At 71.3% G+C, this 57,208-nt stretch carries 50 protein-coding genes (1 of these 50 only partly in view); 14 read left to right on the forward strand and 36 right to left on the reverse strand.

Features of this window, described 5'->3' with window-relative positions; all coding sequences use genetic code 11:
- Nucleotides 1–39: 39 nt before the first annotated feature.
- Complete coding sequence (gene ppc, locus ACFU5O_RS17485) at nt 40–2,769, reverse strand: phosphoenolpyruvate carboxylase (RefSeq protein WP_384241152.1); 2,730 nt, start codon at nt 2,767–2,769, stop codon at nt 40–42.
- Nucleotides 2,770–2,983: 214 nt separating this feature from the next.
- On the opposite strand from ppc, the gene ACFU5O_RS17490 reads away from it, so the two are divergent.
- Both ACFU5O_RS17490 and ACFU5O_RS17495 read left to right on the forward strand, forming a co-directional pair.
- Nucleotides 2,984–3,964, forward strand: a complete 981-nt coding sequence (locus tag ACFU5O_RS17490) for an acyl-CoA desaturase (RefSeq protein WP_384241153.1) — start codon at nt 2,984–2,986, stop codon at nt 3,962–3,964.
- Nucleotides 3,961–4,635, forward strand: a complete 675-nt coding sequence (locus ACFU5O_RS17495) for a TetR family transcriptional regulator (protein ID WP_384241155.1) — start codon at nt 3,961–3,963, stop codon at nt 4,633–4,635. The genes ACFU5O_RS17490 and ACFU5O_RS17495 overlap by 4 nt, the downstream gene beginning before the upstream one ends.
- Nucleotides 4,636–4,659: 24 nt before the next feature.
- Here the strand turns inward: ACFU5O_RS17495 and ACFU5O_RS17500 are convergent, their stop codons facing one another.
- Genes ACFU5O_RS17500 through ACFU5O_RS17510 form a run of 3 tightly spaced genes read right to left on the reverse strand, consistent with a single transcriptional unit; the run spans nt 4,660 to nt 6,005 of the window.
- Entirely contained in the window at nt 4,660–4,806 is a 147-nt protein-coding gene (locus ACFU5O_RS17500; RefSeq protein WP_384241157.1) for a hypothetical protein, read from the reverse strand.
- Nucleotides 4,803–5,165, reverse strand: a complete 363-nt coding sequence (locus ACFU5O_RS17505; RefSeq protein WP_384241159.1) for a VOC family protein — start codon at nt 5,163–5,165, stop codon at nt 4,803–4,805. Before ACFU5O_RS17505 ends, ACFU5O_RS17500 begins: the two co-directional genes overlap by 4 nt.
- 18 nt (nt 5,166–5,183) lie before the next feature.
- A complete protein-coding gene (locus ACFU5O_RS17510; RefSeq protein ID WP_384241161.1) occupies nt 5,184–6,005 on the reverse strand; it encodes a trans-aconitate 2-methyltransferase in 822 nt (273 codons plus the stop codon).
- Between the two features lie 131 nt (nt 6,006–6,136).
- On the opposite strand from ACFU5O_RS17510, the gene tamR reads away from it, so the two are divergent.
- Nucleotides 6,137–6,634, forward strand: coding sequence for a MarR family transcriptional regulator TamR (tamR, locus tag ACFU5O_RS17515; RefSeq protein WP_384241163.1), 498 nt, complete (start codon nt 6,137–6,139; stop codon nt 6,632–6,634).
- Nucleotides 6,635–6,687: 53 nt separating this feature from the next.
- Here the strand turns inward: tamR and ACFU5O_RS17520 are convergent, their stop codons facing one another.
- From ACFU5O_RS17520 to rsmI, 16 genes are all read right to left on the reverse strand, one after another.
- Entirely contained in the window at nt 6,688–7,452 is a 765-nt protein-coding gene (locus ACFU5O_RS17520) for a LuxR C-terminal-related transcriptional regulator (protein WP_384241685.1), read from the reverse strand.
- 453 nt (nt 7,453–7,905) lie between these two features.
- Complete coding sequence (gene galK, locus ACFU5O_RS17525; protein ID WP_384241164.1) at nt 7,906–9,081, reverse strand: galactokinase; 1,176 nt, start codon at nt 9,079–9,081, stop codon at nt 7,906–7,908.
- The gene (galE, locus tag ACFU5O_RS17530) at nt 9,045–10,010 is read right to left on the reverse strand and encodes a UDP-glucose 4-epimerase GalE (RefSeq protein WP_384241165.1); all 966 of its coding nucleotides are present in this window, start codon (nt 10,008–10,010) and stop codon (nt 9,045–9,047) included. The genes galK and galE overlap by 37 nt, the downstream gene beginning before the upstream one ends.
- Nucleotides 10,007–11,050 carry a galactose-1-phosphate uridylyltransferase gene (galT, locus tag ACFU5O_RS17535; protein ID WP_384241167.1) on the reverse strand — a complete coding sequence of 348 codons (1,044 nt, stop codon included), beginning with the start codon at nt 11,048–11,050 and terminating at the stop codon, nt 10,007–10,009. The genes galE and galT overlap by 4 nt, the downstream gene beginning before the upstream one ends.
- A gap of 214 nt (nt 11,051–11,264) precedes the next feature.
- A complete protein-coding gene (locus ACFU5O_RS17540) occupies nt 11,265–11,978 on the reverse strand; it encodes a LuxR C-terminal-related transcriptional regulator (RefSeq protein WP_384241169.1) in 714 nt (237 codons plus the stop codon).
- Between the two features lie 252 nt (nt 11,979–12,230).
- A complete protein-coding gene (locus ACFU5O_RS17545) occupies nt 12,231–14,072 on the reverse strand; it encodes a PQQ-binding-like beta-propeller repeat protein (RefSeq protein ID WP_384241171.1) in 1,842 nt (613 codons plus the stop codon).
- Nucleotides 14,073–14,138: 66 nt separating this feature from the next.
- Nucleotides 14,139–15,791, reverse strand: coding sequence for a PQQ-binding-like beta-propeller repeat protein (locus ACFU5O_RS17550; protein WP_384241173.1), 1,653 nt, complete (start codon nt 15,789–15,791; stop codon nt 14,139–14,141).
- A 22-nt stretch (nt 15,792–15,813) separates the two neighbouring features.
- On the reverse strand, nt 15,814–17,673 hold the full coding sequence (locus ACFU5O_RS17555) for a PQQ-binding-like beta-propeller repeat protein (RefSeq protein ID WP_384241175.1): 1,860 nt from the start codon (nt 17,671–17,673) through the stop codon (nt 15,814–15,816).
- 244 nt (nt 17,674–17,917) lie between these two features.
- Nucleotides 17,918–19,729, reverse strand: coding sequence for an ABC-F family ATP-binding cassette domain-containing protein (locus ACFU5O_RS17560; RefSeq protein WP_384241177.1), 1,812 nt, complete (start codon nt 19,727–19,729; stop codon nt 17,918–17,920).
- 88 nt (nt 19,730–19,817) lie between these two features.
- Nucleotides 19,818–21,131, reverse strand: a complete 1,314-nt coding sequence (locus tag ACFU5O_RS17565; protein ID WP_384241179.1) for an acyltransferase — start codon at nt 21,129–21,131, stop codon at nt 19,818–19,820.
- Between the two features lie 281 nt (nt 21,132–21,412).
- Entirely contained in the window at nt 21,413–22,306 is an 894-nt protein-coding gene (locus ACFU5O_RS17570) for a 4-(cytidine 5'-diphospho)-2-C-methyl-D-erythritol kinase (RefSeq protein WP_384241182.1), read from the reverse strand.
- Complete coding sequence (rsmA, locus tag ACFU5O_RS17575) at nt 22,303–23,187, reverse strand: 16S rRNA (adenine(1518)-N(6)/adenine(1519)-N(6))-dimethyltransferase RsmA (RefSeq protein WP_384241184.1); 885 nt, start codon at nt 23,185–23,187, stop codon at nt 22,303–22,305. Before rsmA ends, ACFU5O_RS17570 begins: the two co-directional genes overlap by 4 nt.
- Entirely contained in the window at nt 23,184–24,428 is a 1,245-nt protein-coding gene (locus ACFU5O_RS17580) for a ubiquitin-like domain-containing protein (protein ID WP_384241186.1), read from the reverse strand. Before ACFU5O_RS17580 ends, rsmA begins: the two co-directional genes overlap by 4 nt.
- 111 nt (nt 24,429–24,539) lie before the next feature.
- Complete coding sequence (locus ACFU5O_RS17585) at nt 24,540–25,445, reverse strand: TatD family hydrolase (RefSeq protein WP_384241188.1); 906 nt, start codon at nt 25,443–25,445, stop codon at nt 24,540–24,542.
- 42 nt (nt 25,446–25,487) lie between these two features.
- Nucleotides 25,488–25,943 (reverse strand): hypothetical protein, encoded by a 456-nt coding sequence (locus ACFU5O_RS17590; RefSeq protein WP_384241189.1) that lies wholly within the window; start codon nt 25,941–25,943, stop codon nt 25,488–25,490.
- 142 nt (nt 25,944–26,085) lie between these two features.
- Nucleotides 26,086–26,973, reverse strand: a complete 888-nt coding sequence (gene rsmI / locus ACFU5O_RS17595) for a 16S rRNA (cytidine(1402)-2'-O)-methyltransferase (protein WP_384241191.1) — start codon at nt 26,971–26,973, stop codon at nt 26,086–26,088.
- Between the two features lie 75 nt (nt 26,974–27,048).
- Here rsmI and ACFU5O_RS17600 point away from each other — a divergent pair, with 75 nt between their 5' ends.
- Entirely contained in the window at nt 27,049–28,770 is a 1,722-nt protein-coding gene (locus ACFU5O_RS17600) for a dolichyl-phosphate-mannose--protein mannosyltransferase (RefSeq protein ID WP_384241194.1), read from the forward strand.
- A gap of 294 nt (nt 28,771–29,064) precedes the next feature.
- Here ACFU5O_RS17600 and ACFU5O_RS17605 read toward each other — a convergent pair whose 3' ends face one another.
- Nucleotides 29,065–29,538: a hypothetical protein gene (locus ACFU5O_RS17605; RefSeq protein ID WP_384241196.1), complete on the reverse strand. Its 474-nt coding sequence runs from the start codon at nt 29,536–29,538 to the stop codon at nt 29,065–29,067.
- Between the two features lie 578 nt (nt 29,539–30,116).
- Here ACFU5O_RS17605 and ACFU5O_RS17610 point away from each other — a divergent pair.
- From ACFU5O_RS17610 to ACFU5O_RS17620, 3 genes are read left to right on the forward strand one after another with little or no spacing between them, the layout of a single operon-like run.
- A complete protein-coding gene (locus ACFU5O_RS17610) occupies nt 30,117–31,742 on the forward strand; it encodes a penicillin-binding transpeptidase domain-containing protein (RefSeq protein ID WP_384241198.1) in 1,626 nt (541 codons plus the stop codon).
- A 56-nt stretch (nt 31,743–31,798) separates the two neighbouring features.
- Nucleotides 31,799–32,287 (forward strand): YbaK/EbsC family protein, encoded by a 489-nt coding sequence (locus ACFU5O_RS17615; protein WP_384241201.1) that lies wholly within the window; start codon nt 31,799–31,801, stop codon nt 32,285–32,287.
- Entirely contained in the window at nt 32,284–33,135 is an 852-nt protein-coding gene (locus ACFU5O_RS17620; RefSeq protein ID WP_384241203.1) for an EamA family transporter, read from the forward strand. Before ACFU5O_RS17615 ends, ACFU5O_RS17620 begins: the two co-directional genes overlap by 4 nt.
- 43 nt (nt 33,136–33,178) lie before the next feature.
- Here the strand turns inward: ACFU5O_RS17620 and ACFU5O_RS17625 are convergent, their stop codons facing one another.
- The 7 genes from ACFU5O_RS17625 to ACFU5O_RS17655 all read right to left on the reverse strand — a co-directional run bounded on the left by ACFU5O_RS17625 (nt 33,179) and on the right by ACFU5O_RS17655 (nt 38,934).
- Nucleotides 33,179–33,949 (reverse strand): SDR family NAD(P)-dependent oxidoreductase, encoded by a 771-nt coding sequence (locus tag ACFU5O_RS17625; protein WP_384241205.1) that lies wholly within the window; start codon nt 33,947–33,949, stop codon nt 33,179–33,181.
- Nucleotides 33,950–34,039: 90 nt separating this feature from the next.
- Nucleotides 34,040–35,200, reverse strand: coding sequence for a serine hydrolase domain-containing protein (locus ACFU5O_RS17630; RefSeq protein ID WP_384241208.1), 1,161 nt, complete (start codon nt 35,198–35,200; stop codon nt 34,040–34,042).
- A 125-nt stretch (nt 35,201–35,325) separates the two neighbouring features.
- Nucleotides 35,326–35,763, reverse strand: a complete 438-nt coding sequence (locus ACFU5O_RS17635; protein WP_384241688.1) for an organic hydroperoxide resistance protein — start codon at nt 35,761–35,763, stop codon at nt 35,326–35,328.
- A 121-nt stretch (nt 35,764–35,884) separates the two neighbouring features.
- Nucleotides 35,885–36,349, reverse strand: coding sequence for a MarR family winged helix-turn-helix transcriptional regulator (locus tag ACFU5O_RS17640; RefSeq protein ID WP_384241210.1), 465 nt, complete (start codon nt 36,347–36,349; stop codon nt 35,885–35,887).
- On the reverse strand, nt 36,346–37,095 hold the full coding sequence (locus ACFU5O_RS17645) for an energy-coupling factor ABC transporter ATP-binding protein (RefSeq protein ID WP_384241211.1): 750 nt from the start codon (nt 37,093–37,095) through the stop codon (nt 36,346–36,348). Before ACFU5O_RS17645 ends, ACFU5O_RS17640 begins: the two co-directional genes overlap by 4 nt.
- The gene (cbiQ, locus tag ACFU5O_RS17650; RefSeq protein WP_384241213.1) at nt 37,092–37,853 is read right to left on the reverse strand and encodes a cobalt ECF transporter T component CbiQ; all 762 of its coding nucleotides are present in this window, start codon (nt 37,851–37,853) and stop codon (nt 37,092–37,094) included. The genes ACFU5O_RS17645 and cbiQ overlap by 4 nt, the downstream gene beginning before the upstream one ends.
- A gap of 1 nt (nt 37,854) precedes the next feature.
- A complete protein-coding gene (locus ACFU5O_RS17655; protein ID WP_384241216.1) occupies nt 37,855–38,934 on the reverse strand; it encodes an energy-coupling factor ABC transporter permease in 1,080 nt (359 codons plus the stop codon).
- Between the two features lie 181 nt (nt 38,935–39,115).
- On the opposite strand from ACFU5O_RS17655, the gene ACFU5O_RS17660 reads away from it, so the two are divergent.
- Nucleotides 39,116–39,481, forward strand: coding sequence for an SsgA family sporulation/cell division regulator (locus ACFU5O_RS17660; RefSeq protein WP_384241218.1), 366 nt, complete (start codon nt 39,116–39,118; stop codon nt 39,479–39,481).
- A 30-nt stretch (nt 39,482–39,511) separates the two neighbouring features.
- Here the strand turns inward: ACFU5O_RS17660 and ACFU5O_RS17665 are convergent, their stop codons facing one another.
- Together ACFU5O_RS17665 and ACFU5O_RS17670 are read right to left on the reverse strand one after the other, a co-directional pair.
- Complete coding sequence (locus ACFU5O_RS17665; protein WP_384241220.1) at nt 39,512–41,683, reverse strand: MMPL family transporter; 2,172 nt, start codon at nt 41,681–41,683, stop codon at nt 39,512–39,514.
- Between the two features lie 208 nt (nt 41,684–41,891).
- Nucleotides 41,892–42,467, reverse strand: a complete 576-nt coding sequence (locus ACFU5O_RS17670) for a TetR/AcrR family transcriptional regulator (protein WP_384241690.1) — start codon at nt 42,465–42,467, stop codon at nt 41,892–41,894.
- Nucleotides 42,468–42,657: 190 nt separating this feature from the next.
- Between ACFU5O_RS17670 and ACFU5O_RS17675 the strand changes: the two genes are divergently transcribed.
- Nucleotides 42,658–46,098: a S41 family peptidase gene (locus ACFU5O_RS17675; RefSeq protein WP_384241223.1), complete on the forward strand. Its 3,441-nt coding sequence runs from the start codon at nt 42,658–42,660 to the stop codon at nt 46,096–46,098.
- Nucleotides 46,099–46,296: 198 nt separating this feature from the next.
- On the opposite strand, the gene ACFU5O_RS17680 is transcribed toward ACFU5O_RS17675, so the two are convergent.
- From ACFU5O_RS17680 to ACFU5O_RS17695, 4 genes are all read right to left on the reverse strand, one after another.
- The gene (locus tag ACFU5O_RS17680) at nt 46,297–46,587 is read right to left on the reverse strand and encodes a hypothetical protein (protein WP_384241224.1); all 291 of its coding nucleotides are present in this window, start codon (nt 46,585–46,587) and stop codon (nt 46,297–46,299) included.
- A 96-nt stretch (nt 46,588–46,683) separates the two neighbouring features.
- A complete protein-coding gene (locus ACFU5O_RS17685; protein ID WP_384241227.1) occupies nt 46,684–47,565 on the reverse strand; it encodes an SDR family oxidoreductase in 882 nt (293 codons plus the stop codon).
- Nucleotides 47,562–48,539, reverse strand: coding sequence for an alpha/beta fold hydrolase (locus ACFU5O_RS17690; protein ID WP_384241229.1), 978 nt, complete (start codon nt 48,537–48,539; stop codon nt 47,562–47,564). The genes ACFU5O_RS17685 and ACFU5O_RS17690 overlap by 4 nt, the downstream gene beginning before the upstream one ends.
- A complete protein-coding gene (locus tag ACFU5O_RS17695) occupies nt 48,536–50,071 on the reverse strand; it encodes a flavin-containing monooxygenase (protein ID WP_384241231.1) in 1,536 nt (511 codons plus the stop codon). Before ACFU5O_RS17695 ends, ACFU5O_RS17690 begins: the two co-directional genes overlap by 4 nt.
- A 183-nt stretch (nt 50,072–50,254) precedes the next feature.
- On the opposite strand from ACFU5O_RS17695, the gene ACFU5O_RS17700 reads away from it, so the two are divergent.
- Entirely contained in the window at nt 50,255–50,893 is a 639-nt protein-coding gene (locus tag ACFU5O_RS17700) for a MerR family transcriptional regulator (RefSeq protein ID WP_384241692.1), read from the forward strand.
- Between the two features lie 416 nt (nt 50,894–51,309).
- Here ACFU5O_RS17700 and ACFU5O_RS17705 read toward each other — a convergent pair whose 3' ends face one another.
- Nucleotides 51,310–52,119 (reverse strand): exodeoxyribonuclease III, encoded by an 810-nt coding sequence (locus ACFU5O_RS17705; RefSeq protein WP_384241235.1) that lies wholly within the window; start codon nt 52,117–52,119, stop codon nt 51,310–51,312.
- Nucleotides 52,120–52,170: 51 nt separating this feature from the next.
- Between ACFU5O_RS17705 and ACFU5O_RS17710 the strand changes: the two genes are divergently transcribed.
- Together ACFU5O_RS17710 and ACFU5O_RS17715 are read left to right on the forward strand one after the other, a co-directional pair.
- A complete protein-coding gene (locus ACFU5O_RS17710; protein ID WP_384241236.1) occupies nt 52,171–52,653 on the forward strand; it encodes a GNAT family N-acetyltransferase in 483 nt (160 codons plus the stop codon).
- A 150-nt stretch (nt 52,654–52,803) separates the two neighbouring features.
- Entirely contained in the window at nt 52,804–53,775 is a 972-nt protein-coding gene (locus ACFU5O_RS17715) for a trypsin-like serine peptidase (RefSeq protein WP_384241239.1), read from the forward strand.
- Between the two features lie 89 nt (nt 53,776–53,864).
- On the opposite strand, the gene ACFU5O_RS17720 is transcribed toward ACFU5O_RS17715, so the two are convergent.
- The gene (locus ACFU5O_RS17720) at nt 53,865–55,103 is read right to left on the reverse strand and encodes a PucR family transcriptional regulator (RefSeq protein WP_384241241.1); all 1,239 of its coding nucleotides are present in this window, start codon (nt 55,101–55,103) and stop codon (nt 53,865–53,867) included.
- Between the two features lie 121 nt (nt 55,104–55,224).
- On the opposite strand from ACFU5O_RS17720, the gene ACFU5O_RS17725 reads away from it, so the two are divergent.
- Nucleotides 55,225–56,400 (forward strand): lactate 2-monooxygenase, encoded by a 1,176-nt coding sequence (locus tag ACFU5O_RS17725; RefSeq protein ID WP_384241242.1) that lies wholly within the window; start codon nt 55,225–55,227, stop codon nt 56,398–56,400.
- Nucleotides 56,397–57,208, forward strand: partial view of a 2-hydroxyacid dehydrogenase gene (locus tag ACFU5O_RS17730; RefSeq protein WP_384241244.1) — the 5' portion only. Its footprint extends 163 nt past the window's final position; 812 of the gene's 975 nt are visible here — the first part of the coding sequence; the start codon lies at nt 56,397–56,399; the stop codon falls past the right edge of the window. Before ACFU5O_RS17725 ends, ACFU5O_RS17730 begins: the two co-directional genes overlap by 4 nt.

Genomic DNA, 57,208 nt, shown 5'->3' on the forward strand with positions numbered 1-57,208 from the left:
GTGAGGCGCCGGCCGGCGGTGTTCGAGTGGGCCCGGGCGTCAGCCCGTGTTGCGCAGGCCCGCGGCGACGCCGTTGACCGTCAGCAGCAGCGCCCTCGACAGCAGCGGGTCCGCGGGCTCACCGCGCTCCGCCGCCTCGCGCTGGCGGGAGAGCAGTGTCACCTGGAGGTAGGAGATCGGGTCCAGGTACGCGTCGCGGATCGCGAAGGTCTGCTGGAGCACCGGGTTGGAGTCGAGAAGCGTCTTTCCGCCGGTGACCCGCAGTACCTGTTCGACCGTCAGATCGTGCTCCGCCTCGATGTCGGCGAAGACGTGCTTCAGATCGTCCGGCACCAGTGTGTCCACGTAGTGGCGGGCGATGCGCAGGTCCGTCTTGGCGAGGGTCATCTCCACGTTGGAGACGAAGTTGCGGAAGAAGTGCCACTGCTCGTACATCTCTTCCAGCTCGGAGCCGAGACCGGCCTCCCGCAGCGCCTTGAGTCCGGAGCCGACCCCGTACCAGCCGGGCACGATCTGCCGGGACTGCGTCCAGCCGAACACCCATGGGATGGCCCGCAGGCCGTCGAGTCCGGCACCGCTGTCCGGGCGGCGCGAGGGCCGGGAGCCCAGGTGCAGCTCGGCGAGCTGGTCGACGGGGGTGGACGCGAAGAAGAAGGCGGGCAGGTCGGGGTCCTCCACGAGCCGCCGGTACGCGCCGTGGGCCGCGTCGGACACGGTGTCCATGGCGGCGTCCCAGCGTGCCAGCGCCTCGTCGCTCTGCCGGGGCGCGGTGTGCAGCGCGGACGCCTGCAGGGTGGCGGCGACGGTCAGTTCGAGGTTCTCCCTCGCCAGGGACGGGATCAGATACTTGTCGGAGATGACCTCGCCCTGCTCGGTCACCTTGATCTCGCCTTCGAGCGTGCCCCACGGCTGCGCGAGGATCGCGTCGTGCGAGGGGCCGCCGCCGCGGCCGACCGTTCCGCCGCGGCCGTGGAAGAGCCGCAGTCTGACCCCGTAGCGGTGCGCGACGTCACGCAGCCGCCGCTGCGCCCGGTGGATCTCCCACTGCGAGGTGGTGATGCCGCCGAACTTCGACGAGTCGGAGTAGCCGAGCATGACCTCCTGCACATCGCCGCGCAGTGCGACGAGCCGCCGGTAGGAGGGGTCGGCGAGCATTCCGTCGAGGATGACGTCGGCGGCCTTGAGCTCGTCCGTCGTCTCCAGCAGCGGCACGATGCCGATCTTCGCCCAGCCGGAGTGCAGATCGACGAGCCCGGCCTCGCGGGCGAGGACCGCAGCCGCGAACACGTCGTCCGCGCCCTGGCACATCGAGATGATGTACGACTCGATGACCTCGGGCCCGAACCGCTCGAAGGCCTCCTTGACGGTGTGGAAGACGCCGAGGGTCTTGGCGCCCGCGGCGTCCAGTGGCGCGGGGGTGGGGGCGAGCGGCCGGCGTGAGCGGAGTTCCTTGGCGAGCAGCTTCTGCCGGTAGTCGCGGGGCATGTCGGCGTAGCGCCACGTTTCCTCGCCGAGCCGGTCGAAGAGCTGGCCGAGTGCGTGGTGGTGGGCGTCGGCGTGTTCCCGTACGTCCATCGTGGCGAGCTGCAGTCCGAACGCGGCCAGTGTGCGGATCGTGCGGTCGAGGACACCGTCCGCGAACAGTCCGCCGCGGTGTTCGCGCAGCGACGTCTGGATCAGTGCGAGGTCGTGCAGCAGCTCGGCCGTGCCGAGGTAGTCGCGGCCTGCCTCGTGGGCCGTGCCCTTGGCGAGGCGCTCGCGTGTGTTGACGAGCTTCTGGCGGATGCAGGTGGCCTTGAGGCGGTACGGCTCCTCGGCGTTGAGCCGCTTGTAGCGCGGGCTGATCTCGGGGAGGCGCTCCAGGTCGGTCTGCAGGGAGTCGAGGAGTTCCTCGGTGGCTCCGGTGTAGCGGATCGAGTTGGACAGCAGCCCGCGGAGGGAGTCGACGGCCTCCAGCGCGTCGGTGATGCCGTGTTCGTGCTGGAGGATCAGCACCTCGCGGGTGACGTCGGGGGTGACGTTCGGGTTGCCGTCGCGGTCGCCGCCGATCCAGGTGCCGAAGGTGAGGGGCCTGGTGCCGGGTGGCAGCTCCACGCCGACGCGTTCCAGCTCGGCGGTGAGGTCCTCGAGGACGTCGCCGACGGCGCCCGCGTGGAGCTCGTCGAGGTAGTAGATGGCGTTTCTGGCCTCGTCGGCGGGCTCGGGGCGGACGACCCTGAGCTCGTCGGTCTGCCAGACGAGGTCGATGTTCTCGGCGAGTCGCAGGTCGTGCCGGCGCCGGTCGGCCGCGATGACCGGGGTCTCCAGGAGTTCGGCGATGCGCCGGAGCTTGTTCAGTACTGACCGGCGTGCGGCCTCGGTCGGATGCGCCGTGAAGACGGGCCGGACGTTCAGGTTCCGGACGGTCTCGCGCAGATGCTCGGGGTCGGCTTCCTTGAGCATGTCGGCGGTGCGGGAGAGCAGCCCGCCCTCGGCGGCGCGCCGCTCGCGCATCTCGCGGCCGCGGTGCACCTGCTCCGTGACGTTGGCAAGATGGAAGTACGTGGAGAACGCACGTACGAGCTTGGTGGCGGTTTCCAGGTCGATGTCCCCGAGCAGCTCGGCGGCGGCCTCGCCGTCCGTACGGGTGAGGGCCCGGACGCGTTCGACGAGCTCCAGGAGCTCGGGGCCTTCCTGCCGTACGAGGGTTTCACCCAGCAGATCGCCCAGTCGGCGGATGTCGGAGCGCAGCTCGGCGCTGGCGGTTGAGGTCTGGTCGGCACTGCTCACAGGTGCGGCTCCTTGCAGTGTTTGAGCACGTTGGGAGGTTTTCCGGAGGCTTGCGGACCGCGCTGTCCGACGCACCCAGGATAGGTGTCCGTTCACGCGCCGTTGTCCGCCGCCCTCTTGCCGCGAGGCTTCGCGCTGCCATACTTACGACGCCGTAGGTTACGGATCCGTAGCCACGGATCATTCGCACACCTCACCCCACAGGGGACACCCCATGACCACAAGCCCCGATGTGATCGATGACGCCCGGAAGCGTTCCGAATCCGATTCCCACTCCGCCACGCTCGGCGGCGACAAGAAGCGTTCGATCGAGCAGATCGCCCTGCTGCTGTTCATCACGGTGCCCTTTCTCGCCCTGCTGGCCGCCGTGCCGCTGGCCTGGGGCTGGGGCGTGAGCTGGCTCGATCTCGGCCTGATGGTGGCGATGTACTACATCGGCTGCCACGGCATCACGATCGGCTTCCACCGCTACTTCACGCATGGCTCCTTCAAGGCGAAGCGTCCGCTGCGGATCGTGCTCGCGGTCATGGGCTCGCTGGCCGTCGAGGGCCCCCTGGTCCGCTGGGTGGCGGACCACCGCAAGCACCACAAGTTCTCGGACGCCGAGGGTGACCCGCATTCGCCGTGGCGCTTCGGCGAGACGGTTCCGGCGCTGATGAAGGGCCTGTGGTGGGCCCACATCGGCTGGCTGTTCGACGAGGAGCAGACGCCGCAGCACAAGTACGCGCCGGATCTGATCAAGGACCCGGCGATCCGCGCGGTCTCCCGCCAGTTCGTGTGGTGGACGATCGTGTCGCTGGCGATCCCGCCGGTGGTCGGGGGTCTGGTGACGATGTCGTGGTGGGGTGCGTTCACGGCGTTCTTCTGGGGTTCCCTGGTCCGCGTCGCGCTGCTGCACCACGTCACGTGGTCGATCAACTCGATCTGTCACGCGGTGGGCAAGCGTCCCTTCAAGTCGCGTGACCGCTCGGGCAATGTGTGGTGGCTGGCGGTGCTCTCCTGCGGCGAGTCGTGGCACAACCTGCACCACGCGGAGCCGACGAGCGCGCGGCACGGGGTGATGCGCGGGCAGATCGACTCCAGCGCCCGGCTGATCCGCTGGTTCGAGCTGCTGGGCTGGGCGTACGACGTGCGCTGGCCGAGCGCGGACCGGATCGAAGCCCGACGCAAGACGGAGGCCGCAGAGGCGGCATGATTGACAACGTGGCGATCGACGGCAGTTCCAGCAGCAGCGAGAGGCCCCGGCGCGGGCGCAGAGTCCGGATGACCGGGGCGGAACGCCGCCAGCAACTGCTCGACATCGGCCGCACGCTCTTCGCAGAGAAGGGCTTCGAGGGCACGTCGGTGGAGGAGATCGCGGCGAAGGCCGGGGTCTCGAAGCCGGTGGTGTACGAACACTTCGGTGGCAAGGAAGGGCTGTACGCGGTCGTGGTGGACCGCGAGATGCGTCAGCTCCTGGACATGGTGACCGGAGCTCTTACCGCCGGTCACCCGCGTGAGCTGCTGGAACAGGCGGCGTTCGCGTTGCTCGACTACATCGAGACCTACACGGACGGCTTTCGCATCCTGGTCCGTGACTCACCGGTCGCCCAGTCGACGGGCACCTTCGCCTCTCTGATCAGCGACATCGCCACACAGGTCGAGGACATCCTCGGCCTGGAGTTCAAGGCCCGCGGCTTCGACCCGAAGCTGGCTCCCCTCTACGCCCAGGCACTGGTCGGGATGGTCGCCCTGACCGGCCAGTGGTGGCTGGACGCCCGCAAGCCGAAGAAGGCCGAGGTCGCGGCGCATCTGGTGAATCTGGCGTGGCACGGCCTCGACGGTCTTGAGCCGAAGCCACGGCTGATAGGCCACCGCAAGAACTGAGTACCGGGGCGGGGCCCGGAGCGCTCAGGTCCGGGTGATCGCCGCGTCGATGGTGAACCCCTTGGCGGGGCCGGAGGGGATGACGGCGTCGGTGCCGTACGGGACGCCCGGTCGGCGGTCCGCGGCCTCGCGTGCCGTGGTTCGACCGCCGACCGGAGGTAAGGCGGTCACCGGGCCGGCTCGAGGAATTCCAGCCGGTTCCCGGCCGGGTCCTCGGAGTAGAAGCGGCGATGGCCCGGCAGGTCGTGGTCCCAGACGACCTTGGCGCCATGGGATGCGAGGCGGTCGGCATAGGCCTCGATGCCGGCGACGCGCAGGCCGGGATGGGCTTTCCTGGCGGGGTGGAAGTCCTTCTCGATGCCGATGTGCAGCTGGACGGCCCCTGCCTGGAACCAGCAGCCACCGCGCGCGGCGAGGACCGGTGGCTTGGGGATCTCGGTCATGCCGAGGGCCCCGGTGTAGTAGGCCCGCAGGGCGTCCTCGGTGCCGGGCGGGGCAGCGAGCTGGACGTGGTCGACGGCGGTCAGCACAGAGTCTCCTTTGATCGGTTACGCGGGCTTGCGTGCTACGGCGAAGATCCGGCGGAACGGGAACACGGTGCCGTGCGGCCCCGGCGGATAGGCCTTGCGGAGCAGATCGCGGTACTGGGCGAGGAAGTCCCCGATCGCCTCTTCGTCACCGTCGAGGGCGGTGAGAACCGGTCGCAGCGCGGTGCCCTTCACCCAGTCGAGTACGGGATCCTCCCCGGGCAGGAGCTGGGAGTACGTCGTCTCCCAGACGTCCGTCGCGCAGCCGAGGTCGGCGAGCCGCACGAGGTAGTCGGCGGGTTCCAGCACATGGACGAAGCGGCGGCCGTGGTCGCCGAGGCGGTCGCGCCACTGGGGCGAGCTGCAGAGTTCGCCGAGGAGGGCGTGGCTCGGCGAGGTGAAGTTCCCCGGGACCTGGAAGGCGAACGTGCCGCCGGGCGCGAGGCCGTCGATCCAGGTGGGGAACGATTCGGGGTGGTTGGGCACCCATTGCAGTGCGGCGTTGGAGACGATCAGGTCGTACGGCTCGTCGGGAGTCCAGTGCGCGGCGTCGGCGAGGTGGAAGTCGAGTGTGCCTCCGCCGGGGGTGGCGCCCGCGTACTCCTTCTCGGCGCGGTCCAGCATTTCCGGGGAGAGGTCGAAGCCGGTGATGTGGGCGTCCGGCCAGCGGTCGGCGAGAAGGACGGTGACGTTGCCGGGCCCGCAGCCGACGTCGGCTATCCGGGCGGGACGGTCGGTCCCTGGCCCGTCGGTGATGCGGGCGAGGAGATCGAGGAACGGGCGGGTGCGATGGCCCGAGTGCCGGAGGTACTGCTGCGGATCCCAGGTTGGTGCGGAATGCATGTGCTGGCCCCCTTGCTGGATCGGAACAGCCAAGCGGAACGAGTTTCCGGCCCGACCATGCCCAATAGTCCAGCGAAATATATCTCGACGTCAAGAGACTTCATGTCGACAGACCATCTACACTGATCGACATGGAGGACGAGGTCGACCGATTGGTCGCTGCATGGCGCCGCGAGCGCCCCGACCTCGACGTGGAACCGCTCGAGGTACTCAGCCGCATCTCCAGGCTGGCCAGGCATCTCGACCGGGCACGTCGGCTCGCGTTCTCCGAGCACAGTCTGGAGCCCTGGGAGTTCGACGTGCTGACGTCGCTGCGGCGTGCGGGCGCGCCTTATCAGCTCTCCCCCGGCCAGCTGCTGACGCAGACACTGGTGACGTCCGGCACGATGACCAACCGCATCGACCGGCTGGCGAAGAAGGGCCTGGTCGAGCGGCTTCCCGATCCGAGCGACCGGCGCGGAGTGCTGGTCCGGCTCACCGCCGAGGGCCGTGACCGCGCGGATCAGGCGCTCGCCGGACTGCTCGCCCAGGAGCGGGCGATCCTTTCCGAGCTGTCCCGTGCGCAGCGCACCGAACTGGCGGCGCTGCTGCGCGGCCTGACCGCCCCGTTCGACAACATCCCCGGCTGAGGCCCTGCCGGTTGCGGGGCCGGGGCGTCATCCGCGCCCGGTGCCCCCGCTCGTCATCCCGCGCTGCCCACCGCCGGCAGGTCCAGCTCGGCGGGTCCGACTCCCGCCCGGCGCGCCAGCGCGACCGCCGCGAGCGTGGAGTGCACACCCAGCTTCCCCAGCACGTTCTGCATATGGGTGCGGACCGTGTGCGGGGAGAGGAAGAGCCGTTCCGCGACCGCCTTGCGGCCCAGGCCCGCCACCATGCAGCGCAGCACCTCGCGCTCGCGCGGGGTGAGGGACTCGACGAGCCGCTCGCTCTCCGTACGGTGCTTGCGCGCGGCCGTCAACTCCCGCAGCACGCCGGTGAGCAGCGCGGGCGGCAGATGTGTCTCCTCGCGGAGCACCCCCCGGATCACCGTCAGCAGCCGCTGCAGCGAACAGTCCTTGGCGACCCAGCCCGAGGCGCCCGCCTGCAGCGCGAGCGCGGCCCTGCGGGAGTCGTCCTTCTCCGCGAGCACGACCGAGCGGACCGCCGGCCTGGTCGAACGGACCGCGGCCACCAGCGAGATGCCGTCGACGAAGCCGCCCTCCCCGTTGTCGGGTACGGCGCGGGCGACGACCGGGGCCGCGGGCGCGGCCGCCACACCGAGATCGGCGTCGACCAGCATCACGTCGAATCTGCGGCCGTCGGCCGACGCGCGTTCCAGACAGCGAAGCGCGGCGGGGCCGCTGCCCGCCGCCGCGACGTCGACGTCCGGCTCGGCCGCGAGGGCCGCAGCGAGAGACTCGGCGAAGATTCGGTGGTCATCCACCACAAGGACCCGGATACGAACCACAGACACCCCCAAGCTGCTGCTTTCCGGCGGAGTCCGAATAGCGCGGGTACGGCGCCCGCGGAGGGATGCTGCGCAGTCCCACGGCCGCCGCCGTCCTGACTGCTACCCCGCCCCGGGCGGCGTACCCGCCTGTCTCGCCCCCTGATCGGCACCGGCCCCCACCGGCGCTGTGCATCAGAGTAAGGCCGGGCGCCGGGAGCGGAAGGGCATTTGCAGAACTGGTCCGCCGGGGTGTTCAGCGTGTGCCTGATGTGGCGATCCGAGACAGAAGTTGACCGCAACCGGTGCGATTCCCGGCCATTCCGACCGGCCGGTACTGGCTTCCGTGCCGGTCGGGATCGAGTTCCGGGTCGGTGGCGATCGGGCGGATCGGCCTCCCGGCCGGGCGGGATCGGGCGAGCGCACCGGCCGGGGTCGGGAGCGCGCACCGGCCGGCCGAGCCGGAGCACCGGCTCACCCGATGCGGCGCGCCCCGTCCGAGGGCACCACGGGGAAGATCACCGGCGCGGGATGCCCCGCCGCCGCGAAGGCCTCCTCGACCGCCTCGGTCACCGCCTCGGCCGCTTCCTGCTCGACCAGGACGACCGCCGAGCCGCCGAACCCGGCGCCGGTCATCCGCGCGCCGAGCCCGCCCGCCGCGTTCGCCGCCGACACCACCAGGTCCAGCTCCGCGCAGGAGACGCGCAGATCGTCCCGGAGCGAGGCATGCCCCTCGGTGAGGACCGGGCCGACGCCGCGGAGGACTCCCGCGTCGAGGAGGGCGAGCGTCCGCCCGACGCGGTGGTTGTCGGTGACGACATGCCGGACGTAACCGCGGACCGTTGCGTCGTCCACCCGTGACAGGGCGTCGCGCAGTTGCGCGTGCGGCACTTCGCGCAGCGTGCGTACCCCGAGCGCCCGCGCGCCCGCCTCGCATCCGGCGCGCCGCCGCGCATAGGCGCCGTCCCCCAGCGCGTGCTTGACACGGGTGTCGACGACCAGCAGGCGCAGACCCTGGGCCGCGAGGTCGAAGGGAACCTGACGAACGGTGAGATCACGGGTGTCGAGGAGGAGGGCGTGGCCCTCGGTGCAGCAGGTTGCCGCCATCTGGTCCATGACGCCGCACGGGACACCGACGAAGGCGTTCTCCGCACGCTGGGCGAGCAGCGCCAGCCGTTCGCGCCCGAGGCCGAGACCGAACAGCTCGTTCAGGGCGAGTGCGGTGACGACCTCCAGGGCCGCGGAGGAGGAGAGTCCCGCGCCCGTGGGGACGGTCGAGGTGAGATGCACGTCCGCGCCGGTGACCGGATGCCCGGCGTCCCGCAGCGCCCACACCACTCCCGCCGGGTACGCCGCCCAGCCGGAACCGCGGCGGGGTACGAGCTCCTCGACGGCCAGCTCCACGACGCCCCGGCCCATCTCCGCCGAGTGGACCCGCAGCACCCCGTCGGTGCGCCGCGCGACCGCCGCGACGGCCGTGTGCGCAAGGGCGAGAGGCATGACGAAGCCGTCGTTGAAGTCGGTGTACTCGCCGATCAGATTGACTCTGCCGGGCGCGGCCCACACTCCCTCGGGGGCGTACCCGTAGAGCTCGGTGAACCGGCCGGCGACGCTCACCCCCGCGCCGCCCTCTCCCTCGCGAACGCCCACGCGTCCGCGACGATGCCGGCGAGGTCCGCCCGGGACGGGCTCCAGCCGAGACGCTGGTGGGCGGTTGCGGCGGAGGCGACCAGCACGGCCGGGTCACCGGCGCGACGGCCCGCGGCCACCTCGGGGACCGGGTGGCCGGTGACCTTGCGCACGGTCTCGATGACCTCGCGGACCGAGAAGCCGTTGCCGTTGCCGAGGTTGCAGATCAGGTGCTCGCCCGGGGTGACCTTGTCTATGGCGAGGAGATGCGCCTCTGCCAGGTCGGCGACATGGATGTAGTCGCGCACACAGGTGCCGTCGGGGGTCGGGTAGTCGTCGCCGAAGACGGAGATCGCCTCCCGTGCGCCGAGCGCGACCTGGAGCACCAGCGGAATGAGGTGCGACTCGGGGTCGTGCCGCTCGCCGCAGCTGCCGTGGGCGCCCGCCACATTGAAGTAGCGCAGCGAGGCGGCCGCCAGGCCGTGTGCGGTGCACTCGCCGCCGATCATGTGGTCGACGGCCAGTTTGGACGCGCCGTAGGGACTGGTCGGGGCGGTCGGGTCGGTCTCGGTGACCGGGGTGGACACCGGCTCCCCGTAGGTGGCGGCCGTGGAGGAGAAGACGAGCCTGCGCACCCCGGCGTCGCGCATCGCGGCAAGCAGCGCGGCGGTCCCGCCGACATTGTTGAGCCAGTACTTCTCGGGGTCCACGACCGACTCCCCCACCTGCGAGAACGCGGCGAAGTGGAGGACACCGTCGTACGAGGGACCGAGCCAGCGAGCGGCGTCCTGGATGCGGCCCTCGATGAACTCCGCACCTGTCGGCACGCCCTCGCGGAAGCCCGTGGACAGGTCGTCGAGCACGGTCACCTCGTGGCCCGCCTCCAGCAGATGTGCGGCCACCACACTGCCGACATAGCCGGCCCCGCCCGTCACCAGGTACTTGCTCACGTGCTCGCTACCTCTCGCAATCGCTGGGCCGCCGTCTCGGGCAGCACATCGTTGGTGAACACACTCATGCCGGACTCGGAACCGGCGAGAAACTTCAGCTTTCCGGAAGTGCGGCGGACGGTGAAGAGCTCGAGGTGCAGCGCGAAATCACCCCGCTGCCCGTCACCGAAGGGCGCCTGGTGCCAGGCGGCGATGTACGGCGTCGGCAGCGTGTCCGTACCGAAGATCCGGTCGAAGCGTCTCAAGAGTTCCAGGTAGACCTGTGGGAACTCTGTGCGCGCCGCGTCGTCGAGCTCCCGCAGGTCCGGGACCCTGCGCCGGGGGTAGAGATGGACCTCGTACGGCCAGTGCGCCGCGTACGGGACGAAGGCGACCCAGTGAGCGCCCTCCAGAATCACCCGGACGGAGTCGGCGAGCTCCCGCTCGAGGGTGTCGTCGAAGAGATTGCGGCCGGTGGCGGCGCGGTGCTCGGCGACCGACCGCCGCACGGCGTCGGTACGTGGGGTGACAAAGGGATACCCATAGATCTGCCCGTGCGGATGGGAGAGGGTCACGCCGATCTCCGCACCCCGGTTCTCGAAGCAGAACACCTGCCTGACCTGGGGAAGTCCGGCGAGCTCCGCGGTGCGGTCGGTCCAGACGTCCAGGACGAGGGCGGTCCGCTCCTCGGTGAGACCGGCGAAGGAGGCGTCGTGGTCGGGGGTGAAGCAGACGACCTCGCAGCGGCCGGAATGTCCCGCGAGGGAGGGGAAGCGGTTCTCGAGGACGACGACGTCGTAGTCGCTGTCGGGGATCTCGCTGAGCCATCCGTCGCGGGAGGGGCAGAGGGGGCACTCGCCCGCCGGCGGGTGGTAGGTGCGGCCCTGGCGGTGGGAGGCGACGGCGACCGAGTCGCCGAGCAGGGGGTCATGGCGGATCTCTGAGGTGGTGGTGACGGCTTCGAGCCGGCGCCGGTCCACGGCGTCCCGGACGATGTCGTCACGGCGGTCGTAGTACAGGAGCTCACGGCCGTCGGCGAGTCTGGTCACCGTCTTCTTCACACCGGCGCTCCTCATTGACGTCATCAAACAGAAGCTCACACAAAGAAGCATGAGCGAACACATCGCGTCAATGGGCGCGTCCTGCCGCCGTGGCCGTCGGGGGCTCGTCCGTCGTTCGCGGACAGACCGGTGACCGCCGGCAGCAGAGCTGCCGGCGGTCATGGACCGTGGATGCGGTTCGGTACTGCGGATCAGGGCACCGATCGGCCCTGGATCAGGCTCCCGGATCAGCCGGATCCGTGGATGGAGCACCGCCCTGGTGGGGTACGGAGACGCGGTCCAGCAGACCGGTGCGAGCCGCCAGGGCCGCGGCCTCCAGCCGCGAACCGACGCCCAGCTTCATCAGGACGCGCTGGACATGCGTACGTGCCGTACTGGGCGCTATGCCCATGCCCGCCGCGATCAGCCGGGTGTCCTCGCCCTCCGCCACCCTGACCAGCACCTCCACCTCACGCGGAGTGAGCATCTGCAGCAGCCGCTGTCCCTCGTCGTCCGGCTGGGCCGCCGGGTTCAGCAGCTCGGTGAAGGCTCCCTGAAGCAGCTGCGGTGCCACCGCCGCCTCGCCCGAACGGGCCTTCATCATGGCGCGCTCGACACCCTCGATGCGCTCGTCATGGCGCACGTAACCGGACGCGCCCGCCGCGAACGCCGCCGCGATCCCGCGCGGGGACGGAACGGGACCCAGCACCACCACCGCCACCTGCGGGCGCTCCCGCTTGATGCGCACGATCGGCTCGAAGACCCCCGGCTCCGCCGGTGTCGCCGTTCCCAGCAGACACACCTCGGGCGCCCGGCTCACCACGAGCTCGGCCGCCCCCGCCGTCGGCGCCGCCGCGGCGAGCACCCGGTGCCCGCGCAGCTTCAGCGCCGAGGCGAGCGCCTCGGCGAGCAGTCGGTGATCGTCGACCACCATGAGCCGCACACCCATAGAGCAACCCCCCATACCCCTGGAGTCGGCCCCCCGGCCCCCCAGCCCTACTGACCCGGCAAGCTACACGCTCGTTCGACGTTGCGCGCCCCTTACGTGCCAGAAGCCCCCCGGAATGCCTAATGCGGACAGATGTGCAGGGAGTTGGCACATGATCGAACGTTCCCGGAGATCAAATGGGGCCCGATCAGCGGGAAGATGCGCGGGGCGCGGTACCGCTCGTGGATGCGTGCGGTACCGCGCCCCCGCGGGTCAGCCGGTGGCGAAGGAGACGATCAGGTACTCCTTGCGGCTGTCGTCCTCCTTGTACGGCTTGCTGATGAGCGTCTCGGACAGGAACAGCCGGCCGTTGCCGTACCGGATCTCCGCGCTGTCCGCCGAGAAGCTGGTCTCGGCGTCGCGGATGTCCTCCGTGCCCGGGTTCTCCATCAGCACCGTCTGCTTCATGGTGCGTGAGTCGATGCTGACGATCTGTCCGCCCTTGTCATAGGGCGGCGTCTTGTAGGCGAGGATGTTCGACCCGTCCATGCGCAGCGGGAACAACGTGTACCTGTCGCCCGCGTCGGCCTTGTCGGTGGTCGGCTTCCCGGTGGTGAGGTCGAACGAGACGATCTCGTTGGTGTCGCCGTACTCGCCGGTGCCCTCGTGCTCCTCGGTGGGCAGGTAGAGCCTGCCGTTGCCGACGACCGCCATGTTGCACGACTCGACCTCGGTGGAACGGCACTCCGCGGCGTAACGGTCGGCGTCCGCCGCGATCTTCACCTTCAGCTTGCCGGTCTTCTCCTCGACGACGAAGAAGTCCGAGATACCGCTTCCGTCACCCGCCGTGTCACCGACGTCCGCGGCGACGACCAGCGGCTTGGTGGACACGATGCTCGCGTACTCGACACCGGCGGGCATCTTGAACGTGGACAGCGGCGCGCCCGTCGCAGGATTCAGGTTCTGGATGACGATGTACTGGGCGTCGAAGCCACCGCACTTGCGGACGGCGGCGAGGAGTTCACCGCCGCCGTATCCGAGGTCGTAGCAGGACTGCGCGTCGGCCGTGGGCGTCCACAGGCTCTTGCCGTCCGCGAGGCTCCATGCGGCGCCGCCGTCGAGCCCGCCCGCGGCGACGGTCGTGCCGCTGAGGGTGACCTCCTGGAACCTGACCTTCTGGTCGCCGCTGTTGGCCCCCTTGGCGGAGCCGGTCCACACCATCTTGCCCGCGGCGAGGTCGATGACGCCGACCTCGCTGCAGGCCTGGTGGTCGTTCTTGTTCTTGCGCTTGGCGGGCTCGAAGAGAACCGCGGTCCTGTCGCCGCTGACGTGCCTGGTCGCCCCGCAGATCTGACCCGGGGTCGGGATCGTCCACTTCACACCGCCGGTGGCGGAGTCGTAGCCGACGACCTTGAGGACGTCGGACTTGGCGTAGACCGTGTCGGTGAGCCAGGAGCCCTCGACGACCGCGAGGTCGTCGACCTTGGGCTGGGGAACGTTGACCAGTTTCCTGGACTTCGTGCTGGACGGAACCTTCTCGCTGCCGCCGCCCGGCTTGTTCTCGTCACCGGTCTGCTGCTGCGAGCCGCGTGCCCGCTCCTTGCCGGAGTCCCCGTCCGTGGTGGCGTACCAGACCCCGGTGCCCACGATCAGGACCACCGCCACGACCGCGGCGATGATGATCTGCATCTGCGTGCTGATCTTCTTCGGTCGCGGGGGCAGCGGGGGCGCGTACTGCGGCTGCCCGGGCCCGCCCGGATAGCCGTACCCGTGCGGCTGGCCGGGCGGCGGCGTCTGCTGCGGATAGCCGTACCCGGCGGGCTGGCCGGGCGGTGTCTGGGGGTAGCCGTACCCGTGCGGCTGGCCGGGCGGGGGCGTCTGCTGCGGGTAGCCGTACCCGTCCGGCCCGCCGGGCGGTGTCTGGGGGTAGCCGTATCCCGGGTTCTGCGGCGGCGGGGTGGGGGCGCCGAAGCCGCCCGCTGCGGGGGTTCCTCCGGCGAGGCCGGGGGCCGGGTCCTGTGGTGCGCCGAAGCCGCCCTGCGGCTGCTGCGGCTGCTGTGAGGGCTGGTCGGGCTGTTGTGGCGGCTGGTTGGGTGGCTGCGGTGGCTGCGTCATACGTGGGTACCTCTGGAGGGAAGGGGTCGTCGAAGGGCCGGGTCCGGGGCATCTCCCGGGGCGTGATCACTCACCGATGGCCATCATCATCGGCCTCTCCTTCTCCTTCTCGTCATCCATGCCGACCACGGTGTGGTTCACGAGAATGAAGCGGCCGTTCTCGTACAGCGTCCTCGGACCGTTGAAGCGCCACTCGGCGTCGGCGGTCGGCAGCGGGAACCGGAGCAGCACGCGCGGTCGCGTCGCGCCAGGTGCCACGGACGCCACGGCGCCGGACGCCTTCTCGTCCACGGTCGCCCTGATGTGGACGATCAGGTTCTTCCCCTCCATGCGCAGCGGCATCATCGTGTGACTGCCGGGAGCCGGGATACGCCTCAGCTCGGCGCCGGTGCGCAGGTCGAAGGCGACGATCGTGTTGCCCTTCTTGAGGCTCGGCGGCGGAGCGGTGGCCATGTAGAGGGTGCTGCCGTCGACGACCACCTGACAGTTCTGGAGATTGCCCTCGTCGGCCAGCCCGTCACTGCACCCGGCGGCGTAGTCGCCCTGGCCCTTGAGCGAACTGCGCTTGGTGCCGTCGTCGTTGAGAACGACCACGCCGTGCCTCTCCCTCGCCCGGTCGGTCGCCGAGACGACCAGCGGCCTGACGGAGTAGACGTGGTCGACCCGATAGCCGCGCGGGAGCCGGTACTTCCACCGGGAGGCACCGGTCGCCGGATCGACCTCGTGGATCTCCTCCTGCGGCTTGTCGGCGTCCTTGGACGGGCACGAGACGGCGGCGACGAGCCTCGGCCCGCCGGCCGCGTACGCGTACGGCTGACAGCTGCTGTCCTTCCAGCGCCCGAACACCTGCTTGCCGTCGCTGAGCCGGTAGGCGGTCGAGTGGTCGTTCCGGCCGGCGGTGACGGTGTTCCCGGAGATGACGATCGAGTAGTCGTCGAACCAGTCGAAGCCGCCCTCCTTGGCGATCTTCCGCTGCCAGACCTGCTTGCCCGTGCGCAGGTCGATCATCCGGAGCGAGCGGCATTCATCGTCCTTCTTGCCGGGCCGCTCCTGCACCGCGAGGACGATCTTGCCGTCGGGGGAGGCGTTCTGGGGCGCCCTGCAGATGCCGGTGCCGAGCGGCAGGCTCCATTTCAAGGTGCCGTCGACGGCCGAATGGGCCGTGACCGTGCGGTACATGGCGGTGACGACGGTGTCCCCGACGATCCAGGGACCGAGCACATCGGCCCCCAGACTGGGCAGGTCCACGTCGTTGGCGCGGTACCACAGAACCTTCGCGTCGCCCGGCTTCCGCCCGGCGTTGAGGCGGGCGGCCTCTGCGGAGTCGGGTGCGGAAGCGCCGGCCGCTTCCTCCTTCCCCTTCTCCTTCCGGCCGCCGGAGGCCGCGCCGGACGGGCCGGCGTCTGCTCCGGCCACCGGCTTGTCGTTGCCCGCGCCGCCCCCGTCGTCGCCCGACAGGGCGAACCAGGCGCCGCCGACGGCCAGCAGCGCGGCCACACCGGCGGCGAGCAGCGCCGCGGGCCTGCCGGTGAACCGCCGCCGGGCGGGGGCGGCGGGCGCGGAGGGTACCGGTCCGGGCGGCAGGGGTCCGGACGGAACAGGACCGGACGCCTGGCCTCCTCCGTACGGGTTGAGGTTGCCGTACGGGCCGGACTGCGGCACATACGGGCCCGGCTGGTCCGGTCCGGACGGGGTCGTGGAATGGGTGTGGTGAGTCATCGCGGTCCTGTGGTCCTGTCGCTCACTTCCCGAAAGCCATCATCGTCTTGGTTTCCTTCTCCTCCGCGTCGTTGCTCGCGGAGACCCGGCCACTGGCGATGTAGAACCGGCCGTCCTGGTAGACCAGCTTCGGCGACCAGAAGGCGCGCTCGATCGCCGCGGTGGACGCGGGGTTCTGCAGCACGACGTTCGGCTTGCCACCGGTCGGCGCCAGGGTCGCGACCGCGCCACCCTTGTCGTACGAAGGCTCCATGTAGACCACGACGTTCGAGCCGTCCATCCGCAGCGGCATCACCGTGCGGCCTTCGGGCGCCTCCGCGCGCCACTTCCGCTTGCCCGTGTTGAGGTCGAAGGCGACGACGGCGTTGGTGCGGGAGGTGCCGGAGGTCGCGGCCTCGGTCGCCATGTAGAACGTTCCTGCATCGGCCGCGACGCCGACGCAGCCCTCGAGATTGGCGCCGAAGACGATGAAGGCGCTGCCGCACCGCGGCTGGTACTTGTCCTTGCCGCCGTCGATCTGCGAGCGGGGCGTGCCGTTCGCGTTGAGGGCTATGACGCTCCACTTCTTCTCGTCGCGCTGCGTCAGTGAAAGCACGAGAGGGCTGACCGAGTAGACCTTGTCGACCTCCCAGCCGGCCTTGATCCGGTAGGTCCACTTGGCCTTCCCGGTGGCCGGGTCGAGCTCCTGGACCTGCTCCTGCGGCTTGCCGCCGCTGCTGGGGCAGGTCTCGGCGGCGATCAGCGTGGGACCGCCGGCGAACGCCTGCGGCTGGCAGTTGCCCGGCAGCTTGCCGAACAGCTCCTTGCCGTCACTGACCCGGTAGGCGGTGGAGTTGCCGGTGCGGGAGGCGGTCACCGTGCCGCCGCCGATCGCCAGGGTGATGTCGGACGTGAAGTCCCACAGCCCCTTCTTCTCGACGGTCTTCTTCCAGCCGCCCTTGCCGGTGGTGACGTCGACCATTTGCAGCTGGGTGCAGTTGGCCTTGTCGGTCGTCCCGTCCTTGTACGCGACGACGAGCTTGCCGTCGGCCGTCACCTGGGTCGAGGAGGCGCACAGCTCGGCGGGGAAGGGAATGCTCCACTTCTTCTTGCCGCTGCCGGCCGAGTAGCCCACCAGCTCCTTGTACATGCCCTTGACGACGGTGTCGCCGACGACCCACGGGCCGTGCACCTCGGCACCGTTGCGCGGCAGGTCGACGTCGTTCTTGACCAGCCACATGGCCTTCGCCTCGCCGGGCTTGCGGCCGGCGTTGAGGTCCTCCTCGTCCTTGCCGCCGTCGCCGCTGCCGTCGCCCTGGTCCACGGATTCCGAACCCGTCGGCTGGGGGCCCGTGCTCTGCTTGGCCTTGGGCTTCGCGTCGTCGTCACTGCCGCCGAGCGCGAACCAGGTGCCGGTGCCGATGACGAGAAGCGCCGCCACGGCCGCGCCGATGACGACTCCGGGCTTGCCCTTGAAGGGATTCCCGCTGCCGCCGCCGGGAGGGGGCGGGGTGGGGGCGCCCGGGTACCCCGGCTGGGCGGGGTACCCGTAGCCCCCCTGGGGGTGACCGTAGGGACCGGGCTGCTGGGCGTACGGGCTGGGCTGGCCGTACGGCCCCGGCTGCTGCGCGTACGGGCCGGGCTGGTTGTACGGCCCCGGCTGCTGCGCGTACGGGCCGGGCTGGTTGTACGGATCCGGCCCGTCGGCAGGCTGCTGCGGATAGCCGTAACCGGGCTGCGGCTGACCGGTCGGCGACTGACCTGCCTGCGCGTTCACCGGAGGGGTCGCCGGAGGAGTCGGCGGAACAGCCGGCATCTGGGGCGGATGCGCGGGCTGCTGGGGAGGCTGGGGTGGTACCCCCTGGCCGTCCTGCGGCGGTTGCTGGCTGGGCGGCTGAGTCATTTCAGCGCTTCCCCCTTCGTGCGGTCCACGGCCCGACCGGCCTCCCCCGCGATTCCGTCGGGCAATTGCCTTACGGAAAGGAGCGAATCGGACGTGGATGGCGCAGCGTCATGTCAGTCGAGCGGGGCTACTTTCTATCACTCGGGCCCCACGAAAAGCGGGGCCGGTCCGCCCCTGTACCCAAGGGAGGACCGGCCCGTGATGCCGCCGTTACCGGCTCCGCACACCTTCTCCACCCACGCGGTCAGGCGTCCTCTGCGAGCTCCAGCCAGCGCATCTCCAACTCGTCGCGCTCACCCGCGAGTCCACGCAGCTCGGCGTCGAGTTCCGCCACCTTTTCGAAGTGGGTGGCGTTTTCGGCGATTTGCGAGTGCAGCTTGCTCTCCTTCTCGGAGAGCTTGTCCAACTGCCGCTCGATCTTCTGGAGTTCCTTTTTCGCGGCACGCGTGTCCGCGGCCGACTTCTCCGGGGCCACGGATTTCCCTGCGGGCACGGCGGCCGTCGCCGGGACCGCGGCCTCGATCATCTTCTCGCGCCGCTCCAGGTATTCGTCGATACCGCGCGGCAGCATCCGCAGCGCCGCGTCGCCGAGCAGCGCGAACACCCGGTCCGTCGTGCGCTCGACGAAGAAGCGGTCGTGAGAGATCACGATCATCGATCCCGGCCAGCCGTCGAGGAGGTCCTCCAGCTGGGTGAGGGTCTCGATGTCCAGGTCGTTGGTGGGCTCGTCGAGGAAGAGGACGTTCGGCTCGTCCATCAGCAGCCGGAGCACCTGCAGCCGCCGCCGCTCACCACCCGACAGGTCACCCACCGGCGTCCACTGCTTCTCCTTCGAGAAGCCGAACTGCTCACAGAGCTGACCCGCCGTCATCTCCCGGCCCTTGCCGAGGTCGACACGGTCACGCACCTGCTGGACGGCCTCCAGCACCCGCAGGTGGGGGTCGAGTTCGGCGACCTCCTGGGAGAGGTAGGCCAGCTTCACGGTCTTGCCGGAGACGATCCGTCCGGCGCTCGGCTGCTTCTCGCCGTCACTGCGGGCCGCCTCGGCCATCGCACGCAGCAGCGAGGTCTTGCCCGCGCCGTTCACCCCGACGAGACCGATCCGGTCGCCGGGCCCGAGCTGCCAGTTCAGATGCTTCAGCAGCACCTTCGGCCCCGCCTGGACGGTCACGTTCTCCAGGTCGAACACGGTCCTGCCGAGCCGGGACGAGGCGAACTTCATCAGCTCGGAGGTGTCGCGCGGCGGCGGTACGTCCTTGATCAGCTCGTTGGCGGCCTCGACGCGGAAGCGCGGCTTCGACGTACGTGCGGGTGCGCCGCGCCGCAGCCAGGCCAGCTCCTTGCGGACCAGGTTCTGCCGCTTGACCTCCTCGGTCGCGGCGATGCGCTCACGCTCGGCGCGCGCGAAGACGTAGTCGGAGTACCCGCCCTCGTACTCGTACACCGTGCCGCGCTGGACGTCCCACATCCGGGTGCAGACCTGGTCGAGGAACCAGCGGTCGTGCGTGACGCAGACGAGGGCCGAGCGGCGTGCCCGCAGATGGCCGGCGAGCCAGGCGATGCCCTCGACGTCGAGGTGGTTCGTCGGCTCGTCGAGAACGATCAGGTCGGGCTCGCCGATGAGCAGCTTGGCCAGCGCGATACGGCGCCGCTCGCCGCCGGAGAGCGGTGCGATGACGGTGTCGAGGCCCTGCGGGAAGCCGTGCAGGTCGAGTCCCCCGAACAGCCCGGTCAGCACATCACGGATCTTGGCGTTGCCCGCCCATTCGTGGTCGGCGAGGTCACCGATGACTTCGTGCCGGATCGTGGCGCCGGGGTCGAGCGAGTCGTGCTGGGTGAGCACCCCGAGGCGCAGCCCGCCGCTGTGGGTGACCCGGCCGGTGTCGGCCTCCTCCAGCTTGGCGAGCATACGGATGAGCGTCGTCTTGCCGTCTCCGTTGCGCCCCACGACTCCGATGCGGTCCCCCTCGGACACGCCGAGGGAGACTCCGTCGAGCAGGGCACGGGTGCCGTACACCTTGCTGACTGCCTCGACATTGACCAGGTTGACGGCCATCAACGCTCCAGATGAGGGGATCGGACGAGTTCCCAGCCTAGTCGCCGGGGGAGGCGGCTCCGCCCGCGCGGTCCGCACGCCCCCCGTATCAGGCGGTGCGGCCGCCCCGGCCCGTCCGTTCCACCAGCAGCCAGCCCGCCAGGGTCATCGCGACGGCGGCCGGTGCGGTGACGCGGAAGGCGATCAGCACGGCCGAGCGGCCCTCCAGGAGGCCGCCGAAGCCGACCGTCGACAGACCGAGCACGCCGAGCAGGCAGAGGGTGATGCCGAGGGCCGCGAGGGGGCCGGAGCCGGGGGTGGCGGGCGCAGGCGAGGGCCGCTCGAAGCCGCGGAACGCGGCGACCATGCCCACCGTCAGTACGGCGGCGGCGGCGATCCGTAGCGGGGTGTGGGCCCACCAGGCCACCGACGCCGGGGCGGGCAGCGGGACGCCGAGGGCGAGGAGGGCTCCGTAGACACCGAGCATGGCGGTGAGGTGCCACAGGAAGGCGGTCATGGCGACGCCGTTCGCGGCGACGACCGTGCGCCACACCCGGGGCCGGGCCACGAACCGCGCCCCGTGCCCGCGCAGCAGCTCGACCGCGCCGACGAGCCACAGGCCGTGGCAGAGGAGGGCGAGGGTGGGCGGCGCCATGTTCGACACCTTCTCCCCCGGCATGCCCACCATGGACAGCGGATACGGGCCGAGGGCCACGAGCGCCGCGGCCCCGGCAAGACCGGTCAGGGCGAGCACGGACGGCAGCCGCAGCCGGCCGTCGGCGCGCAGGAAGCCGAGCTGGTGCACGGCGAGCCAGACGAAGGCGAAGTTCAGGAACTCCACGAAGGGGACGCCGTACACGAACCGCAGCACGTCCACCGCGACCGCGCCGCCCACGAGCGCCGCGAACGCGCCCCAGCCGTAGCGCTCGTGCAGCTTCAGCAGCGGCGGGGTGAGGGCGACCATCGCCAGATAGATCCCGATGAACCACAGCGGCTGGGTCACGAGCCGCAGCGCCGCCCCCGTCAGGCCGCCGCCCCCGCCGAGGAGCTGGATGGCGAGGGCGGCGGCCCCCCAGACACCGACGAAGACCATCGTGGGCCGCAGCAGCCGCCGCAGCCGGGCCCGCAGGAACGCCGCGTAGACGCCGGCCCCAGGGAGTTGCCGGCGGCGCAGCGAGCGGTAGGACAGGGCGTGCGAGAAGCCGCCGACGAAGAAGAACACCGGCATGATCTGCAGGGCCCAGGTGAGGAGTTGGAGCTCCGGCACGACGGCGAGCAGATTGCCGACGCCGTCGGCGGTGACGGCGGCCATCAGCCAGTGGCCGAGCACGACCGTCCCGAGCGACGCGACCCGCAGCAGGTCGACGTAGCGGTCGCGGGTGTCCGGAGTGGCTTCGGCGAGCTCACGAACGCGGGTTGGCATACGGGTACGGTCGCGCCGCACGCCCTGCGGGCGCCAGCGCTCCCGTACTCAACTGCGGTCTGAGTACGTGGATTCAGGCCCGGGTCCCGGACCGGGGCTCCGTCCCCGACCTCCGCTCCTCGAAGGTCCGGGTGCCGCTCCGTCCGGGGCCGGTTCGGCCCCTCGTGGGTCCCTCCGGACGGAGTCCGGGTGGGCTCAGGACGGACACCCGGGCCCGAAGGCGGTCCCGGGAGCGCGCGGACCGCGGCCTCAGCCGTACGGGCCCGGGGAGGCACCCGCGGCTACAGAACCGTCGCGCCGGTCGCCGGGGCCGCCGCCACCCGAGCCGTGCGGCAGGTGCGTGAGGCCAGCAGCGCGTCGGCGATCCCCCGGGCCGCCGTCTCGTCCTTGGCGAGGAACGCCGTGGTCGGCCCGGACCCGGAGACCAGCCCGGCCAGCGCGCCCGCCTCGGTGCCGGCCGTCAGCGTGTCCGCGAGGGACGGGCGCAGGGAGAGCGCGGCGGGCTGCAGATCGTTCACCAGCGCACCGGCCAGGGCTGCCGCGTCACCACTGCGCAGGGCGTCGAGGAGCACCGTGGAGGCGACCGGTGCCGGCACGTCCAGGTCTGCGTTCAGCCGGTCGAACTCCCGGTACACGGCGGGCGTCGACAGTCCCCCGTCGGCGACCGCGAACACCCAGTGGAAGGCACCACCGACGGGCAGGACGGTGAGCCGCTCGCCCCGGCCGGTGCCCAGCGCCGCTCCGCCGACCAGGCTGAACGGCACGTCGCTGCCGAGTTCGGCGCAGATGTCGAGGAGTTCGGACGTCGGCGAACCGAGACCCCACAGGGCGTCGCAGGCCAGCAGCGCACCGGCGCCGTCGGCACTGCCGCCCGCCATGCCGCCCGCGACGGGGATGTCCTTGGCGATGTGGATGTGGACGGACGGGTCGATGCCGTGCCGGGCGGCGAGCAGTTCCGCGGCCCGTGCGGCGAGGTTCGTACGGTCGAGCGGGACCTGGTCCGCGTCCGGTCCCGAGCAGCTGACGGTCAGCGCATCGGCCGGGGTGACGGTGACCTCGTCATACAGCCCGACGGCGAGGAAGACATTGGCCAGGTCGTGGTACCCGTCGTCCCTGGCCCCGCCCACGGCCAGCTGGACGTTGACCTTGGCCGGTACCCGTACGGTGACGCTCACTTGCCCGACTCCCCCTCGTGCGCGGTCCTGTGCTCTGCGATGCGTGCGAATTCTTCCACCGTCAGCGCCTCGCCCCGCGCCTGCGGCGAGATCCCGGCCGCGACCAGCGCGGCCTCGGCGGCCGCCGGGGAGCCCGCCCATCCGGCGAGCGCGGCGCGCAGGGTCTTGCGGCGCTGCGCGAAGGCCGCGTCGACGACGGCGAAGACCTCGGTCCTGGACGCGGTGGTGCTGACCGCCTCCGTGCGGCGCACGAGCGACACGAGGCCCGAGTCGACGTTCGGCGCGGGCCAGAAGACGTTGCGGCCGATCGCTCCGGCGCGCTTGACCTCCGCGTACCAGTTGGCCTTGACGGAAGGAACGCCGTACACCTTGTTGCCGGGCCGGGCGGCGAGCCGGTCGGCGACCTCCGACTGGACCATCACGAGCGTGCGCTCGATGGTCGGGAAGCGCTCCAGCATGTGCAGCAGCACCGGCACGGCCACGTTGTACGGGAGGTTGGCGACGAGCGCGGTCGGCGCCGGGCCCGGCAGCTCCTGGATGTGCATGGCGTCGGAGTGCACCAGGGCGAAGCGGTCCTTCTTCGCGGGCATCCGCGCGGCGATGGTCGTGGGCAGGGCGGCCGCGAGCACGTCGTCGATCTCGACGGCCGTCACCCGGTCCGCCGCCTCCAGCAGCGCGAGGGTGAGCGAGCCGAGCCCGGGGCCGACCTCCACCACCACGTCGTCGGGGCGCACCTCTGCGGTGCGGACGATCCGGCGGACCGTGTTGGCGTCGATGACGAAGTTCTGGCCGCGCTGCTTGGTGGGGCGTACGCCAAGCGCTGCGGCCAGTTCACGGATGTCGGCGGGGCCGAGAAGGGCATCGGGATCGGTGGTGCTCACCGGTACAGCCTACGGCCGCAGTGCGGCCACGGGCCCGGCCCCCGCTGCCGGTAGAGCTTCTTGGCCCGGTACGTCTGTTCCTGCGCCGATGCGTCCTGCGGTCTGCCCACGCCGCCCATCGAGCGCCAGGTCCCGGTGTCGAACTGGTAGAGCCCGCCGTAGGTCCCCGAAGGGTCGACCGCGTCGGGCCGGCCGCCCGACTCGCACCGGGCGAGCGCGTTCCAGTCGAGCCCGTCCGACCCCGCGGCGGAGTCCGGGAACCGCCTGGAGCCCGCCTCTGCGCCTGCCTCCCCTCCCGTCATGGTGCCGACCTTGATCCGCCGGGTCACGGGCGCGCGGACGACCTCCTCCGAGATCTTCCTGGGCTTGTGCCTGACCCCGTTCACGGTGCGCAGGGCGTAGGTGACGCGGCGGACGCCGTTGCGCCCGCGCTGTACGACGGCCTCTGTGCCCGCGCGCAGACCAGGGTCCTGGATCCTGACGGTGTCGTAGGGGACGGGCTCCTCGCGCACCTGCCTGCCCACGGTGATCCGCGTGACGGTGACGGTCTGCCCGTCGCGCGGGAAGCTGCCGGGCGGCACGGAGGTGGTGTCCTGGCCGCGCAGGGCGAGCCCGGCCTGCTCGATCGCTTCCCGGACCGTCGCCGCGTTCGTACGGATCGTCCGCTCCCGGCGGCCGGCGGTGACGGTGACGGTCCGCTCGGTACGTACGTCGAGCGCGAGGCCCTTGCGGGAGATCGGCATGGAGCGGGAGGCGGACAGGAAGGCGCCGTCGGCCCGCACCCCGAGCTGGTGCAGGGCGCCTTCGACGGTGCGGGCGGTCGTCCACACCTGGCGTCGGTGGCCGTCGAGGGTGAGGGTGAGGGGCCGGCCGAAGCGGACGACGATCTCGTCGCCGCCGGCGAGCGGGGTGCCGGGCGGCGGGGCGACGATGTCGTGCTCGTCGACGGCCAGCCCCTCGTCGGCGAGCAGCTCCTCCACGTCCCCGGCGAAGGTGTGCAGGGAGCGGGCCGTGCCGTCGACGCTGAGCCGGACGTCCTTGTCCGCGGCGACGAAGGCGGTCGCACCACCCGCGAGAACCGCGACGACGAGAGCCTGCGGGACGATACGGCGCAGTCCTTCGGCGGAACCGAGGGCGAGCCGGCCGGTTCCGCGGCGGTGGGTGGCGCGGCGCGTCCCGGCGCCGTCCACGGCGCTGTCCGCGGCGCCTTCGGCACGCTCAACGCCCTGCGAAGTGCTCACGACGCCGGGACCCTAGCGGAGCCCCGTCACTCTCCCAAGCACCCCGGTCACTCGGTGTCGCCGCTCTCCGCCGGGTGCTTTCGCTCCCCGGAGCGCGCTCCGACCTGCCGGTCAGTAGCCGAACGCGCGTGCCGTGTTCGCCGCGATCGCCTCCGCCATGGCGTCCTCTTCGATCCCCCGGACGGCGGCCATCGCCCGGACCGTCACCGGGACGAGATACGGGGCGTTGGGCCGCCCGCGATAGGGCGCGGGCGTCAGGAAGGGCGCGTCGGTCTCCACCAGGACGAGTTCCTGCGGGGCGACGGCGAGTGCGTCGCGCAGCGGCTGGGCGTTCTTGAACGTCACATTGCCGGCGAACGACATGAAGTAACCGGCGTCCGCGCAGATCCGGGCCATGTCCGCGTCACCCGAGTAGCAGTGGAACACGGTCCGGTCGGGGGCGCCTTCCTCGGCGAGGACGCGCAGTACATCGGCGTGGGCGTCCCGGTCGTGAATGACGAGTGCCTTGCCGTGCCGTTTGGCGATCTCGATATGGGCGCGGAAGGACGCCTCCTGGGCGGCGACGCCCTCGGGCCCGGTACGGAAGAAGTCGAGCCCGGTCTCTCCTACGGCCAGCACCTGTTCGAGGGCGGCAAGCCGGTCGATCTCGCTGAGTGCGTCGTCGAGGGCCGCGTCGCCGCCGGCCTCCCTGGCCCCCTGGCGCGACCGGCCTCCCCCAGCCCCGGGGGGCTGGGAGGTACCCCCACCGTCCCCGTGCACGATGCGTGGCGCTTCGTTCGGGTGCAGGGCGACGGCCGCGTGCACGTTCTCGTACGCGGCGGCCGTCTCTGCCGCCCAGCGGGAGCCCTTGATGTCACAGCCCACCTGGACGACCGTCGTCACACCGACCGCGGCGGCCTTGGCAAGGCCTTCCTCGACGGTGCCGCTCTGCATGTCCAGGTGGGTGTGCGAATCGGCCACCGGCACCCCCAGGGGCGCGGGCAGCGGCGGAGGGACTTCCTTGGACCGGTGGCTCATGAACGCGATCCTAAGGGCCGCCCCCGAACGAGCCCCTGGGGCCTACTTCTGCTGCTGCCCGCGCTGTGAGGAGCGGAACAGACCGGACAGGCGCCTGCGGCGTACCGGCGCCACAGCCTCGTCCGGGAGGGCCGCAGGCGCCGCCGCGGCGGGCTGCGCCGCGTCCGCCGCCTTCACGGCCGGTGAGTGGGTCGCCGGAACAGGGCCCGCGATGCCCGGCGCGACGGGATAGTGGTACAGCTCGTTCAGCGTGTTCATCACCGACGAGACCTGGCCCGACCGCATGATGCGTACCGTGTGTCCGTCGCAGTTCAGGCACCTCGGCCGGGACAGCGGCGAGGGAACGTGCGCTCCGTCGGCCTTGTAGACGATGAAGTCATGCCCCGAGGCGTCGGTGTGGTGCTCTATCTCGTAGGCCTGCTCCCAGCCGTATCCGCAGCGCATGCACGCGAAGGCGTAGGCCTCGTGGACGATGCGGATACCCGTGATCTCACTCATGTGAGCTCCTCTCCACCGGACCAGTGGACGCCTTGTACGGCGGGAGCGCATCAGGCCCTGTCGATTGTTGGACGGGAATTGGGCCTTTCCATGCCCGGGGGGCCGGTCCGACGGTCTGCGCTTTGCTTTTCAGGTTAGCCCTTTACCGTTGGCCGGGACCCGTCCGCTCCGCGTTCTTCGCGGCCACCACGGCGTCGAACACCTCGCGCTTGGGCAGCCCCGCCTCGGCGGCCACGGCGGCGATCGCCTCCTTGCGCCGCTCCCCGGCCTCCTCGCGCACCCGCACCCTGAGCACGAGCTCGTCCGCGTCCAGCCCGGCGGGCCCGGCGGCGGGCGCGCCCTCCACCACGACGGTGATCTCGCCACGTACGCCCTGCGCCGCCCACTGCGCCAGCTCGCCGAGACCGCCGCGCTTGACCTCCTCGTACGTCTTGGTCAGCTCGCGGCAGACGGCGGCCCTGCGGTCGCTGCCGAACACCTCGGCCATGGCGGAGAGCGTGTCGTCGAGACGGTGCGGCGCCTCGAAATAGACGAGCGTGCGGCGCTCGTCCGCGGCCTCGCGCAGCCTGCCGAGCCGTTCGCCCGCCTTGCGCGGCAGAAAGCCCTCGAAGCAGAAGCGGTCCACGGGCAGCCCGGACAGCGCGAGAGCCGTCAGCACCGCGGAGGGGCCGGGTACGGCGGTGACCCTGATGTCCTTCTCCACGGCAGCCGCGACCAGGCGGTAACCGGGGTCGGAGACGGAGGGCATCCCGGCGTCGGTCACGAGGAGCACCCTGGCGCCGCCCTCCAGCGCCTCGACCAGTTCGGGCGTACGGGCCGACTCGTTGCCCTCGAAGTAGGAAACGACCCGGCCGCTCGTGTGCACCCCGAGCGCCTGGGTGAGACGGCGCAGCCGCCGGGTGTCCTCCGCCGCGACCACATCGGCGGTCTCCAGCTCCGCCGCCAGCCGTGGCGGGGCGTCCGCCACGTCGCCGATGGGCGTCCCTGCGAGTACGAGCGTTCCAGTCACCGATCCAGTCACAGGAGCCATCCTCGCAGGGCGGGACACTCCCGCCGTACTGCGTGCGGCGCCCCGGCGCACAGACGCGTTCCCTACGATGGCGCGGTGACCAGTACTGCCCCACAGGCCCTGCAGGGGACGGATGCCGTGGAAGAGCCACCCTCCTGGCAGCAGCGCCTGCGCAGATTCGGCCATGCGCCGCGGCCGGTTCCCGGGCTGCGCGAACGGCTCGTACCGCCGTACAACCGCCCGTCCGGGCGCCTGTGGTCGGTGCTCGGCGTGCCACCGGCGGCCGCCCGTACCGCCGAGCGCGCGTCGGCGTGGGGCGGCCCGCTGCTGGTGGCACTGGTGGCAGGGCTGCTGCGGTTCTGGAAGCTCGGCAGCCCCAAGGCGGTGATATTCGACGAGACGTACTACGCGAAGGACGCCTGGGCGCTGGTCAACCAGGGGTACGAGGGCTCCTGGCCGAAGGACATCGACAAGTCGATTCTTTCCGATCCGAACGCGGTCACCGTCCCGGTGGAGCCGGGCTATGTGGTGCACCCACCGGTCGGCAAGTGGGTCATCGGGCTCGGCGAGCAGCTGTTCGGCTTCACGCCCTTCGGCTGGCGCTTCATGGTGGCCGTGCTCGGCACGCTGTCGGTGCTGATGCTCTGCCGGATCGGGCGCAGGCTGTTCCGCTCGACGTTCCTGGGCTGCCTCGCGGGCGCGCTGCTCGCCGCGGACGGTCTGCACTTCGTGATGAGCCGTACGGCGCTGCTCGACCTGCCGCTGATGTTCTTCGTGCTGGCCGCGTTCGGCTGTCTGCTCATCGACCGCGACCGGGCGCGACGGCGGCTTGCCGCCGCGCTGCCGGTGGACGAGGAGGGCGTGCTGCGGCCGGACGCCGGGGTCGCGGAGAACCTCCGCCTGGGCCTGCGGCCGTGGCGGATCGCGGCCGGCGTGATGCTGGGCCTGGCCTTCGCCACGAAGTGGAACGGCCTGTACATCCTGGCCGCCTTCGGCCTGATGACGGTGCTGTGGGACGTGGGCGCCCGGCGTACGGCGGGCGCGATGCGTCCGTACCGGGCGGTCCTGCGGCGCGACCTCCTCCCGGCGTTCGTCTCGACGGTGCCGGTGGCGATCGGCACCTACGTCGCCTCCTGGACGGGCTGGATCGTCACGGACAAGGGCTACTTCCGCGACTGGGCGCAGAAGGAGTCGCCGGGCGGGGCCTGGTCCTGGCTGCCCGACTGGCTGCGCAGCCTCTGGCACTACGAGACAGAGGTCTACAACTTCCACGTCAATCTGACGTCCGGTCACACGTACCAGTCCAACCCCTGGAGCTGGATCGTCCTGGGCCGCCCCGTCTCGTACTTCTACGAGGACCCGGCCGCCGGCCAGGACGGCTGCCCGGCCACCACGGTGGACAAGTGCGCCCGCGAGGTCCTGGCGATCGGCACCCCGCTGCTGTGGTGGGCCGGGTGCTTCGCACTGCTCTACGTCCTGTGGCGCTGGGCGTTCCGCCGGGACTGGCGCGCGGGTGCGATCGCCTGCGGGGTCGCCGCCGGCTGGGTGCCCTGGTTCTTCTACCAGGAACGCACGATCTTCCTCTTCTACGCGGTCGTCTTCGTGCCGTTCCTCTGTCTCGCGGTCGCGATGATGATCGGCGCGATCGTGGGCCCACCGGGCTCGGACGAGCGGCGCAGAACGATCGGCGCGGTGGGCGCCGGGGTGCTGGTCCTGCTCATCATCTGGAACTTCATCTACTTCTGGCCGGTCTACACGGGGCAGTCGATCCCGATGGACGAGTGGCGCAACAGGATGTGGCTGGACACCTGGGTCTAGCAGGGACATCGCCTGCCGGGGCGCGGCGGGCCGCCGCACCCCGGCAGGCGATGTTCGGTCATTGCCGGGCCCCATCGGGCCCTTCGACGGCCCACATCCGGTCCGTGGCGATCCCGTGCTGATGACGCAGGATCCGTTGGAACGCTCCCGAGCGCCGGTGTCGCCGGTCCGTGCGGATGCGGCGGGCACACCGTTCGTCACCGTAGGCCCGAGGTCGACGCCCTGGCAGCCACGTCGTGCCGTCCTGGCTCGCTCACACGTCCGCCGGCCCTGGCGAGGAGGGTTTCCGCCGGGTCACCTTCCTGCCCGGGCCCGGTCGCGGAACCACGCGCCCGCACCTACCAACACGGCTGCCCCGATCGCGTACAGGGGCAGCCACTGGGTCGTCGTGGCTGCCAGGCAGACGGCAACGGCGTCATGGCTCTGGGCCTTCTGCGCGTGGGCCAGGGCCGTGCTGTCGCGGACGGCCAGGTTCGCCAGCGCGGCGGCCGTCCGCATGGCCTCGTACCTGCCCAGCTCGGAGCACCCGCCACGGGTGCCTGACATCGGAAACAGCCAGGCCCAGCGCTGCAGCACGGGGGCCAGTGCGATCGCCACGCAGAGGCCGACGACCAGCGAAAACGCGGCCAGATTCCGCGCGTACGAAGATCGGATGCCGGGCGTCCATGCCGGCAGTCGATAGAAGGCGAAGACCACCGCAAGGAGCGTTACCCCGATGTAGGTGGCGAACCATTGCCAGGAACCCTGCGCAAGTGCAGCCGCCAGCACGGCGGCGAGTGCAATACCGATGACCCCAGGCTGACCGGCAGACGCGTTGCCCGCACCGGTGGATGCCGAAGTCCGCGTTCCTTGAGGGCCGGGGTGGTTCAAAGGAATCTCCTGCAGGTTCGGAGGCCATCAGCATCCGGCACATCACGCCGTCGGCCCCGGCGCCATGCCGGACAGGGCCCCGTGCCCCCGCCCGATTGGGGGGCGAGGTGGGCACATATGACGGGAGGTCACCCCGGCAGGCCGGAGAACCGACCCCCGGCGCCGTGCGCGACCGGCCCGGGCTCCGGACCGACGATGTGCGAACCGGACGGGCCGCAGCAGGGTGGCCCTTGTCAGGCGGGGGCCCGATCGCGCCACGCCCGTCACCGTCGCCCCCGTCACGCAGGACCGGATTCCCGGCGGAACGGGGTGCGGTCCACCGGGCGGGTCTAGACCTCTCCGATTCCGGTCCGGTAACGGGCGTCCCCACGGTCACTGCTGCCACTTATCGTGAGCGGGTCCACTTTGAACGCGTTCATGTTCATGGGCCGAGGGACCGCACCGGGACCCGGCACCACTGGGGAGGGACTGGAGCAATGCGCAGTGGAGCGAAAGTCGCCGTCATCGGCGGCGCATTCATCGTCTTCGCGGGAGGGGTGTCCTACGGCGCGTACAGCGTGCTGGCGGACGGAGGAGACGGCAGCGGCACGGACGCGGGGACCCTGTCGACCAGGGAGACGGGGCCGCCCAGCGCCGAGGAGATACGCACGACCGCGAAGGACTTCCTCGCCGCGTGGGCGGGCGGCGACGCGGTGGCGGCGGCCGGTCTGACCAACAACGCGGCCGAGGCGGAGCCCGCGCTCGCCGGGTACGAGGACAGCGCGCACATCACCGGTGTGAAGCTGACACCGGGACAGCCGGTCGGCGCGAAGGTGCCGTTCAGCGTCAGTGCGGTCGTCTCGTACGAGGGACAGCGAAAGCCGCTGGCGTACGCGTCCGAGCTCACCGTCGTACGCGGTCTGACGAGCGGCCGGCCACTCGTCGACTGGCAGCCGTCGGTCGTCCATCCGGAGCTGGGCAAGGGCGAGTCGCTGCGGACCGGGCCCGCCTCAGAGCCTCCGATCAAGGCGGTGGACCGCAACGGCAAGGAGCTCACGAAGGAGAAGTACCCCTCGCTCGGGCCGGTCCTGGACCAGCTGCGCCAGAAGTACGGCGACAAGGCGGGCGGCAAGGCGGGGATCGAGCTCGTCATCGAGGGTGGCGCCGAGCAGGCGGCGGACCGGACGCTGCTCACCCTCTCCAAGGGCGAACCGGGCGAGCTTCCGACGACGCTCGACGCGGACGTGCAGGCGGCCGCCGAGAGAGCGGTGACGAAGTACAGCGACTCGTCGGTCGTCGCGATCAAGCCGAGCACGGGCGAGGTGCGGGCGGTCGCCAACAACCGCAAGGGGCGCTGGAACGCGGCGTTCCTGGGCAAGCAGGCACCCGGCTCCACGATGAAGATCGCGACCGCGGCGATGCTCCTGGAGAAGGGCCTGGTGGCCGCGGACCGGACGGTCGAGTGCCCGAAGGACGTCAGGTACTACGACCGCACCTTCCACAACCTCGACAACTTCAAGATCGACGGGGGTACCTTCGCGCAGAGCTTCGCACGTTCCTGCAACACCGCCTTCATCAAGCAGATCAACGAGGTGGACGACGACGCCGCGCTGGCGAAGGAGGCCCGGGACGTCTTCGGCATCGGGCTCGACTGGCAGACCGGCATCCCGTCCGTGGACGGCAGCGTGCCGGAGGAGACGGGGGGCGAGGCCGCCGCGCAGTACATCGGGCAGGGCACCATCCAGATGAACGCGCTCAACATGGCGTCCATCACCGCCACGGCCAAGAGCGGCAGCTTCGAGCAGCCCGTCGTCGTCCCGCTCTCGCTGGACGGCCGCGAGCGGGCCACCGCGTCGCGCAGCCTGCCCGGCCCGGTCGCCCAGCAGCTGCGCGACATGATGCGGCGCACGGCGACGAGCGGGACCGGCGCGGGCGCGATGGCCTCGGTCGGCGGGGACAAGGGCGCGAAGACCGGTTCGGCGGAGGTCGACGGGAACGCCACGTCCAACAGCTGGTTCACCGGATTCGCCGACGACCTGGCGGCGGCCGCCGTCGTGGACTCCGGCGGGCACGGCGGTGACGCGGCGGGCCCGCTGGTGGCGGCGGTGCTGAACGCACGCTGAGCAGGGGACGGAAACGGGGTCGCATGGCCCGTACAGCCGGCACTAGCGTGCGGGCCATGAGCTCATCAGAAACGCCTGCCGATCCCCGGTTCGCCGAGGCCCTGCGCGAGCTGGGCCTGGAGGTCGAGGTACGCCGCTTCCCCGACGCCGTCCGTACCGCCGCCCAGGCAGCCGCCGCGCTCGGCTGTGACGTCTCCCACATCGTCAAGTCGCTGGTGTTCGAGGCGGACACGGTGCCGGTGGTGGTGCTGCTGGACGGTTCGTCGCGGGTGGATGTGGAGCTGGTGCGGCGCGAGCTGGGGGTGTCGGCGGTGGTGCGGGCGAGCGCGGCCGTCGTGCGGGAGACCACGGGGTACGCGATCGGCGGCGTACCGCCCTTCGGGCACCGTACGAAGCCCCGGGTACTGGCCGACCGGGGGCTCCTCGACCACGACGTGATGTGGGCGGCGGCCGGGAACCCGCATGCCGTGTTCCCGCTCGACCCCGGCTCCCTGATCGCCCACGCGGGAGCCACGGTGGCGGACGTCCGCGAGCGCACCACGTGAGCCTGCTCGTCGCGGCGGCGGTTCTCATGGCCGCCGTCACACACGCCAGTTGGAACGCGCTCGCACACACCATCAAGGACCAGCTGATCGCCTTCACGCTCATCGGGGGCGGCGCCGCCGTGATCGGGGCGGTGCTCGCGTGCCTCACCCCTCTCCCGCACGCCGCGGCGTGGCCGTACCTCGTCGCGTCCGCGCTGCTGCACATCGGCTACCAGCTGCTGCTGATGCGGTCGTTCACCCTCGGCGACTTCGGCCAGATGTACCCCATCGCCCGGGGCACGGCGCCGCTCGTGGTGACGGTCCTGGCCGCAGTGTTCGTCGGCGAGACACTAGGGCCCTGGCAGCTTGCGGGCGTCGCGGTCGCCTCCGCGGGACTGGTCGGCGTCGCCCTCTGGGGCTTTCGCGGCACGGACACCCGCCCCCACTGGCCGGCCCTGCTGGCGGCACTCGCCACGGGCCTGTCGATCGCCGCGTACACGGTCGTCGACGGTGTGGGCGTCCGTGCCTCCGGCACCCCCCTCGGCTACATCGCCTGGCTGATGATCCTGGAGGGCCTGCTGATCCCGGCCTACGCCTGGCACCGCTTCCGCGGCTCGCTCCTCACCCGCATGCGCCCGTACGCGTCCCGGGGCCTCCTCGGCGCGGTTCTCTCCCTCGCGGCGTACGGCCTGGTCCTGTGGGCCCAGACCCGGGCGCCGCTCGCCCCCATCGCGGCCCTGCGGGAGTCCTCCATCATCGTCGGCGCGGCGATAGGCGCGCTCTTCTTCAAGGAACGCTTCGGCGCACCGCGCATCGCCGCGGCGGGGCTGATGGTGGTGGGCATCGGACTGATGCTGCGGGCAGGCTGACCCCGCGTGCGGTGATGTCCCGGGAGCATCGCACCCGCCGTCGTCAGCTCTCGGAAAGCGCCTGTGCGAAGCCCGTGTTCACGGCCAGCAGGCCGCCGTCCACCCGCAGGGTGACGCCCGTGACCCAGGACGCGTCGGACGACGCCAGGAAGGCGACCGCCGCCGCGATGTCCTCCGGCGTGCCGACGCGGCCCAGGGGATAGACGCGGCTCAGGGCGTCGAGCTGCCGATCGCGGCCGGACCAGGCCGCGGTGCGGATCGTGCCCGGGTTGACCTGGTTCACGCGAACGCCCCGCGGGGCCGCGTCGCCCGCGAGGGTGCGGGTGAGGGAGGCCAGGCCCGCCTTGGCCGCGCTGTAGGCGTGGTTGCCGAAGTCCTGTTCGGCGTTGACGGAGCCGATGTTGACGATGGCGCCGCGACCGCCCGCCTTGGCGAGATACGGGAGGGCGGCGCGGGCGCAGCGGAAGGCGCCGGTGAGAACGATGTCGAGGTCCCGCTGCCAGGTGTCGTCGGGCTGGTCCTCCAGGAGCGCGGTGTCGGAGGCGCAGGCGTAGGCGTTGTTGACGAGTACGTCGAGGGTGCCGAACTCCTCGACGGCGTACGCGACCGCCGCCTCGACGGCATCGCGGTCCGCGACGTCGCAGGGGAAGGAAGCCGCCCCCGGAACCGTCCGGGCCGTGGCCGCGGCCCGTTCGCCGTCGAGGTCCGTGACCAGGACACGGGCGCCCTCCGACGCGAGTCTGCGCGCGGTCGCCTCGCCGATGCCCCGGCCCGCGCCGGTGATCAGCACTCCATACCCCTCGAAACGGTTCACCAGGCACCACCTCGCGTCGACGGCCCGCTCACCCCCGGCCGGGCGCTGCCCTCCGGGCTCCGGGAGTCGCCCCGGACGAGCACAGCCCGATCATGACGCCGAGCGCACCGCCGCGACCAGAGCCTGGGCGCGCGGGTCCGCCGTGACTCCCTTGCGCATGCTGTTCGTGACGTAGCCGAGCGCGATGCCGGACTCCGGGTCCGCGAAACCGAGCGAGCCGCCACGGCCCGGGTGGCCGAAGGAGCCACGGCCCAGCAGCGGGGACGCGGGGCCGTGGAGCATGTAGCCGAGGCCGAAGCGGGTGCCGACGACGAGGACGCGGTCCGGGCCCGCCGACTCCTCTGTGCGGGCGAGGGTGAGGGTGGCGGGGGCGAAGAGGCGGTGGCCGTCGACCTCGCCGATGGTGGCCGCGTAGAAGCGGGCCAGCGCGCGGGCCGTGGAGATGCCGTTGGACGCCGGGAGTTCCGCGGCGCGGTAGACCGGGTCGTTCTCGTCCGGCAGGGGGTCGAGCGCGCCGACGGCGCGACGGGTCAGGGACTCCGGGTCGCGGTAGGCCTCGGAGACCGACCGCTTGGGGCGCAGTTTCAGCCCGCCGCCGACGGCCGTGGGCGGTTCCTCCACCGGGCCGAGCCGGCCCACCCGGTGCGCCTCGTCGGCCGGGAGCCCGATCCAGAAGTCCAGGCCGAGCGGGCGGGCTATCTCCTCCGCGACCCATCGGCCGATGCTGCGGCCGGTGACGCGGCGGACGAGTTCGGCCAGCAGCCAGCTGTACGTCTGCGCGTGGTAGCCGTGGTCGGTGCCGGGCTCCCAGGCCGGTGCCTGCGCGGCGAGGGCGAGCGCCCCGGACGTGCCGTCGGCGGCCTGGGCGGGCGTGAGGGGACGGTCGAGCACGGGCACACCGGCCCGGTGCGAGAGCAGATGCCGTACGAGCACGCGCTCCTTGCCGGCCGCCTTGAACTCGGGCCAGTACGTCCCGACCGGCCCGTCCAGGTCCAGCTGCCCACGCTGGTGCAGCAGCAGCGGTACGGCGGCGGCGACACCCTTGGTCGCCGAGCGGACGACCTGCGCGGTGTCCACGGCCCAGGGGCCGGTACCGTCCACGTCCCGCGTACCGGCCCAGAGGTCGACGACCTTCACGCCGTGCTTGTAGACGGCGACGGCCGCACCGCGCTCCCCGCGCTGCTCGAAGTTGCGCACGAACGCGTCCCGGACCGGCTCGAAGCCCTCCGCCACCGTGCCCTGGACGTCCACGTCACACGCTCCCTGTTCTCCCGGCCTTCCGGTTGCGTCCATGGTGCAACGTGGTCGCCCGGCTCCGGATTCCGGGTCGGGTTCCGGCTCGGAATCCGGCTGGGAACCCGGCTCGGAACCCGGCGTCAGCCGATCAGGATCGTGACGTCGATGTTGCCGCGCGTTGCGTTCGAGTACGGGCAGACCTGGTGCGCGGCGTCCACCAGCTCGGCGGCGAGCTGCTGGTCGAGCAGGGGCAGCGAGACGCTGAGGGAGACCGCGAGCCCGTAGCCGCGGGCCTTGTTGGGGCCGATGCCGACCTTGGCGGCGACCGTGGAGCGTTTCAGGTCGTAGCCGGCCCGGCGGCCGACGAGGACGAGCGCGTTGTGGAAGCAGGAGCTGTAGCCGGCGGCGAAGAGCTGTTCCGGGTTGGTGCCGTCGCCGTCCCCGCCCAGGGCCGGCGGCATCGCGAGACGCAGATCGATCCGGCCGTCATGGCTGGTGACATAGCCGTCGCGGCCTCCGTGTGCCGTGGCCTCCGCGGAGTACATGATCTTCGTCGGCCGGGTGTCCTGGTCGGTCATGAACCACCCCCACATGAATGAGATGCGCACAAGTACATCGTGCGCAATGTACCGGAGCAGGGGGCGCCTTGTTACCTGGGGGTAGGCGAGGTTCCTCCGGGTAGAGGCTCCGGGTGGAGACTCAGCCCTGCACCGAGGCGCGCACCGTGAGTTCGTGCAGCTCGGCCCGCAGCCGGGCGATCTCCTCCGCACCCATGCCGGTGTACGCGAGCAGCGCTGCGGGCACCCGCCCGGCGGGCGCCCGCAGCGCCTCGCCTTCCTCGCTCAGCACCACCCGTACGGAACGCTCGTCGGCCGCCGAACGCTCCCGGCGCACCAGGCCCGCAGCCTCCAGCCGCTTCAGCAACGGCGAGACCGTGCCGTAGTCCAGCCGCAGTGCGGCAGCCAGATCCTTCACCGGGATCTCGCCCCGCTCCCAGAGCACCAGCATCGCCAGATACTGCGGGTAGGTGAGGCCGAGCTCGTCGAGGAGCGGCCGGTACGCCGCGGTGACCGCACGCTGCGCCGCGTACAGCGCGAAGCACAGCTGGTCGTCCAGCAGCAGCGATGCCGCCGGACCGGGGGCGGTCGTCGTCTCCTCGTTCACGCGCCCATTGTCACAGCACGCGGGTCGAAGCCGAACGGCAACTCCAACCGGTGCGCGCGCATCAGTTCGGCGTCACCGAGCAGCTCCTGCGTCCGGCCGTCGGCCGCGATCACTCCCTCACTGAGGATCACCGAGCGCGGGCACAGCTCGAGGGCGTACGGCAGGTCGTGCGTCACCATCAGGACGGTGACGTCCAACGACCGCAGGATGTCGGCGAGTTCGCGGCGGGAGGCCGGGTCGAGATTGGACGAGGGCTCGTCGAGGACGAGGATCTCCGGCTCCATCACGAGCACGGTCGCGACGGCGACCCGGCGGCGCTGGCCGAAGGACAGGTGATGCGGCGGGCGTTCGAGGTACTCGCCCATGCCGACCTGGTCGAGCGCGTCCCGTACGCGCTTCTCCAGCTCCGCCCCGCGCAGCCCGGCCGCCGCCGGGCCGAAGGCGACGTCCTCCCTGACCGTCGGCATGAAGAGCTGGTCGTCGGGGTCCTGGAAGACGATGCCGACCTTGCGGCGGATCTCGGCCATGTGCTGCTTGCCGACCGGGAGTCCGGAGACGGTGACGGTGCCCGCACCCCCGACGAGGATGCCGTTGAGATGGAGGACGAGGGTCGTCTTGCCGGCCCCGTTCGGACCGAGCAGGGCCACCCGCTCACCGCGTGCGATGCTCAGGTCGACACCGAAGAGGGCCTGGTGGCCGTCGGGATAGGCGTACGCGAGGCCTCGCACCTCGAGGGACATGGTCATAGGGTCCAGCCAAGCAGACAGACGGCGAGTGCCGAGCCCGGGAGGGCGGCGGCGCGCGCCCACTGCGCGCGGGACGCGGTCACCTCGTCGATCACCGGCATCGTCCCGGCGTAGCCACGGCTGACCATGGCCAGATGCACCCGCTCACCGCGCTCGTAGGAGCGTATGAACAGGGCGCCCGCGGACTTGGCGAGCACGCCCCAGTGCCGCACACCCCGGGCCTCGAAGCCGCGTGAGCGGCGGGCGACGGACATGCGCCGCATCTCGTCGGTGATGACGTCGCCGTAGCGGATCATGAAGGACGCGATCTGCACCATCAGCGGCGGCAGCCTGAGCTGCTGCAGTCCGAGCAGCAGGGAGCGCAGCTCGGTGGTCGACGCCAGCAGTACGGAGGCGGCGACGCCCAGCGTCCCCTTCGCGAGGATGTTCCAGGCGCCCCAGAGTCCGGGTACGGACAGCGGGATCCCGAGCAGTTCGGTCCGTTCGCCCGGCACCACGAAGGGCATGAGCAGCGCGAAGGCCACGAAGGGGATCTCGATCAGCAGACGCCGCAGCAGCACACCCGCGGGGACGCGGGCCAGAGCGGCGACCGCGCCGAGCAGCACGGCGTAGGCGCCGAAGGCCCAGACGGCCTCGCGCGGCGTCGAGACCACCACGATCACGAAGCAGAGCGTCGCGGCGATCTTGCAGTGCGAGGGCAGCCGGTGGACCGGCGAGTCACCTGGCCGGTAGAGCTTGTGAGCGTGCCCCGCACTCATCTCAGACGGTCTCCTTGGGCGCGACGGTCGCGGGCTCGTCGTGCCGGCGGCGCTTGACCGCCCAGAAGACCCCGGAGCCCACCGCGACCGTGGCGCCCACACCGATCACACCCGCCAGACCGCCGGCGACCCGGACGTTCTCGACGTCCTTGACCCCGTAGTCCGCGAGCGGGGAATCGGCCGCCGCGTGGTCCTCGACCTTCTCGTCGATGCCCTTGTCGGCTGCCACCTTCTCCAGGCCGTCGGGGCTGGCGGAGGCGTAGAAGGAGACGAAACCGGCCAGCAGGAGCGAGGTCACCAGGCCGGCGATCCAGACCGGGCGCGTGGACGCGGGAGAAGAGGGGGTGGGCGAGGACGGCTCGGCATCGACCAGCTCGCCGCCGACGCGCAGCTTGAGCGGCGCGGAGAGGCCACGGGCGCCGTACACGAGGTCCGGCCGCACGGCCATGACGGCGCCGACCGTGGCGGCGGTGATCACGGCCTCGCCGATACCGATCAGCACGTGGACGCCGACCATCGCGGTCAGGACAGTGCGGATCGGGACGTCGGTGGTGCCACCGATCGCATAGATGAAGGTGAAGGCCGTGGCCGCGGCCGGTACGGAGACCAGTGCCGCGACGAAGGAGGCCGCGGTCACTGAGCTGCGCCTCTTCGGCAGGACCTTCACCAGGCCCCGGAAGAGGGCGTACGCGACGACGACCGTCACGACACCCATGACCGTGATGTTGACCCCGAGCGCGGTGAGGCCGCCGTCCGCGAAGAGGACGCCCTGGAGCAGCAGGACCACGGAGACGCAGAGCACGCCCGTGTACGGCCCGACGAGTATCGCCGCCAGCGCACCGCCGAGCAGATGCCCACTGGTGCCGGCCGCGACCGGGAAGTTGAGCATCTGGACGGCGAAGATGAACGCGGCGACGAGACCGGCCAGCGGCGCGGTCCTGTCTCCCCCATAACCTCCGGCGTGGGAGGTACCCCCAAGCTCCTTGCGCGCGCCGCGCAGGCTGACCGCGACAGCGCCGGCGGCGGCGGAGACGGCGGCGGCGGAGACGGGCAGATCGATGAATCCGTCGGGGACATGCATGGCGGGCTCCGCTTCGGGACAGGCCGCTCGGACCTGGTCGGGCAACCGTCCGATGATGCTCCCTATTGCGAACGTCTTGCAAGTGCGTCTTGACAACAGAAGCAAGTGACGCGGCCGGGGTTTCCGCGGCCAAATATGGGACATTAAGAGACAAACATCAGCAAATGCGAGGAGCCGACCGATGCCATCCACCGTCGAGCCTCCCCCTGTCGTACTCCATGCGAAGGCCCGGATAGTCAACGACGCTCCCTACTACCGGTCGGTGCCCGTATCCCTCCGTTACGACCCCGGGAACGACCTTGATGTCGTGCGTTTCGTCTTTCCCACCGGTATCGAGTGGACCTTCCGCCGCGAGCTCCTCGAGACCGGACTGCGCGTCCCCGCCCGCAGCGGTGATGTCTCGGTCTGGCCGTGCGGCCGCGCCCAGGTGGTCGTGGAGTTCCACTCGCCCGAGGGGGTGGCGGTGATCCAGCTCGACGCACGCCCCCTGCTGCGATTCCTGCTCCGGACATACGCGGAGGTGGCCGCGTCCGCCACCAGTTCGTGACGGACACGGCCACCTCGCGAGCCGTACTGCTCAGCCTCGGACGCCGACGAGCTCCCGCTCCCCGTCGGCCGCCCCGGCGCCCAGCTTCGCCAGCTGCTCGCCCTCGACGTCGACGTTCGGCAGCCCCCGGTCCAGCCAGCGGGGCAGCCACCAGGCCCGGTGACCGAGCAGCGCGAGCACCGCCGGAACGATCGCCATCCGGACCACGAACGCGTCGAAGAAGACGGCGACGGCCAGCCCGAAGCCGATCATCTTCACCATCTGCTCGCTGGAACCGATGAATCCCGCGAAGACCGCGATCATGATCACCGCGGCCGCGCCGACCACACGGGCGCCGTGCCGGAAGCCGGTGACGATCGCCTGGCCGGGCCGCTCCCCGTGGACGTACGCCTCACGCATCCGCGTGACCAGGAAGACCTCGTAGTCCATGGCGAGACCGAACACGACGCCGACCATGAAGATCGGCATCATCGACATGACCGGGCCGGTCTGCTCGACGCCGAACACGGAACCCAGCCAGCCCCACTGGAAGACCGCGACGACCGCGCCGAGCGCGGCGACCACCGAGAGCAGGAAGCCGAGCGCCGCCTTGAGCGGGACGAGGACGGACCGGAAGACGACCATCAGCAGCAGGAACGCCAGGCCGACCACGAGTCCCAGATAGGGGACGAGCGCGTCGTTCATCCGCTGCGAGAAGTCGATGTTCATCGCGGTGGCACCGGTGACATGGACGTTCTCGCCGCTGGTGTCCCGGATGGTGTGGACGAGGTCCTCGGTCTCGGTGGAGCTCGGCCGGTCCTTCGGGATGACGGTGATCATCGCCGTGTCGCCGGCCTTGTTGTACGTGGCCGGGGTGACGGCCGCGACCCCGTCGAGGCCGGAGATCTCCTTGGCGGTGCTGTCCGTCGTGGCCTTGTCGCCGTCCACCACGACGAGCAGCGGTCCGTTGAAGCCCGGCCCGAAGCCGTCGGAGAGCCGGTCGTACGCCTTGCGCTGGGTGGTGCTGGTGGGCTGGGAACCGTCGTCCGGCAGTCCGAGCTCGAGCGACGTGGCGGGTACGGCGACGGCGCCGAGGCCGATGACACCCGTGAGCAGCACGGTGACCGGGCGGCGCAGCACGAACCTGGCCCAGCGGGTGCCCATGTTGGGCTTGTCGTCCGGGGCGTGGGCGGCCTTGCCCTTGCGGGCCTTGCGGCCGAGCACCCGCTTGCCGGCGAAGCCCAGCAGCGCCGGGATCAGAGTGAGCGCGATGAGGACGGCGATCGCGACCGTACCGGCCGCCGCGAAGCCCATCTTGCTGAGCATCGGGATGTTGGCGACGGCGAGGCCGACCAGGGCGATGACGACGGTGAGTCCGGCGAACACGACGGCGGAGCCGGCGGTGCCGACCGCGCGTCCGGCGGCCTCCTCGTGGTCCCGGCCCTCTGCCAGCTCGGCGCGGTAACGGGAGACGATGAAGAGGGCGTAGTCGATGCCGACCGCGAGACCGATCATCGTCGCGAGGGTGGCCGTGGTCGAACCGAGGTCGAGGCTGTTCGCGAGGGCCGTGATCGTGGAGACGCCGATGCCGACGCCGATGATCGCGGTGAGCAGCGGCAGCCCCGCCGCCACCAGCGAGCCGAAGGTGATGACGAGGACGACGGCGGCGATTCCGACACCGATGACCTCGGAGGCCCCGGTCTCGGGCGCGGCCTGCAGCGCGTCACCGCCGATCTCGACGGTCAGCCCGGAGTCCTCGGCCTCCTCGCCGGCGTCGGTCAGGGCCTCCCGGTCCTTCTCGGTCAGCTCCATGCCGCTGACCTTGTAGGAGACCTGGGTGTAGGCGACGGTGCCGTCCTGGCTGATCGCCTTGGCCTGGTACGGGTCGACGACCGACGCGACCTGGTCCGAACCGGACCTGAGCTCGGCGACGACCTTCTTGACCTCGGCCTTGTGGGCCGGGTCGGTCATCTTCCGCCCTTCGGGGGCCTTGAAGACGACCCGTGCGGTGGCCCCGTCGGCGCTCGTACCGGGGAAGCGCTCGTCGATGAGGTCGAAGGCCTTCTGCGCCTCCGTGCCCGGCATGGAGAACGAGCTGGACGCGGCGGTCGGCGCGGAAGCCGCCCCGACGCCGGCTATCGCGAGCAGGGCCACCCACACCAGGGCGACGAGCCGTCGGCGGCGGAAGGCGAACCGCCCGAGTTTGTACAGGAACATGGCCACGAGTACGGACTCCCGATCAGGTCGTGGGACAGCAAGAGGGCAGGAATGACCAGCCCGACGACGTGAGCGGTGCGCGTCAGGTGGGGCTTTGCGGGTGGTGGTGCGGGAGGGGAGGGTCAGGCGCGGCGGGCGGGGAGACCCGGTGCGGGGAGCAGGGCGGTGTCCGGACCGTGCTCCTGTGGGAGCGGGCCCTCGGGGCGGTCCGGTGTCACCGGACGCCCAGAGCGGGAATCACCACGGCGTCCAGGTAGCTGCGCAGGAACTCCTGGCTCATGGGCTCGTCCTTGATCAGTGGATGGGCGACGAAGGCGCCGACCAGCATGTGCGAGAGGAACTCGAGTGCGGGATTGTCCGCCTCGATCTCGCCCCGGTCGATCGCCCGCTGCAGCATCGCGTCGAGCCCGGTGATCTCGGGTTCGATGAACAGCTCGCGCAGCGCCTGCAGCAGATCGTCGTTCTCGTGGACCGCCCGGGTGAGACCCCGCATCAGCGCGGTGTCCCGCTCCATCTGGCAGTCGTCGCTGAGCGTCACCATCTCGTGGAAGTCGCCGCGCAGGCTGCCGGTGTCGATCTCCGAGACATCCACCGGCTTGCTGTGCCGCAGCGACATGGCGACCAGCTCCGGCTTGCTCCCCCACTGGCGGTAGAGGGTGGCCTTGCTGGAGCGGGTACGGGCGGCGACGGCGTCCATGGTCAGGGCGTCGTAGCCGACCTCTCGCAGGAGGTCGAGCACCGCGTTGTACAGCTCGGCCTCGCGCTCCGGCGTGAGCCTTGTGCGTGCCACCGCCATACCGACCTCCCGAACGAAACTGTTTCGTACAGTTCGAGGTTACCCCTCCCTCCAGCGAAACGAAACCGTTTCGTACGTGTGCTGGGCCACAAGGGGGCGCTTATGTCCCCGCCCCGCTCCGGCCGACCGCACGAGTCCTGTCCCACGAGTTGCCGCGGCTCCCTTGCACGGAAAGCATTGGAAGGTGAGTGAAGACGTGGCATACCTCCGCTTCCCGCATCTGTACGACGAGTTGCTGTGCTTCGCGGCCGAGGACGATCTCTGGATCGCCCCCCTCGCCCCGGAAGGCCGACGCCCGGGCCGCGCCTGGCGGATCACCGTCGACAGGACGAGGGTGGGCCACCCACGCTTCTCCCCGGACGGGCGCCACATCGCGTACACGACCTGGCGCAGCCTGGACCCCGAGATCCATCTGGCGCCGGTCGACGGCGGCCCCGCTCGACGGCTCAGCTACTGGGGCTCGACCGACACCCGGGTGTGCGGCTGGGACCCGGACGGCAACATCCTCGCCGTCTCCTCGCACGGCCAGCCCTTCTCGTACTTCTCGTGGGCCTACAAGGTGCCGACCGACGGCGACCCCGGCAAACGCCTCCCCTGGGGGCCCGTCGCCGACATCGCGGTCGCCGACGTCGACGGCTGCCACCGCACCCTCCTGCTCACAGGAAAGCCGCCGCACGAACCGGCGGCGTGGAAGCGGTACCGGGGCGGGGCCATGGGGCGGCTGTATCTGCACGGCGAGCGGCTGCTGCCCGACATCGGGGGCCATCTGGACTGCTGCATGTTCGTGGACGGCCGTATCGCCTTCCTCTCGGACCACGAGGGCGTGGGCAATCTCTACTCCTGCCTCCCCGACGGCACCGATCTGCGCCGCCACACCGACCACGACGCCTTCTACGCCCGGCACGCCTCCAGCGACGGACGCCGTGTCGTCTACCAGTGCGCCGGCGATCTGTGGATCGTCGACGACCTGGCGCCGGACGCGGAGCCGCGCAAGCTCGACGTACGGCTCGGGGGACCACGGGCCGGGCGACGGCCGTACCAGGTCCCCGCCGCCACCAACGTCGACGCGATCGCGGTGGACACGACCGGCCGTGCCAGCGCCGTCTCCGTGCGCGGCAGCCTGTACTGGCTCACGCACCGGGACGGCCCCGCGCGGACGATCGCGGACACCCCGGGCGTGCGGGTGCGGCTGCCCGAGATGCTCGGCGGCGGCGGACAGGTCGCCTATGTCACCGACGCCGAGGGCGACGACGCGCTGGAGATCGCGTATCTGCCGAGGGCGACCGGCGACCGGGAGCCGCGGCGGCTCGCCTCCGGGGAGCTGGGCCGGGTACTGGAGCTGAAATCGGACCCGGCCGGGCAGCGCGTCGCGGTCGCCTCGCACGACGGACGGCTGCTCCTCGTCGACGTCTCAGAGGAGCCGGCGTCCGAGGAGCCGGCGTCCGAGCGGCCGTCCTCCGCCGCGGCGGAGGACGCCGGGGGCACGGCCCGTACCGACGATGCCCCGGACACCTCGGAGGGCGAGGAGTCCGGCGGCAAGGGGTCCGGGGGCGAGGAGTCCGGGGGCGAGGAGTCCGGCAGCGTCTCCACCGCAGCCCCCGGTGAAGGCCGGGTCACCGAGGTGATCCGCTCCGACAACGGCCCTGTCCGCGATCTCGCGTTCTCCCCGCACGGGAACTGGCTGACCTGGTCGCATCCGGGCATCGGACGCTCCCTGCGGCAGATCAAGATGGCGCGCATCGACGGGCCGGAGCCCCGCACGGTCGTCGACGTCACCAACGGCCGCTTCGAGGACGAGAATCCCGTCTTCACCCGCGACGGCCGCTATCTGGCCTTCCTCTCATGGCGCGGCTTCGACCCGGTGTACGACGTGCACACCGGGGATCTGTCGTTCCCGCTGGGCTGCCGCCCCTATCTGGTGCCCCTGTCGTCGGCGACACCGTCGCCCTTCGCCCTGCTGCCGGACGGGCGTCCGGCCGCCGGGGGCCTGGATCCGACGGACGCCGACACGGGGGAGGGCACGGCCATGGTGGAGGTGGAGGGCCTGGGCAACCGTGTCACGCCCTTCCCGGTGTCCGCCTCCAAGTACTCGGCGCTGTACCCGGTCAGCGGCGGCGGTCTCGTCTGGCTGCGGTGGCCGATCTCCGGCGCGCTCGGCGAGACGTTCGCCAATCCCGCCGACCCCTCTCCCCGGCCGACGCTGGAGTACTTCGACATCGTCAAGGCCCGCAGGACCGAACTCGTCCAGCATCTCGACTCGTTCGCGGTGAGCGGCGACGGGACGCGGCTGGTGGTCATGGACGACGGCGATCTGCGGGCGGTGCCCGCGAACGAGCTGGGGGACAGCGACTCGACCGTCTACATCGATCTGCGCCGGATCCTGCACGAGGTGGACCCGCCCGCGGAGTGGCGTAGCGCGTACGCGGAGGCGGGGCGGCTGACCCGGGCCTACTTCTGGGAGCCCGGAATGTGCGGCATCGACTGGGACGGGGTGCTGGAGCAGTACCGTCCCCTGGTCGAACGGGTCGCCTCGCCCGACGAGTTCGCCGATCTGCTCCGGGAGGTGCTGGGCGAGCTGGGCACGTCGCACGCGTACGTCACTCCCGCGCGCCGCAACGAGGGACCGCCGCACTACCAGCGGGCGATCGGCCTCCTCGGCGCCAATCTGGCGCGGCGGGAGGAGGGCTGGGTCGTCACGCGGATCCTGCCCGGCGACTCGTCCGACTCCAAGGCCCGCTCCCCGCTGGCCGGTACGGGCATCCGCGAAGGAGCAGTGCTCACCCATGTCGACGGCCGGCCCGTGGACCCGGTGGCCGGCCCCTATCCGCTGCTTGCCGCGGCCGGCGGCACGACCGTGGAACTGACCTTCCGCCCGCCCGAGGGCGAAGGCCCCGCACGCCGCGTGGCGATCGTGCCGCTGGTGGACGAACGGCCCTTGCGCTACCAGGACTGGGTCGCCAAACGCCGTGCGGTCGTACGGGAGATGAGCGGCGGCAGCTGCGGGTATCTGCACATCCCGGACATGGGCGGCTCGGGCTGGGCGCAGTTCAACCGCGACGTGCGCATGGAGGTGTCGCGTCCCGCGCTCATCGTGGACGTACGGGGCAACGCGGGCGGGCACATCAGCGAGTTGGTCATCGAGAAGCTCAGCCGCAAGATTCTGGGCTGGGACCTGACGCGCAACGCCCAGCCCGTCTCGTACACCTCGAACGCACCGCGCGGCCCGGTCGTCGCGCTCGCCGACGAGGCGACCTCGTCGGACGGCGACATGATCACGGCCGCGTGCAAGCTGCTGGACATCGGTCCCGTGGTCGGCCAGCGCACCTGGGGCGGAGTCGTCGGGATGACCGGGCGGCACCGGCTCGGGGACGGAACGGTGATCACGGTGCCGATGAACGCGGCATGGTTCAACGAGTACGCCTGGTCGGTCGAGAACCACGGCGTGGACCCGGACATCCACGCCGAACGCCCCCCGCTCGACTGGGCCGAGGGGAAACGGACCGACCTCGACACCGCGGTCCGGGTGGCACTCGAACTCCTCGATGCGCGTCCTCCGGCCACGCCTCCCGGATACGACGACGTCCCGGACCTCCGCCGCCCGAAACTTCCGCCTCGGCCGACGTGACGGCCGACGTGACCCGGAGCGCCGCGCGGTCCGTGGACGTGACGCAGCGCGGTGGACGCAGCCCGATGCACGGACCGCGACACGGATGATCGCGGTGCACGGATGATCGCGGTGCACGGATGATCTCGGTGCACGGATCGCCGCGCATGCAAGGGGCGCACCCCGTGCACAGGGTGCGCCCCTTCGTCGGCCCCGACGTCAGGCGTCGTGGTCCCGGTCGAAGCGGTCCTGGGACTCCTGCTGGATCCGGATCGCCTCGTCGTTCATCTCCCGCGGCTGCTGCTTCGAGCGCGGCTGCTGCTTCCCTCGCGGCTGCTGCGAGCGCTGCTCGGACCGCGGCTGCTCCGGACGCGGCTGCTCGGGACGAGGCTTCTCGGGACGGGGCTGTTGCGAGCGCTGCGAGGCCTCGTGCCTGGCGTTGCCCGGCTTCTGCCTGCCCTGCTCCGCGAGCTGATCGGCCTTGTCCTTGAACTGGTCCTGAATACCCATCTGGTTCACTCCTGGAAGGGTGTGAGGGGGGAGGGGGCCTTCACCGGGCCCCGGCCTCGACCAGCCTGGCACGCACCGACATACCTCGCATTTCGATCAACTACGCTCCGTGCGCTCCTTCTCGTCGGCGGCGCCGCCCGCACCCACAAGGCCCTTGCGGACCCCGGCCAGCCGCGGCTCGAAGCGCCGCATCTCGCGCTGTCCGACCGCCGCGACGATTCCCGGAAGGTACCCGCGCACCGACTGCATTCCGCCCAGCCACCACTGCGCGTACACATGGGCCTTGCGCCGCTCGATCCCGGCGACGATCCGGTCGACGGCGGGCCCCAGCGGATAGGTGCGGTTCCCCGGCCACGGCAGCCGCTGCCGCAGCTCCCGCATCACGTCGTCCTGGTCGGCGCCACGCACCATGTCGGTGTCGGTCCAGGAGAGGTAGCCGATGCCGACCTTGACGCCCTTGTAGCCGACCTCGGCACGCAGACTGTGCGCGAAGGCCTCGACTCCCGACTTGGAGGCGCAGTACGCCGTCATCATCGGCGCCGCAGTGATCGCGGCGAGCGAGGCGATCTGCAGGAAGTAGCCCCGGCTCTCCGTCAGCACCGGCAGGAACGCGCGGCAGGTGACCGCGCTGCCGATCAGATTGACCTCGATCACCCGCCGCCATGCGTCCGGGTCGGACTCGGCGAACGGCCCGCCCGACGCCACGCCCGCGTTGGCGACGACGATGTCGACCTTGCCGAACCGCTCCTTGACCTCCTGCGCGACCCTCGCCATCGCCTCATGGTCGGTGACATCGGCGTGCCAGTGGTCGCAGTCCGTGTGCAGCCGGCCCGCGACGTCCTTCAGCGCGTCCGGTTCGAGTCCGACGAGCGCGACCTTCGCGCCGCGCGCGGACAGCTTGCGGGCGAGCAGCTCGCCGACGCCCCGTGCCGCACCGGTGACGACAGCGACCTGGCCTTCAAGGCTGACCCTGCTCATACGGCCCCCTCCTTCTGGTTCGCCTGCTGCCCGGCCGACTCGCGTGCGTCGTCCACGGGCACCTTCCTCAGGTATACGTCCACGAGCCCGCGGATCTGCGCGGTGACGGCGTCGGGTGCCTCCACCGGGGTCATGTGCCCCATGCCGGCGAGCTCGACCAGGCCCACGCACTCGGGCAGGCCGGCGGCGAGCGCACGGGCGTGCACGATCGGGGTGAGCCGGTCGGCGGTGCCGGAGATCACCGCGGTGGGAACGGTCAACTCGCCCACACCCGCCTCGAGATCGAGCCCGGCGAGGACATGCGCCCAGGCCACCCGGGTCGCACGGCGGCAGGCGTGGACGATGCGGGCGCACTCGGCCACCTTCTCCGGCGCCGAGCCCGGGCCCATCGTCGCGTACCGCAGAATCCGCTTGGAGACCGGAGTGACCGGGCCGAGCGGTGCGCGCGATCCGAGGATCGCACCGGTGATCCGTGTGCGCACGCGACCCGGCCGGATCGGCAGCACCAGGGACTCGTCGATCAGCCGGGAACTACCGGTGCTGCACAGCAGTGCGGCGGCCGCGTGCTCCGTGAACTTCGGCCTCCCGGCGGCCGCCATGAGCGTCATTCCGCCCATGGAGTGCCCGGCCAGCACGGCCTTCGTGCCGGGCTCCAGCGCGGCGGCGAGCACGGCCTCCAGGTCGTCGGCGAGGGCGCCGGTGCTGTGGCCGGCCTTCGCCACGGCCGGGGTACGGCCGTGGCCACGCTGGTCGTACGCGATCACGCGGTGATCGGGGGCCAGCTCCCGTATCTGCGGCGCCCAGAACTGGGTCGAACAGGTCCAGCCGTGGGCGAGGACCACGGCGGGCGCGTCCTCGGGGCCGTGCAGCTCCACGTGGATGCGCGAGCCGTCGGCGGAGACCGCGGTCAGTTCACGGGCGGCGACCGGCGGGGCGGCGACGGCCCCCGCCGGCCGCTTCGTCAGACGGCTCACTTCGCCTCCTCCGTGACCAGCTCGGACGCCTTCGCCTGCGCGGTTGCGCCGGACCCCTTGCGCGGGGGGCGGATCACCTCGTACTCCGCGAGGTCCACCTCCCGTGTCCGGCGCCTGAACTCCCCTGTCGTACCGGGCCAGATGGTGGTGTTCCGGCCGCTCGCGTCCAGATACCAGCTGGTGCAGCCGCCCGTGTTCCAGACCGTGCGCTTCATCCGCTCCTGCACCCGCCGGTTCCAGGCGCCGACGGCGGACGGCCGCGCACCGAGCGCCACCCGGCCGCCGAGCACGCCCAACTGCCGCATGTAGTCCGCCATGTAGTTCAGCTGGGACTCGATCATCAGGATCATCGAGCTGTTCCCGAGGCCGGTGTTGGGGCCGATGATCGTCATCCAGTTGGGGAAGCCCGCGGCGGTCGCGCCGCGCAGTGCCTCCATGCCGCCCTTCCACGCCTCGGCGAGCGTGATTCCCTCCGCGCCCACCACCCGCTCGGCGATCGGCATGTCGGTGACGTGGAAGCCGGTGCCGAAGATGATCACGTCGGCCTCGGTCTCCGTCCCGTCGGCGGCGACGAGCGTCGAGCCGCGCACCTCGACCAGTCCCGACGCGACGACATCCACATTCGGCCTGGCGAGCGCCGGGTAGTACTCGCTGGACAGCAGGATCCGCTTGCAGCCGATCCGGTAGGACGGGGTCAGCTTCGCCCGCAGCGCCGGATCCTTGACGGCCTTGGCCATGTTGGCCCTGGCGAAGGCCTCGATGAGGCCGAGCTCGTTCGGCCTCTTGGTGAACGCGCTGACCTGCAACTCCCTGATGCCCCACAGCAGTCCGCGGCGCGCGCTCCCGGTGAACGGCAGCTGCCGGTGCAGCCAGCGCTCGATTCCGCTGATCCGCCGGTCGATGCGCGGCATCACCCACGGCGGTGTGCGCTGGAACAGTGTCAGCTTCCCGGCCTCCGGCTGGATCGCCGGCACGATCTGGATCGCGGAAGCGCCGGTCCCGATCATCGCGACGCGCTTCCCGCGCAGGTCGTAGTCGTGGTCCCAGCGGGCCGAGTGGAAGACCTTGCCGGGGAACCCGTCGAGGCCGGGAATCCCGGGGATCTTCGGGTCGGAGAGCGGACCGGTGGCCGAGACCACCACATCCGCGGTCAGCGTCCCCCCGGACGTCTCGATCTCCCAGCGCAGTTCGTCGCCGTCCCAGCGCATCATCGTCACTTCATGGTTGAAGCGGATGTGCGGGCGGAGCCGGAAGGTGTCGGTGACATGCTCCAGATACGCCCGGATGTGCTCCTGACCGGAGAAGGTGCGTGGCCAGTCGGGGTTGGGCGCGAACGAGAACGAGTAGAGGTGGGACGGTACGTCACAGGCGCACCCGGGATAGCTGTTGTCGCGCCAGGTGCCGCCGACCGAGTCCGCCCGCTCCAGGACGACGAAGTCGGTGATCCCCTCGCGGCGCAGCCGGACGGCGGCGCCGAGGCCACCGAATCCGGATCCGATCACCGCCACTCGCACATGCTCGTGATGGCCCATGCCGCTCCGCCTCCCGCAAGACTTCCGCCGAACCCCGCCAGCAATCACTGGCATGGTGGGGAGATTAGGGCCTCGGCATACCGAGCGGTAGAGGTCGGACCGAACAAGTTACCGGCGGTACAACATAGGCTTGCCGACGTGACGGACGAGCAGCGCAAGGATAGCGAGACCCGCGAGTACCGCATGGAGGAGCTGGCCAAGGAGGCCGGCATCACGGTGCGCACCCTGCGCTTCTACCGTGAGCGGGGACTGATCCCGCCACCTCGCAGGGAAGGCCGGATCGCCTGGTACGACGATCACCACCTGGCCCGCCTGCGCACCATCACGGCGCTGCTCGAACGCGGCCATACCCTCAGCGGAATCGCCGACCTGGCAGAGGCCTTCGACAGCGGACGGAACGTCGGGGAGGTCCTCGGCCTCGGCGAACCGACCGAGGAGACCCCCGTACGCCTCACCCCCGAGGAGCTCGCCGACTACTTCGAGGGCGAGGTCACCCCGGAGAATCTCGCCGCCGCGCTCGACCTCGGCTATCTGGCGACCGACGGCGAGGAGATCGTCCACATCAGCCGGCGGCTGCTCGACGTCTCCGCCGCGCTGGTGAAGGAAGGCGTCCCACTGGCAGCGGTGCTGGCGGCGGGCCGCGAGGTGCGCCGCCACGCCGAGTCGCTGGCCGGGCTCTTCACCGATCTGCTGCGTACGCATGCCGCCGAGAGCGACATACCCCGGCTCCGCCCGCTGGCCAAGAGCGTCGTGGAGGCCGAGCTGTCGATGGCCATGGACCGGCGCCTGCGCGAGGAGCCCTCGGAGCCCGGGCCCGGGTAGGCCCGGACCGGCCCGCGGGCCCGAACACGACCGCCGCCGGGCACACGCGGCCGACAAGCCACGGCCCACCGGCACGCACTGCAGCGCCCGACACCAAGCCCGTTGGGGGTGCCCCGGACAGAGTCCGGGCGAGATTGAGGACGGCCGCACCGGCCCACCAACCCGGTCCGGTCCGGTCCGGTCCGGTCAACCGACCTGGCGCCAGGTGACCGCGCACCCCGCACCCCGCACCCTGGGACGGGGATCGCCCCCGTCAGAGCCCCGCGCGCCCGAGCCCGACGGCCACGCAGAACCGCGCGCCACACCGGCGGAAGCGACCCGCAGCCCACACCCGGCCGGCACGGCCCAGGCCGCAGGCCAAAGCCCGGCGGCCACGCAGAACCGCGCGCCGCACAGGCGAGCGCGGTGGCCGCCCGCTACAGCTCGAAGACCGCCGTCACCGGCGCGTGGTCGCTCCATCGCTCACCATGGCTCGCCGCCCGCTCCACGTACGCCTTCACGCACTTCCCGGCGAGCCGGGGCGTCGAGACCAGCAGGTCGATACGCCAGCCGGTGTCGTTGTCGAAGGCGCGTCCCCGGTACGACCACCACGAGTACGGCCCCTCCTGGCCGGGGTGCATCGCGCGGACGACGTCGACGTATCCGGCACCGGACCCGTCCTCGCCGTAGACCCGGCCGAGCCAGTCGCGCTCCTCCGGAAGGAAGCCGGAGTTCTTCCGGTTGCCCTTCCAGTTCCTGAGGTCGGCCTCCTGGTGGGCGATGTTCCAGTCGCCGCAGACGAGCGCATCGCGGCCGTCGGCCGCCGCCCGCTCCCTCAGGGTCTTGAGGTACGGCAGGAACTCGCCCATGAAGCGGTACTTCTCGTCCTGCCGCTCGGTGCCGACCTCGCCCGAGGGGAGGTAGAGGCTGGCCACCGTGACGCCGGGCAGGTCGATCTCGACGTACCGGCCGGTGCCGTCGAACTCCTCGCTGCCGAAGCCGGTGCGCACCGCGTCAGGCTCGCGCCGCGAGTAGACGGAGACACCCGCCCGGCCCTTGGCGGCGGCGGGGACGTGGACCACATGCCAGCCCTCGGGGTCACGCACGTCCTCGGGGAGTTGGTGCGCCTCGGCCCGCACCTCCTGCAGGCAGACGACATCGGCGGAGGTCTGCGCCAGCCATTCGGTGAAACCCTTCTTGGCGGCGGCGCGCAGACCGTTCACATTCACGGTGGTCACGGTGAGCATCCAGGCACCCTATCCGAGACCCCTGATACGCATACATGTACGATAGTCGGCATGAATATCCGGCCGACTGCCTTCGACCACCCCGACGCCGTCAAGCTCAACGACCAGGTGCAGCTCGAATACGCCACGCGGTACGGCGACCCCGGGGGCGATGCCACCCCACTCGGCCCGGCGATGTTCCTTCCGCCGCACGGACTCTATCTGCTCGCTTACGACGAACTAGGGCGCCCGGTGGCCACGGGCGGCTGGCGCACCCAGGACACGAACGCCGAGGGGTACGCGGACGGCGACGCCGAGCTGAAGCGGATGTATGTCGTCCCCGAGGCGCGCGGGCTCGGGCTGGCCCGCCGGATGCTGGCCGCGCTGGAGGAGGACGCCCGAGCGGCGGGCCGGATCCGGATGGTGCTGGAGACCGGCACGGCACAGCCGGAGGCGATCGCGCTGTACACGTCCAGCGGCTATGAGCCGTGTGTGAAGTTCGGCCACTACCGGCACTACAAAACCAGCCGTTGCTTCGCGAAACCGCTCACGTAGGAAGCTCGCGCGGCAACCGGCCGCCCTCGCACGAACAGGAAAGGGCCTGACGCGCTCCTGACAGAACCAGTGCCTCCGTGGCACTCTGCCTCACGCACGCCGATCCGCACCGTTCTCATCCCCCACCTGCCTCGGCAGAAGGAGACATGCGTGAGACGCCATCGCACAGCCGCAGCCGTTCTGTTAGCCGTCGGCACTCTGCTCACCGGCGGTCTGACGACCGCCACCGCGGCCAACGCGGCCGCCCCCGCACCCACCCCCCTCCCGGCCCACAGCGCCTCGGCCGCCGACCAGCACAAGGCCCGCACCTTCTGGACCGCGGACCGGATGCGCAACGCGACGCCGCTCGATCTGCTGCTCACCCCGAGCGCCGCGAAGACCCTCAAGGCCCCGAAGTCCCAGGGAGCGACGACGACCGTCGCACCCGCGGCCCCCACCGCCTTCCCGCAGGCGGGCGGCCCCTGGACCGGCGGCGGCTCCGTCGTGAAGACCTCCGGCCGCGTGTTCTTCAGCTTCCAGGGCCGTACAGCTTCCTGCTCCGGAAACGCCGTGACCAGCCAGAACGCCAGCACCATCGTCACGGCTGGGCACTGCGTCAAGTACCAGGGCAGCTGGCACACCAACTGGGTCTTCGTGCCCGCGTACAACAACGGCCAGGCCCCGTACGGTCAGTGGACCGCGTCCAAGACACTCACCACGCCGCAGTGGGAGGCCACAGAGGACATCAACTACGACATCGGCATGGCGGTCGTCGCCCCGCTGAACGGCCAGAAGCTCACCGCAGTCACCGGCGCGCAGGGCATCCAGTTCAACGGCGGCTACAACAAGCAGATGTACGCCTTCGGCTTCCCCGCCGCGTCCCCGTACGACGGCACGAAGCTGATCTACTGCAGCGGCAACAGCTCGAAGGACTGGCTGTTCTCGCAGGATCACAGTCTCGGCTGCAACATGACCGGCGGCTCCAGCGGCGGTCCCTGGTTCACCGGCTTCAGCGAGTCGGCCGGCACGGGACTGCAGGTCTCCGTGAACAGCTTCGGCTATGTCTTCCTGCCGAACCGGATGTTCGGCCCGTACTTCGGCAATGACGCGAAGGCGCTGTACGACAAGGCGCAGGTGTCCTGAGGCACTTCGACGGGGCGGCCGACGGGGTTCATCCCTCGCCGGTCGCCCCCTTGCCACGTCGGCCGGCCGGTGCTTCCGACGATCCTGCGTCACACGGACCGGACGCCACCGCGGCCGGTGCGACGCTGCGCGGAGTCGGCGGCCTGCCCCTCCCCCAGCCCCGTGACGATCGTGCGGGCGATGTCGAGCGTGAGCCGCTGCCAGGGGTCGCGCGGGTCACGCCCCGTGAGGTCGAGAACGCGACGGAGGCGGTAGCGCAGGGACTGCGGGTGCAGATGCAGGACGCGGGCCGCGGCATTGGCGGAGCCGGTGCCGATGTACACGGTGAGGGCTTCGAGAAGGTGCCGCTGGCCGGGGTGGGCCAGCGGACCGAGGACGAGGCGCCCGACCCGGTCCGGGGTCGCCGCCGGATGCCCGGCGAGCAGGGCGAGGACATGGGCGTCCGCTTCAGTGAGAATCCGCCCGGGGTGGTGTGCGTGCGCGGGCGCGGTGTCCAGGGCGTCGGCGGCGAGACGGTGGGCGACAGCGATACGGTCCAGGCTCTCACCGGAGATCACGCAGCCGCGCCAGCCCCGCTCCCGCAAAGCCTCCGGCGCCGAGTCGGCGGCCTTGGCAGGAAGCAGGAGCACGGCACGCGAGCCACGGGCGGTCGCGAGCGGCGTGACCCCGCCACCGCGCTCCCCGAGCGCGGCGAGCAGCCCGGCGGCGGCGTCCGGCGTGATGTGCGGGCGGCCGGTCGCATCGGCGGACTCCCCCACCAGCAGGCAGTAGGGGTCGGGCAGTTGGACGCCCAGCCGGGCCGCCCTGTCGGTCAGCGCCCCGACCGACGCGTGCCGCCCCGCGATCAGGTCGTCGAGGAGCACCCGCAGGGCCTGCTCACGGTCGCCCGCGAGATGCTCGCTCATCGCGGCGTACTCCGCGGCCATCACCTCGGAGAGCGTGTCGACGGCGTTCAGCAGGTGCCGCGCGAGCGCGAAGGCGTCGTCGGCGGCGAGCCGGGGCGCGTGCGCGGCGACCTGGTCGGAGATCACGGCCGCCGCGACCCGGTACGCGCGCAGCACCGCCTGCACGGGGCGACCGTCCGCGGCCCTGGCCGCCGCGATCCCTCGGAACCGCCGCAGGTCCGCCGGTTCGAGCGCGCCGTCGGTGGCCCACACGTACAGCAGCCGCTCGAGCGCCCACGCGGCGATGGCCCGCACCTCCGGCAGCCGGCTGCCGTCGAGGGCGGCATACGCCGGGACCTGCTCGTGCACCGCTCCGACGATGGCCTCGACGACCCGTGGATCGTCGACCAGCCCCTTCATCACGTGCTCCCGCTGACTTGTCACACCGTGATAGTCGCAGCGGCCCGACGTGCGCACCACCATGGACGGTGCTTGTCACTGTCGCCAGGATCGGCTCGACAGCGCAGTCTCACGCGGTCTCAGGGACGAGAGGCGGGACGAACGGATGGCGACGACGCCGCACTGGGCGGACTTCCAGTACGAGATCTATCTGAACGGCATGACGGGAGCCGTGCCCCGGCTGCCCACCGATCTGACCCGGCTGGAGGAGCTGGCCGAGCACCGGCTGCCGCCCGGCCCGTTCGGCTATGTGGCGGGAAACGCGGGCAGCGGCAGCACCACCCGCGCCAACCGCGCGGCCCTCGACCGCTGGCGCATCGTGCCGCGCATGCTGCGCGATGTGCACCAGCGCGATCTTTCGGTCGAGCTGCTGGGGCGCCCGGTACCGGCTCCGCTGGCCCTCGCGCCCGTGGGCGTGCTGTCGATCATGCACCCGGACGCGGAATGCGCCGCCGCGCGTGCGGCCTCGGCGCGCGGAGTGCCGTACATCCTGTCCTCGGCGTCCAGTACGCCGATGGAGCAGGTCGCCGAGGCCATGGGCGACGGGGAGCGGTGGTTCCAGCTGTACTGGGCCAAGGACCGCGACGTGACCGCGAGTTTCCTGGCGCGGGCCAAGGAATCGGGGTACACCACCCTGTTCGTCACCCTCGACACCCCGCTGCTCGCCTGGCGCCCACGCGACCTCGACCAGGCGTACCTGCCGTTCCTCCACGGCGTGGGCACCGCCAACTACTTCAGCGACCCCGCGTTCCGGGCCGGCCTCGCCAAGCCGGTGCACGAGGACCCGAACGCGGCCGTGGCGCACTTCGTGGGGATGTTCGCCGACCCCGCCAAGACCTGGCCGGACCTCGCCTTTCTGCGCGAGCACTGGGACGGCCCGATCGTCCTCAAGGGCATCCTCCACCCGGACGACGCCCGCCGCGCGGCCGACTCCGGCATGGACGGCGTGGTGGTCTCCAACCACGGCGGCCGGCAGGTCGCGGGCTCCGTGGCCGCGGCCGACGCCCTGCCTCTCGTGGCCGAGGCGATCGGCGACCGGCTGACCGTGCTCTTCGACAGCGGCGTCCGCACGGGCGACGACATCTTCAAGGCCCTCGCGCTCGGCGCCCGTGGGGTGCTGCTGGGCCGCCCGTACGCCTACGGCCTCGGTCTCGACGGCCAGGCGGGCGTCGATCACGTCATCCGCTGTCTGCTCGCCGAGTTCGACCTCACCCTGGCCCTGTCCGGCCACACGGGCCCCGGCTCGCTGAGCCCCGACGACCTCATGAAGGAATCCGCATGACCACCACCAAGAACGTCCTGGCCGTCATCTCCCCGCATGTCGGGGGCCGTACGGCAGGAGCGGCCCTCGCCGGTCTGCTCCCAGGCGCCCGGGTGACCGTGGTCGAGGCGGCGGACGAGGACCCCGGCGCACTGCGCGAGGCGCACGCCGTCATCACCGCCCTCGCACCCGTGACGGCCGACCACATCGCCGCCGCCCCCGCGCTGGAGGTCATCCAGTGCGCCAGCCACGGCTACGACTACGTCGACGAGGACGCCGCCCGCGCCCGTTCCGTCCCGGTCTGCAACATCGGCTCCAGCGGCGCGGAGAAGCAGAACGTCGCCGAGCAGACCTTCGCCCTGATGCTCGCCCTCGCCAAGCAGCTGATCCCGGCCCACACCGCTCTCGTGGACGCCGACTGGGCCCTGCCGCGGTTGCAGCAGTCGATCACCGAGCTCTCCGGCAAGACCCTGGGCGTCGTCGGCCTCGGCCGGATCGGCGAGGAAGTCGCCCGCCGCGCGGTCGCGTTCGACATGAACATCCTCTACACCGCCCGCCAACGCGTCCCGGAGGAGACCGAAGCCCGCCTCGGCAACGCCCGCTTCGTCCCCCTCGACGAACTCCTGCGCGCCTCCGACTACATCAGCCTCCACGCACCCCTGACCGACGCCACCCGCAACCTCATCGACGCCGAACGCCTCGCCCTCCTCAAGCCCACGGCCTTCCTCGTCAACACCGCCCGCGGCGCCCTCGTCGACCAGGACGCCCTCGCCGACGCCCTCGAGGCCGGCACCCTCGCGGGCGCGGGCATCGACGTCTTCGACCCCGA

The sequence above is a fragment of the Streptomyces sp. NPDC057445 genome, from assembly GCF_042802855.1.
Lineage (GTDB): Bacteria > Actinomycetota > Actinomycetes > Streptomycetales > Streptomycetaceae > Streptomyces.

Bases quoted from the DNA above. Each gene is read 5' to 3' on its own strand.
- cbiQ (WP_384241213.1), bottom strand. From the start codon at position 37,853: ATGAGTGCGGGGCACGCTCACAAGCTCTACCGGCCAGGTGACTCGCCG.
- ACFU5O_RS17545 (WP_384241171.1), bottom strand. From the start codon at position 14,072: ATGACGCAGCCACCGCAGCCACCCAACCAGCCGCCACAACAGCCCGAC.
- ACFU5O_RS17655 (WP_384241216.1), bottom strand. From the start codon at position 38,934: ATGCATGTCCCCGACGGATTCATCGATCTGCCCGTCTCCGCCGCCGCC.
- ACFU5O_RS17590 (WP_384241189.1), bottom strand. From the start codon at position 25,943: ATGAGTGAGATCACGGGTATCCGCATCGTCCACGAGGCCTACGCCTTC.
- ACFU5O_RS17635 (WP_384241688.1), bottom strand. From the start codon at position 35,763: ATGACCGACCAGGACACCCGGCCGACGAAGATCATGTACTCCGCGGAG.
- ACFU5O_RS17490 (WP_384241153.1), top strand. From the start codon at position 2,984: ATGACCACAAGCCCCGATGTGATCGATGACGCCCGGAAGCGTTCCGAA.
- ACFU5O_RS17710 (WP_384241236.1), top strand. From the start codon at position 52,171: ATGAATATCCGGCCGACTGCCTTCGACCACCCCGACGCCGTCAAGCTC.
- rsmI (WP_384241191.1), bottom strand. From the start codon at position 26,973: ATGGCTCCTGTGACTGGATCGGTGACTGGAACGCTCGTACTCGCAGGG.
- ACFU5O_RS17615 (WP_384241201.1), top strand. From the start codon at position 31,799: ATGAGCTCATCAGAAACGCCTGCCGATCCCCGGTTCGCCGAGGCCCTG.
- ACFU5O_RS17695 (WP_384241231.1), bottom strand. From the start codon at position 50,071: ATGGGCCATCACGAGCATGTGCGAGTGGCGGTGATCGGATCCGGATTC.
- ACFU5O_RS17645 (WP_384241211.1), bottom strand. From the start codon at position 37,095: ATGACCATGTCCCTCGAGGTGCGAGGCCTCGCGTACGCCTATCCCGAC.
- ACFU5O_RS17495 (WP_384241155.1), top strand. From the start codon at position 3,961: ATGATTGACAACGTGGCGATCGACGGCAGTTCCAGCAGCAGCGAGAGG.
- ACFU5O_RS17680 (WP_384241224.1), bottom strand. From the start codon at position 46,587: ATGGGTATTCAGGACCAGTTCAAGGACAAGGCCGATCAGCTCGCGGAG.
- ACFU5O_RS17610 (WP_384241198.1), top strand. From the start codon at position 30,117: ATGCGCAGTGGAGCGAAAGTCGCCGTCATCGGCGGCGCATTCATCGTC.
- ACFU5O_RS17585 (WP_384241188.1), bottom strand. From the start codon at position 25,445: ATGAGCCACCGGTCCAAGGAAGTCCCTCCGCCGCTGCCCGCGCCCCTG.
- ACFU5O_RS17550 (WP_384241173.1), bottom strand. From the start codon at position 15,791: ATGACTCACCACACCCATTCCACGACCCCGTCCGGACCGGACCAGCCG.
- ACFU5O_RS17510 (WP_384241161.1), bottom strand. From the start codon at position 6,005: ATGCATTCCGCACCAACCTGGGATCCGCAGCAGTACCTCCGGCACTCG.
- ACFU5O_RS17725 (WP_384241242.1), top strand. From the start codon at position 55,225: ATGGCGACGACGCCGCACTGGGCGGACTTCCAGTACGAGATCTATCTG.
- ACFU5O_RS17705 (WP_384241235.1), bottom strand. From the start codon at position 52,119: ATGCTCACCGTGACCACCGTGAATGTGAACGGTCTGCGCGCCGCCGCC.
- ACFU5O_RS17560 (WP_384241177.1), bottom strand. From the start codon at position 19,729: ATGGCCGTCAACCTGGTCAATGTCGAGGCAGTCAGCAAGGTGTACGGC.
- ACFU5O_RS17555 (WP_384241175.1), bottom strand. From the start codon at position 17,673: ATGACTCAGCCGCCCAGCCAGCAACCGCCGCAGGACGGCCAGGGGGTA.
- ACFU5O_RS17685 (WP_384241227.1), bottom strand. From the start codon at position 47,565: ATGAGCAGGGTCAGCCTTGAAGGCCAGGTCGCTGTCGTCACCGGTGCG.
- ACFU5O_RS17565 (WP_384241179.1), bottom strand. From the start codon at position 21,131: ATGCCAACCCGCGTTCGTGAGCTCGCCGAAGCCACTCCGGACACCCGC.
- tamR (WP_384241163.1), top strand. From the start codon at position 6,137: ATGGAGGACGAGGTCGACCGATTGGTCGCTGCATGGCGCCGCGAGCGC.
- ACFU5O_RS17540 (WP_384241169.1), bottom strand. From the start codon at position 11,978: ATGGGTGTGCGGCTCATGGTGGTCGACGATCACCGACTGCTCGCCGAG.
- ACFU5O_RS17700 (WP_384241692.1), top strand. From the start codon at position 50,255: ATGGAGGAGCTGGCCAAGGAGGCCGGCATCACGGTGCGCACCCTGCGC.
- ACFU5O_RS17660 (WP_384241218.1), top strand. From the start codon at position 39,116: ATGCCATCCACCGTCGAGCCTCCCCCTGTCGTACTCCATGCGAAGGCC.